Annotated in this window: 51 protein-coding genes, 1 pseudogene and 1 riboswitch (1 of these 53 cut by a window edge); of the genes and pseudogenes, 23 read left to right on the top strand and 29 right to left on the bottom strand. The window is 70.5% G+C overall.

Annotated features, from left to right (window positions below):
• The 3 genes from ADK64_RS03020 to ADK64_RS03010 all read right to left on the bottom strand — a co-directional run.
• Nucleotides 1-882, bottom strand: an 882-nt coding sequence (locus ADK64_RS03020) for an NADH-quinone oxidoreductase subunit C (protein ID WP_234384441.1), incomplete at its 3' end; no start/stop codon positions are given.
• Nucleotides 879-1484, bottom strand: a complete 606-nt coding sequence (locus tag ADK64_RS03015; RefSeq protein WP_053654570.1) for an NADH-quinone oxidoreductase subunit B — start codon at nucleotides 1482-1484, stop codon at nucleotides 879-881. The genes ADK64_RS03020 and ADK64_RS03015, both read right to left, overlap by 4 nt.
• A complete protein-coding gene (locus tag ADK64_RS03010; protein WP_053654569.1) occupies nucleotides 1475-1894 on the bottom strand; it encodes an NADH-quinone oxidoreductase subunit A in 420 nt (139 codons plus the stop codon). The genes ADK64_RS03015 and ADK64_RS03010 overlap by 10 nt, the downstream gene beginning before the upstream one ends.
• A 232-nt stretch (nucleotides 1895-2126) precedes the next feature.
• On the opposite strand from ADK64_RS03010, the gene ADK64_RS03005 reads away from it, so the two are divergent.
• The 5 genes from ADK64_RS03005 to ADK64_RS02985 all read left to right on the top strand — a co-directional run bounded on the left by ADK64_RS03005 (nucleotide 2127) and on the right by ADK64_RS02985 (nucleotide 9273).
• On the top strand, nucleotides 2127-3308 hold the full coding sequence (locus ADK64_RS03005; protein WP_053654568.1) for a sensor histidine kinase: 1182 nt from the start codon (nucleotides 2127-2129) through the stop codon (nucleotides 3306-3308).
• A 406-nt stretch (nucleotides 3309-3714) separates the two neighbouring features.
• On the top strand, nucleotides 3715-5052 hold the full coding sequence (locus ADK64_RS03000; RefSeq protein WP_053654567.1) for a sensor histidine kinase: 1338 nt from the start codon (nucleotides 3715-3717) through the stop codon (nucleotides 5050-5052).
• Nucleotides 5053-5336: 284 nt separating this feature from the next.
• Entirely contained in the window at nucleotides 5337-6026 is a 690-nt protein-coding gene (locus ADK64_RS02995) for a response regulator transcription factor (RefSeq protein ID WP_324614356.1), read from the top strand.
• Between the two features lie 264 nt (nucleotides 6027-6290).
• Entirely contained in the window at nucleotides 6291-8219 is a 1929-nt protein-coding gene (locus ADK64_RS02990; RefSeq protein WP_053654566.1) for a 2-oxoacid:acceptor oxidoreductase subunit alpha, read from the top strand.
• The gene (locus ADK64_RS02985) at nucleotides 8212-9273 is read left to right on the top strand and encodes a 2-oxoacid:ferredoxin oxidoreductase subunit beta (RefSeq protein WP_053654565.1); all 1062 of its coding nucleotides are present in this window, start codon (nucleotides 8212-8214) and stop codon (nucleotides 9271-9273) included. The genes ADK64_RS02990 and ADK64_RS02985 overlap by 8 nt, the downstream gene beginning before the upstream one ends.
• Before the next feature lie 16 nt (nucleotides 9274-9289).
• Here the strand turns inward: ADK64_RS02985 and ADK64_RS02980 are convergent, their stop codons facing one another.
• Nucleotides 9290-9718: a winged helix-turn-helix transcriptional regulator gene (locus ADK64_RS02980; RefSeq protein WP_053654564.1), complete on the bottom strand. Its 429-nt coding sequence runs from the start codon at nucleotides 9716-9718 to the stop codon at nucleotides 9290-9292.
• 108 nt (nucleotides 9719-9826) lie between these two features.
• Between ADK64_RS02980 and ADK64_RS02975 the strand changes: the two genes are divergently transcribed.
• The 3 genes from ADK64_RS02975 to ADK64_RS02965 all read left to right on the top strand — a co-directional run bounded on the left by ADK64_RS02975 (nucleotide 9827) and on the right by ADK64_RS02965 (nucleotide 12305).
• Complete coding sequence (locus ADK64_RS02975) at nucleotides 9827-10681, top strand: SDR family oxidoreductase (RefSeq protein WP_053654563.1); 855 nt, start codon at nucleotides 9827-9829, stop codon at nucleotides 10679-10681.
• 160 nt (nucleotides 10682-10841) lie between these two features.
• Nucleotides 10842-11801 (top strand): EamA family transporter RarD, encoded by a 960-nt coding sequence (gene rarD / locus ADK64_RS02970; RefSeq protein ID WP_053654562.1) that lies wholly within the window; start codon nucleotides 10842-10844, stop codon nucleotides 11799-11801.
• A gap of 36 nt (nucleotides 11802-11837) precedes the next feature.
• Nucleotides 11838-12305 carry a VOC family protein gene (locus ADK64_RS02965; RefSeq protein ID WP_053654561.1) on the top strand — a complete coding sequence of 156 codons (468 nt, stop codon included), beginning with the start codon at nucleotides 11838-11840 and terminating at the stop codon, nucleotides 12303-12305.
• A 253-nt stretch (nucleotides 12306-12558) separates the two neighbouring features.
• Here the strand turns inward: ADK64_RS02965 and ADK64_RS02960 are convergent, their stop codons facing one another.
• Nucleotides 12559-13626 carry a hypothetical protein gene (locus ADK64_RS02960; protein WP_199829461.1) on the bottom strand — a complete coding sequence of 356 codons (1068 nt, stop codon included), beginning with the start codon at nucleotides 13624-13626 and terminating at the stop codon, nucleotides 12559-12561.
• Nucleotides 13627-13872: 246 nt separating this feature from the next.
• Here ADK64_RS02960 and ADK64_RS02955 point away from each other — a divergent pair, with 246 nt between their 5' ends.
• Nucleotides 13873-14460 carry a flavodoxin family protein gene (locus tag ADK64_RS02955; protein ID WP_053654560.1) on the top strand — a complete coding sequence of 196 codons (588 nt, stop codon included), beginning with the start codon at nucleotides 13873-13875 and terminating at the stop codon, nucleotides 14458-14460.
• A 6-nt stretch (nucleotides 14461-14466) separates the two neighbouring features.
• Here ADK64_RS02955 and ADK64_RS02950 read toward each other — a convergent pair whose 3' ends face one another.
• The 4 genes from ADK64_RS02950 to ADK64_RS02935 form a co-directional block, all read right to left on the bottom strand.
• A complete protein-coding gene (locus ADK64_RS02950; protein ID WP_078992460.1) occupies nucleotides 14467-15423 on the bottom strand; it encodes an ABC transporter permease in 957 nt (318 codons plus the stop codon).
• Complete coding sequence (locus tag ADK64_RS02945) at nucleotides 15410-16408, bottom strand: ABC transporter ATP-binding protein (RefSeq protein WP_053654559.1); 999 nt, start codon at nucleotides 16406-16408, stop codon at nucleotides 15410-15412. The genes ADK64_RS02950 and ADK64_RS02945 overlap by 14 nt, the downstream gene beginning before the upstream one ends.
• 70 nt (nucleotides 16409-16478) lie before the next feature.
• A complete protein-coding gene (locus tag ADK64_RS02940) occupies nucleotides 16479-17678 on the bottom strand; it encodes a LolA family protein (RefSeq protein ID WP_053654558.1) in 1200 nt (399 codons plus the stop codon).
• 330 nt (nucleotides 17679-18008) lie between these two features.
• Nucleotides 18009-19019 carry a polyprenyl synthetase family protein gene (locus tag ADK64_RS02935; protein WP_053654557.1) on the bottom strand — a complete coding sequence of 337 codons (1011 nt, stop codon included), beginning with the start codon at nucleotides 19017-19019 and terminating at the stop codon, nucleotides 18009-18011.
• A gap of 819 nt (nucleotides 19020-19838) precedes the next feature.
• Nucleotides 19839-20019: riboswitch (cyclic di-AMP (ydaO/yuaA leader) on the top strand.
• Between the two features lie 5 nt (nucleotides 20020-20024).
• On the opposite strand from ADK64_RS02935, the gene ADK64_RS02930 reads away from it, so the two are divergent.
• On the top strand, nucleotides 20025-20510 hold the full coding sequence (locus ADK64_RS02930) for a transglycosylase SLT domain-containing protein (protein ID WP_053654556.1): 486 nt from the start codon (nucleotides 20025-20027) through the stop codon (nucleotides 20508-20510).
• A 44-nt stretch (nucleotides 20511-20554) separates the two neighbouring features.
• Here the strand turns inward: ADK64_RS02930 and ADK64_RS02925 are convergent, their stop codons facing one another.
• From ADK64_RS02925 to ADK64_RS02915, 3 genes are all read right to left on the bottom strand, one after another.
• Nucleotides 20555-21367, bottom strand: coding sequence for an HAD family hydrolase (locus ADK64_RS02925; protein WP_053654555.1), 813 nt, complete (start codon nucleotides 21365-21367; stop codon nucleotides 20555-20557).
• Nucleotides 21368-21547: 180 nt separating this feature from the next.
• Nucleotides 21548-22750, bottom strand: a complete 1203-nt coding sequence (locus ADK64_RS02920; protein WP_053654554.1) for an FAD-dependent oxidoreductase — start codon at nucleotides 22748-22750, stop codon at nucleotides 21548-21550.
• 66 nt (nucleotides 22751-22816) lie between these two features.
• On the bottom strand, nucleotides 22817-24061 hold the full coding sequence (locus ADK64_RS02915) for a D-aspartate ligase (protein ID WP_053654588.1): 1245 nt from the start codon (nucleotides 24059-24061) through the stop codon (nucleotides 22817-22819).
• Nucleotides 24062-24363: 302 nt separating this feature from the next.
• Between ADK64_RS02915 and fahA the strand changes: the two genes are divergently transcribed.
• The 8 genes from fahA to ADK64_RS02875 all read left to right on the top strand — a co-directional run bounded on the left by fahA (nucleotide 24364) and on the right by ADK64_RS02875 (nucleotide 33917).
• The gene (fahA, locus tag ADK64_RS02910; protein WP_053654553.1) at nucleotides 24364-25581 is read left to right on the top strand and encodes a fumarylacetoacetase; all 1218 of its coding nucleotides are present in this window, start codon (nucleotides 24364-24366) and stop codon (nucleotides 25579-25581) included.
• A 371-nt stretch (nucleotides 25582-25952) separates the two neighbouring features.
• Entirely contained in the window at nucleotides 25953-26879 is a 927-nt protein-coding gene (locus ADK64_RS02905; RefSeq protein WP_053654552.1) for a M56 family metallopeptidase, read from the top strand.
• Nucleotides 26880-27012: 133 nt separating this feature from the next.
• A complete protein-coding gene (locus ADK64_RS02900; RefSeq protein ID WP_053654551.1) occupies nucleotides 27013-27804 on the top strand; it encodes a GntR family transcriptional regulator in 792 nt (263 codons plus the stop codon).
• Between the two features lie 45 nt (nucleotides 27805-27849).
• Complete coding sequence (locus tag ADK64_RS02895) at nucleotides 27850-28077, top strand: 4Fe-4S dicluster domain-containing protein (protein ID WP_016437651.1); 228 nt, start codon at nucleotides 27850-27852, stop codon at nucleotides 28075-28077.
• A 36-nt stretch (nucleotides 28078-28113) separates the two neighbouring features.
• A complete protein-coding gene (locus ADK64_RS02890; RefSeq protein ID WP_053654550.1) occupies nucleotides 28114-29457 on the top strand; it encodes an ABC transporter substrate-binding protein in 1344 nt (447 codons plus the stop codon).
• Entirely contained in the window at nucleotides 29454-30368 is a 915-nt protein-coding gene (locus ADK64_RS02885; protein WP_078992459.1) for an ABC transporter permease, read from the top strand. Before ADK64_RS02890 ends, ADK64_RS02885 begins: the two co-directional genes overlap by 4 nt.
• Nucleotides 30352-31140 (top strand): ABC transporter ATP-binding protein, encoded by a 789-nt coding sequence (locus ADK64_RS02880; RefSeq protein WP_053654549.1) that lies wholly within the window; start codon nucleotides 30352-30354, stop codon nucleotides 31138-31140. Before ADK64_RS02885 ends, ADK64_RS02880 begins: the two co-directional genes overlap by 17 nt.
• Before the next feature lie 11 nt (nucleotides 31141-31151).
• Nucleotides 31152-33917 (top strand): fumarate reductase/succinate dehydrogenase flavoprotein subunit, encoded by a 2766-nt coding sequence (locus tag ADK64_RS02875; RefSeq protein ID WP_053654548.1) that lies wholly within the window; start codon nucleotides 31152-31154, stop codon nucleotides 33915-33917.
• Between the two features lie 39 nt (nucleotides 33918-33956).
• Here the strand turns inward: ADK64_RS02875 and recQ are convergent, their stop codons facing one another.
• Entirely contained in the window at nucleotides 33957-35939 is a 1983-nt protein-coding gene (gene recQ / locus ADK64_RS02870) for a DNA helicase RecQ (protein WP_053654547.1), read from the bottom strand.
• Nucleotides 35940-36125: 186 nt separating this feature from the next.
• Between recQ and ADK64_RS42405 the strand changes: the two are divergent.
• Nucleotides 36126-36386: pseudogene (locus ADK64_RS42405) on the top strand (Uma2 family endonuclease); the annotation flags it as partial.
• 83 nt (nucleotides 36387-36469) lie between these two features.
• Here ADK64_RS42405 and nuoN read toward each other — a convergent pair.
• Genes nuoN through ADK64_RS02795 form a run of 14 tightly spaced genes read right to left on the bottom strand, consistent with a single transcriptional unit; the run spans nucleotide 36470 to nucleotide 52348 of the window.
• Nucleotides 36470-38119 carry an NADH-quinone oxidoreductase subunit NuoN gene (gene nuoN, locus ADK64_RS02860; protein WP_053654545.1) on the bottom strand — a complete coding sequence of 550 codons (1650 nt, stop codon included), beginning with the start codon at nucleotides 38117-38119 and terminating at the stop codon, nucleotides 36470-36472.
• Nucleotides 38116-39687 (bottom strand): NADH-quinone oxidoreductase subunit M, encoded by a 1572-nt coding sequence (locus ADK64_RS02855; RefSeq protein WP_053654544.1) that lies wholly within the window; start codon nucleotides 39685-39687, stop codon nucleotides 38116-38118. The genes nuoN and ADK64_RS02855 overlap by 4 nt, the downstream gene beginning before the upstream one ends.
• Before the next feature lie 5 nt (nucleotides 39688-39692).
• Nucleotides 39693-41588: an NADH-quinone oxidoreductase subunit L gene (gene nuoL / locus ADK64_RS02850; RefSeq protein WP_053654543.1), complete on the bottom strand. Its 1896-nt coding sequence runs from the start codon at nucleotides 41586-41588 to the stop codon at nucleotides 39693-39695.
• Nucleotides 41589-41603: 15 nt separating this feature from the next.
• On the bottom strand, nucleotides 41604-41903 hold the full coding sequence (nuoK, locus tag ADK64_RS02845; RefSeq protein WP_023547474.1) for an NADH-quinone oxidoreductase subunit NuoK: 300 nt from the start codon (nucleotides 41901-41903) through the stop codon (nucleotides 41604-41606).
• On the bottom strand, nucleotides 41900-42742 hold the full coding sequence (locus tag ADK64_RS02840) for an NADH-quinone oxidoreductase subunit J (protein WP_053654542.1): 843 nt from the start codon (nucleotides 42740-42742) through the stop codon (nucleotides 41900-41902). The genes nuoK and ADK64_RS02840 overlap by 4 nt, the downstream gene beginning before the upstream one ends.
• The gene (gene nuoI, locus ADK64_RS02835; protein ID WP_053654541.1) at nucleotides 42739-43341 is read right to left on the bottom strand and encodes an NADH-quinone oxidoreductase subunit NuoI; all 603 of its coding nucleotides are present in this window, start codon (nucleotides 43339-43341) and stop codon (nucleotides 42739-42741) included. The genes ADK64_RS02840 and nuoI overlap by 4 nt, the downstream gene beginning before the upstream one ends.
• The gene (gene nuoH, locus ADK64_RS02830) at nucleotides 43334-44698 is read right to left on the bottom strand and encodes an NADH-quinone oxidoreductase subunit NuoH (protein WP_053654540.1); all 1365 of its coding nucleotides are present in this window, start codon (nucleotides 44696-44698) and stop codon (nucleotides 43334-43336) included. The genes nuoI and nuoH overlap by 8 nt, the downstream gene beginning before the upstream one ends.
• On the bottom strand, nucleotides 44695-47199 hold the full coding sequence (locus ADK64_RS02825; RefSeq protein WP_053654539.1) for an NADH-quinone oxidoreductase subunit G: 2505 nt from the start codon (nucleotides 47197-47199) through the stop codon (nucleotides 44695-44697). Before ADK64_RS02825 ends, nuoH begins: the two co-directional genes overlap by 4 nt.
• Nucleotides 47196-48545, bottom strand: coding sequence for an NADH-quinone oxidoreductase subunit NuoF (gene nuoF, locus ADK64_RS02820; protein ID WP_199829460.1), 1350 nt, complete (start codon nucleotides 48543-48545; stop codon nucleotides 47196-47198). Before nuoF ends, ADK64_RS02825 begins: the two co-directional genes overlap by 4 nt.
• Nucleotides 48542-49324 carry an NADH-quinone oxidoreductase subunit NuoE gene (gene nuoE, locus ADK64_RS02815; protein ID WP_053654537.1) on the bottom strand — a complete coding sequence of 261 codons (783 nt, stop codon included), beginning with the start codon at nucleotides 49322-49324 and terminating at the stop codon, nucleotides 48542-48544. The genes nuoF and nuoE overlap by 4 nt, the downstream gene beginning before the upstream one ends.
• Nucleotides 49321-50661: an NADH-quinone oxidoreductase subunit D gene (locus tag ADK64_RS02810; protein WP_053654536.1), complete on the bottom strand. Its 1341-nt coding sequence runs from the start codon at nucleotides 50659-50661 to the stop codon at nucleotides 49321-49323. Before ADK64_RS02810 ends, nuoE begins: the two co-directional genes overlap by 4 nt.
• Nucleotides 50658-51422, bottom strand: a complete 765-nt coding sequence (locus ADK64_RS02805) for an NADH-quinone oxidoreductase subunit C (protein WP_053654535.1) — start codon at nucleotides 51420-51422, stop codon at nucleotides 50658-50660. The genes ADK64_RS02810 and ADK64_RS02805 overlap by 4 nt, the downstream gene beginning before the upstream one ends.
• A complete protein-coding gene (locus tag ADK64_RS02800) occupies nucleotides 51419-51973 on the bottom strand; it encodes a NuoB/complex I 20 kDa subunit family protein (protein WP_053654534.1) in 555 nt (184 codons plus the stop codon). Before ADK64_RS02800 ends, ADK64_RS02805 begins: the two co-directional genes overlap by 4 nt.
• A 15-nt stretch (nucleotides 51974-51988) precedes the next feature.
• Nucleotides 51989-52348, bottom strand: coding sequence for an NADH-quinone oxidoreductase subunit A (locus ADK64_RS02795; protein ID WP_053654533.1), 360 nt, complete (start codon nucleotides 52346-52348; stop codon nucleotides 51989-51991).
• Between the two features lie 744 nt (nucleotides 52349-53092).
• Between ADK64_RS02795 and ADK64_RS02790 the strand changes: the two genes are divergently transcribed.
• A complete protein-coding gene (locus tag ADK64_RS02790) occupies nucleotides 53093-53917 on the top strand; it encodes a C40 family peptidase (protein WP_078992458.1) in 825 nt (274 codons plus the stop codon).
• 152 nt (nucleotides 53918-54069) lie between these two features.
• Nucleotides 54070-54738 (top strand): peptide deformylase, encoded by a 669-nt coding sequence (gene def, locus ADK64_RS02785; RefSeq protein WP_053654532.1) that lies wholly within the window; start codon nucleotides 54070-54072, stop codon nucleotides 54736-54738.
• Here def and ADK64_RS02780 read toward each other — a convergent pair.
• Nucleotides 54704-56038 (bottom strand): geranylgeranyl reductase family protein, encoded by a 1335-nt coding sequence (locus ADK64_RS02780; RefSeq protein ID WP_053654531.1) that lies wholly within the window; start codon nucleotides 56036-56038, stop codon nucleotides 54704-54706. The genes def and ADK64_RS02780 overlap by 35 nt on opposite strands.
• A 47-nt stretch (nucleotides 56039-56085) precedes the next feature.
• On the opposite strand from ADK64_RS02780, the gene ADK64_RS02775 reads away from it, so the two are divergent.
• Both ADK64_RS02775 and ADK64_RS02770 read left to right on the top strand, forming a co-directional pair.
• Entirely contained in the window at nucleotides 56086-56643 is a 558-nt protein-coding gene (locus ADK64_RS02775) for a GNAT family N-acetyltransferase (RefSeq protein ID WP_053654586.1), read from the top strand.
• Between the two features lie 109 nt (nucleotides 56644-56752).
• Nucleotides 56753-57061 carry a PASTA domain-containing protein gene (locus tag ADK64_RS02770; protein WP_078992457.1) on the top strand — a complete coding sequence of 103 codons (309 nt, stop codon included), beginning with the start codon at nucleotides 56753-56755 and terminating at the stop codon, nucleotides 57059-57061.
• A 13-nt stretch (nucleotides 57062-57074) separates the two neighbouring features.
• Here the strand turns inward: ADK64_RS02770 and ADK64_RS02765 are convergent, their stop codons facing one another.
• Nucleotides 57075-57155, bottom strand: partial view of a demethylmenaquinone methyltransferase gene (locus ADK64_RS02765; RefSeq protein WP_053654584.1) — the end only. The gene runs 615 nt beyond the window's last position; 81 of the gene's 696 nt are visible here — the last part of the coding sequence; its start codon lies off the right edge, out of view — the gene reads right to left on this strand; it ends in the stop codon at nucleotides 57075-57077.

Below are 57155 nucleotides of genomic sequence, written 5' to 3'. Positions count from 1 at the left end.
GGCCGGGGTGGGCGTCGGCGCCGCGGAAGGCTCGGTGGCCGCATCATCCGCCGCGGTCTGACCGGTCTCGCCCTCGGCCGCAGGCTGTGTCGCCGTCTGGCTCAGCGAGCCCTGACTCGCGCTCCGCGTCCGACGCGGCCGGGCGGCGGCTCCCGGAGTTCCCTCGGCAGCCTCCCCGGGCGCTGTTGTCGGCTCGGTCGCCGGTGCCGCCTGGCTCGCGGAGCCCTCCGTCGCCGTACGCGCGCGCCGTACCGGGCGTTCGCCCGCCGCGCGTGCTGCCGCGCCGCGGGCCGGGCGGGCCGGGGCGGGCGGGAGCTGACCCTTCAGCGGGCCCCACTCGTTGGGGTCGGGTACGCCCGGGGGCAGCATCTGGCGGCGTTTCGGGCCGCCGTGTTCGGATTCCCCGGGCTCCTTCGCTCCGGGCCAGGCCTTGGCCACGCGGGCGGCGAGGACGAAGTCCTTGCGGAGCGGGTGGCCCTCGAAGTTCTCCGGGAGCAGCAGATGTGCGAGGCCCGGGTGGCCCTCGAAGCGGACGCCGAACATCTCGTGGGTCTCGCGTTCGTGCCAGGCGGCGCCCGCGTAGACGCCGACGGCTGAGGGCAGTTCGGGCGCCTCGTGCGGGACGGTCGTACGGACGAGGAGACGGCGGACCGGGCCGAGGGCGACGACGTGGGCCGAGACGCGGAAACCCGTGCCCGGTTCGTCGACCGCGCTGAGCCAGTCGAAGTAGGTGCAGCCCAGGGTCGTACGGGCCGTTTCCAGGGCGGTGAGCCAGGAGGACGGCGGCACGTCCACGGTCAGGAGGTCGTACGCCTCCTCGGCCGTGGCGTCCGTGCCGAAGAGGTCCTGGGCCGGTGCGGGCAGCCAGCCGACGGTGCTCATCCGGCGCTCCCCTCACCGGCCGGAGGCTTCACCAGGTCGCTGGTCAGCGCGGCCACCGACGGCCGGGTGGTGGCGTACCGCTCCTCCAGCGACTCCTGGGCGATCTTCTCCTGGAGCTTGAGGATGCCCTGGAGCAGCGCCTCGGGGCGCGGCGGGCAGCCGGGGACGTAGACGTCCACCGGGATGATCTGGTCCACGCCCTTGGTGACGGAGTAGGAGTCCCAGTAGGGGCCGCCGCAGTTGGAGCAGGCGCCGAAGGAGATGACGTACTTCGGCTCGGGCATCTGCTCGTACAGGCGCTTCACGGCCGGGGCCATCTTGTCCGTCACCGTGCCCGAGACCACCATCAGGTCGGCCTGGCGGGGGCCGGGCGCGAAGGGGATCACGCCGAGGCGGATGAAGTCGTGGCGGGCCATCGATGCGGCGATGAACTCGATCGCGCAGCAGGCGAGGCCGAAGTTGAAGACCCAGAGCGAGTAGCGGCGGCCCCAGTTCAGGATCACCTTCATCGGCTCGGGAGCCAGACGGGCGAGCGTGCCCAGCCGCTTCGGCTCCGGGAGGAGGACGGGTTCGGACACCGAGGGGGAGGGGTTCACGTCCATGCCAGGACGCCCTTCTTGTATGCGTACAGCAGGCCCACGGCGAGGAAGCCGAGGAAGACGAACATCTCCACGAGCGTCGCGGCGCCGTAGCCGGGGGCGGCGAAGACCGTCGCCCAGGGAAAGAGGAAGATCGAGTCGACCGCGAAGATCACGTACAGGAAGGCGTAGACGTAGTAGCGGACCTGGGTGTGGGCCCAGCCCTCGCCGACGGGGTCGACGCCGCACTCGTAGGTCAGGAGTTTCTCGGGGGTCGGCACGACGGGGCGCAGCAGCCGGCCGGCGCCGAAGGCGATCGCGACGAACAGCACGCCGACGAGCGCGAGCAGGCCCACCACCGAGTAGGACCGGAAGTAGCCGGCCGCGATGACGTTCGCCGCGGCGACCGTCGAGTCCCCCAACGTCTCCCGCACCGTCCGCGCCTCGCTCCCTGACCTCGTGACCTGAGTGAACTCTTTGAACTCTGTGATCCCACGTGTTCGAGGATCTGTACGCACCGGAGTCTAGGCCCTGATAAAGAGACGGTAAGCAGCCCGTCACGGGGTGAGACGGGTGGCGGGGGGGTGGGGGTGGGGTTTTCCCCCGCGAGCGGAGGGCGGCGTACCGCATGGCGCGGAGGGTGTCGCGCACGGCAGGCTGGCCGGTATGACCGCTTCCAGCTCCGCCGTCGACCGGACCGATGGCACCGATCGCCTGCCTCCGCTCCGGCCGGCCTACGACGCGCACACGTGGAAGGAGATCGCGTATCTCCTGCTCAACCTGCCGATGACGGTGTTCGGCTTCGTCTACGCGATCACCACGCTGTCCGTCGGCGGGGCCCTCACGATCACCGTGATCGGCCTGCCGCTGCTAGCGCTCAGTCTGCTGGGCTCCCGGCAGCTGGGCAAGCTGGAGCGGGCCCGCGCCCGCGGGCTGCTCGGAGTGCGGGTGGAGGAGCCGACCCCGCTGCCGCTCGCCAAGGGCGGGGGCCTGCTCCAGCGGCTGTGGATGGCGCTGAAGGATCCGGTGGGCTGGCGGACGCTGCTGTACGACCTGATCCGGCTGCCCTGGGGCATCCTCACCTTCGCCACCGTGCTGACCTCGCTGTTCGTGCTGTGGCCGGTGCTGCCGTATCTGGCGCGGGGCCTGGCGAACGTGGACCGGGCGATGGTGCGCGCGCTGCTGTCGCCCTCGGACGAGCTGGAGCGCCGTATCGCCGAGTTGGAGTCGGACCGGGGGGTCGTGGTCGACACGGCCGCCGCCGACCTGCGCCGGATCGAGCGGGACCTGCACGACGGGGCGCAGGCGCGGCTGGTGAACCTGGCCATGGGGCTCGGCCTGGCCAAGGAGAAGCTCCTGGAGGACCCGGACGCGGCTGCCGCGATGGTGGACGAGGCGCACGGCGAGGTGAAGCTCGCGCTCCAGGAACTGCGCGATCTCGCCCGGGGCATCCACCCGGCGGTGCTGACCGACCGGGGCCTGGACGCGGCCCTGTCCTCGGTGGCCGCCCGCTGCACGGTGCCGGTGAAGGTCACCGTGGACCTGGCGGCCCGGCCGGCGGCGGCGATCGAGGGCATCGCCTACTTCACGGTCTCCGAACTCCTGCAGAACGTCAGCAAGCACAGTCGGGCCCGCTCCGCCTCGGTGGACGTGTGGCGCGCGGAGAACCGGCTGATGCTCCAGGTCCACGACGACGGCCAGGGCGGCGCCCGGCTGGAGGGCGGCAGCGGGATGCGTGGGCTGGCGGAACGGCTGGGCGCGGTGGACGGCCTGTTCGTCCTCGACTCCCCGGCCGGCGGCCCGACGGTGGTCACGGCGGAACTGCCGTGGCGGGACCGGACGGAGTAGCCGACCCACGCCCGGGCCCCACGGCGCACGGAGTAACCGGCCCGCACCCCGCCCCACGGCGGACGAAGAGCCGACACGCGCCCCGGCCTCAAGAAGAGCCGGGACGCCTCGGCCCCACGGCGCGCGGAGCACCGAGTAGCGCGCACGCCCCGCCCGCACGGCGTGCGCAACAGCACGCACGCCCCGCCCCTCCCCCCACGGCGCACGGAGCGACGGCACACCCCTCCCCGGCCGGCGCGGCGTGGGGCGGGGTGGGGTGGGGTGGGGAAAACCCCCGGGTCGAGACGCCGACGGACTCCATGGCACCGAAACCGGCTGCGCACGACCCTGGAGACACAGCTGAACGCGGCTGAACAGGGCTGAAGAAGCCGGACAGCGAGAGACGACGAGAACGGAACGAGATTCGATGGCCACGGAGTACGGACACGGGTATGAGCGGAGGCAGGGGCGCCCCGCCGGAACCGGCTACCGGCTGCCCGCCGGACTGCGGGCGCCGTTCGAGGCGCGCAGCTGGCGCGAGTTCGGGTACGTCCTGCTGAGCCTGCCGATCTCGATCATGCTGTTCACCTGGACGGTGACGATGGTCTCGCTCGGGGCGGGCCTGCTCGTGACCTTCCTCGGCGTCCCGGTGCTCGCGGCGGCGCTCGCCGGCTGCCGGGGCTTCGGCGCGCTGGAGCGGGCGCGGGCGCGCGCGCTGCTCGGACTCGACCTGGCCGCGCCGGAGCCGCTCCAGGTGCGCAAGCCGGGCGCGCTGGCCTGGATGGGCGCGGTCCTCAAGAGCGGCACCTCCTGGCGGAATCTGCTGTACGCGCTGGTGCAGTTCCCGTGGGCGGTGTTCTCGTTCACGGTGGCGCTGGTCTTCTGGACGCTGGGCTGGACGCTGCTGACGTACCCGGCGTGGTTCTGGGTCCTTCCGGCCTACGCCGGCCAGAGCGGCATCCAGCTCTACGGCGACGAGCACCACAGCGTGTATCTGGACAACCCGTTCGAGATCACCGTGACCGCGCTGGTCGGGCTGCTGTTCACGCTGGCCACGCCGTGGATCGTACGGGCCCTGACGACGGTGGACGGGCTGCTGGTACGGGGGCTGCTGGGCCCGTCGCTGCTGTCGGCACGGGTGGTGGAGCTGGAGTCGGACCGGGGGGTCGTGGTCGACACGGCCGCCGCCGACCTGCGGCGCATCGAGCGGGACCTGCACGACGGGGCACAGGCCCGGCTGGTGAACCTGGCCATGGATCTGGGGCTGGCGAAGGAGAAGCTCCGGGAGGATCCGCGGGCGGCGGCGCAGATGGTGGACGAGGCGCACGGCGAGGTGAAGACGGCCCTGCAGGAGCTGCGCGATCTCGCCCGGGGCATCCACCCGGCCGTCCTGACCGACCGGGGCCTGGACGCGGCCCTGTCCGCGGTCGCCTCGCGCTGCACGGTGCCGGTGCGCGTCGAGGTCGACCTGCCGGCCCGCCCGGCGGCGGCCATCGAGGGCATCGCCTACTTCACGGTCTCCGAACTCCTGCAGAACATCAGCAAGCACAGCCGCGCCCGGTCCGCCTCGGTGGACGTGTGGCGCGCCGAGGACCGACTGCTGATCCAGGTCGCCGACGACGGGGTGGGCAGCGCGGACGCCTCCCGCGGCTCGGGCCTGGCCGGCCTCGCCGGCCGTCTGGACGCGGTGGACGGCGTCCTCGTGGTGGACTCCCCCGAGGGCGGCCCCACCCGGGTGATCGCGGAACTGCCCTGGCGGACCTGACGGCACCCCGGCCGACGGCGAAGCCCCCTGGCCGAGGGCCCGCCGTAGACCATGGCCGTAGACCATGGCCGCAGGCCATGAGCCAGAGGCCGCCGTAGGCCATGAGCCAGAAGTCATGGGAATACCGGCCTCCACGCCCCTCTCCGGTCTCTCCGGCCCCTACTCCCCCCTGCCTCGCCGGCGGAATTCCTGGTGGGGCGGCGGTCCGTGGCGATTACTGGAATGCTTGACCTTCGTACGGACGACTACGGACGACTACGGACGAGCGTCGACGGAGCGCGGGCATGGGGGGCCGGGAGATCGTGGAGGACAGGGTGCGGGTGGTCATCGCCGAGGATTCAGTGCTGCTCAGAGAGGGCCTGACCCGGCTGCTGACCGACCGCGGGCACGATGTCGTGGCCGGTGTCGGGGACGCTGAGGCGCTGGTGAAGACCATCGCCGACCTCGACGCGCAAGGGACACTGCCGGACGTGGTGGTGGCGGACGTACGGATGCCACCGACCCACACCGACGAGGGCGTGCGCGCCGCCGTACGACTGCGCAAGTCGTACCCCGGGCTCGGGGTACTGGTGCTGTCACAGTACGTCGAGGAGCGCTACGCCACCGAACTGCTGGCCGGTTCCAGCCGGGGCGTGGGCTATCTGCTCAAGGACCGGGTCGCCGAGGTGCGCGAGTTCGTGGACGCGGTGGTGCGGGTCGCCCAGGGCGGTACGGCGCTGGATCCGGAGGTGGTCGCGCAGTTGCTCGGCCGCAGTCGCAAGCAGGACGTGCTGACCGGGCTGACCCCGCGCGAGCGGGAGGTGCTCGGGCTGATGGCCGAAGGACGTACGAACTCGGCGATCGCCCGGCAACTCGTGGTCAGCGACGGCGCCGTGGAGAAGCACGTCAGCAACATCTTCCTGAAGCTCGGCCTGGCGCCGAGCGACGGCGACCACCGACGGGTTCTCGCCGTTCTCACCTACCTGAACTCATGATGCCGTCAGCCGCGCGTCAGACCGTCCGGCTTCTGTTGGGAGACGGGCGGAAAACCGTGGAACGCGCGGGAAGCGCCTTGATCGGCGCTCGAGCACAGCGGGACATCATGGAAGCCGATGAAGCCAGCGCGACATGCCGTCTCGAAATGTCGTCCAATCCATGGATGACCTCGGGAAGGCGACCCTAACCGACGTAGGGTTGATCTGGGATGGTCCGTGGGACGACCACTCCCCGGACAGCCGCCTCGAAGGAGGTCCAGTTCAGTGACCAGCCAGGTCAGCAGCCCAGCGGAGCAGGCCGACGGAAACGTCGTGAGAGAGCAGCGCAACCCGGGCGACGCGAAGGACGTGCGGCGCCTGGACCGGGTGATCATCCGGTTCGCGGGGGACTCGGGTGACGGCATGCAGCTCACCGGGGACCGTTTCACCTCGGAGACCGCTACCTTCGGCAACGACCTCTCCACTCTCCCGAACTTCCCCGCCGAGATCCGCGCCCCCGCCGGCACCCTGCCCGGCGTCTCCTCGTTCCAGCTCCACTTCGCGGACCACGACATCCTCACCCCGGGCGACGCGCCGAACGTGCTGGTCGCGATGAACCCGGCCGCCCTGAAGGCGAACGTCGGCGACCTGCCGCGCGGCGCCGAGATCATCGTCAACACGGACGAGTTCACCAAGCGTGCCCTGCAGAAGGTCGGCTACGACGCCTCCCCGCTGGAGGACGGCTCGCTCGACGGCTACAGCCTGCATCCGGTGCCGCTGACCACGCTCACGGTCGAGGCGCTGAAGGAGTTCGCCCTCTCCCGCAAGGAGGCCGAGCGCAGCAAGAACATGTTCGCGCTGGGTCTGCTGAGCTGGATGTACCACCGGCCGACCGAGGGCACCGAGAAGTTCCTGAAGTCGAAGTTCGCGAAGAAGCCAGAGATCATGGCGGCGAACATCGCCGCGTTCCGCGCGGGCTGGAACTTCGGCGAGACGACGGAGGACTTCGCGGTCTCCTACGAGGTCGCCCCGGCCTCCAAGGCCTTCCCCGTCGGCACCTACCGCAACATCTCCGGCAACCTCGCCCTCGCCTACGGTCTGATCACGGCCTCGCACCAGGCGGACCTGCCGCTGTTCCTCGGCTCGTACCCGATCACGCCAGCCTCGGACATCCTGCACGAGCTGAGCAAGCACAAGAACTTCGGCGTGCGGACGTTCCAGGCGGAGGACGAGATCGCGGGCATCGGCGCGGCGCTGGGCGCGGCGTTCGGCGGCTCGCTGGCGGTGACGACGACGTCCGGCCCGGGGGTGGCGCTCAAGAGCGAGACCATCGGCCTCGCGGTCTCCCTGGAGCTGCCGCTGCTGGTGGTCGACATCCAGCGCGGCGGCCCGTCAACGGGTCTGCCCACCAAGACCGAGCAGGCGGACCTGCTCCAGGCGATGTACGGCCGCAACGGCGAGGCACCGGTCCCGGTCGTCGCCCCCCGGACCCCGGCCGACTGTTTCGAGGCCGCGCTGGAGGCGGCCCGGATCGCGCTGACGTACCGCACACCGGTGGTGCTGCTCTCCGACGGCTACCTGGCCAACGGCTCCGAGCCCTGGCGGATCCCGGACCTGGACGAACTGCCGGACCTCACGGTCCAGTTCGCCCAGGGCCCGAACCACACCCTCGAGGACGGCACCGAGGTCTTCTGGCCGTACAAGCGGGACCCGCAGACGCTGGCGCGGCCGTGGGCGATCCCGGGCACGCCGGGTCTGGAGCACCGCATCGGCGGCATCGAGAAGCAGGACGGCACCGGCAACATCTCCTACGACCCGGCCAACCATGACTTCATGGTCCGCACCCGGCAGGCCAAGATCGACGGCATCGAGGTCCCCGACATCGAGGTCGACGACCCGCACGACGCACGGACGCTGGTCCTCGGCTGGGGCTCGACGTACGGGCCGATCACGGCGGCGGTACGTCGGCTGCGCCGGGCCGGCGAGTCGATCGCGCAGGCGCATCTGCGCCACCTCAACCCCTTCCCGCGGAATCTGGGTGAGGTGCTGCGGCGTTACGACAAGGTGGTGATCCCCGAGATGAACCTCGGGCAGCTCGCCACGCTGATCCGGGCGAAGTACCTGGTCGACGCCCACTCCTACAACCAGGTCAACGGCATGCCGTTCAAGGCGGAACAGCTCGCCGCGGCGCTGAAGGAGGCCATCCATGACTGACGCCGGCAACGGGCTGCTGCAGCTGGTCCCCAAGGCCGAGGCCAAGCAGTCGATGAAGGACTTCAAGTCGGACCAGGAGGTGCGCTGGTGCCCGGGCTGCGGTGACTACGCGATCCTGGCCGCCGTGCAGGGCTTCATGCCCGAGCTGGGACTGGCGAAGGAGAACATCGTCTTCGTCTCCGGCATCGGCTGTTCCTCCCGCTTCCCGTACTACATGAACACCTACGGGATGCACTCCATCCACGGCCGCGCCCCGGCGATCGCGACCGGCCTCGCGACCTCGCGCCGCGACCTGAGCGTATGGGTGGTCACCGGTGACGGCGACGCGCTGTCCATCGGCGGCAACCACCTGATCCACGCCCTGCGCCGCAATGTGAACCTGAAGATCCTGCTGTTCAACAACCGGATCTACGGTCTGACGAAGGGCCAGTACTCGCCGACGTCCGAGGTCGGCAAGATCACCAAGTCGACGCCGATGGGCTCGCTGGACGCGCCGTTCAACCCGGTGTCGCTGGCGATCGGCGCGGAGGCGTCCTTCGTGGCCCGCACGATCGACTCCGACCGCAAGCACCTGACCGAGGTGCTGCGCCAGGCGGCCGACCACCCGGGCACGGCCCTGATCGAGATCTACCAGAACTGCAACATCTTCAACGACGGCGCCTTCGACGCCCTGAAGGACAAGCAGCAGGCCGAGGAGGCGCTGATCCGCCTCGAGCACGGGCAGCCGATCCGCTTCGGGGCCGACGGCGCGAACGGCGTCGTCCGCGACCCGGTCACCGGTGACCTGAAGGTGGTCGCGGTGACCCCTCAGAACGAGGCGGACATCCTGGTCCACGACGCGCATGCCGCGTCCCCGACCACCGCCTTCGCCCTCTCCCGGCTCGCCGACCCCGACACCCTGCACCGCACCCCGATCGGTGTCATCCGCTCGGTCGAGCGGCCCGTCTACGACACGGCCATGGCCGACCAGCTGGACGCCGCGATCGAGCAGAAGGGCAAGGGCGACCTGGGCGCGCTGCTGGCCGGTGGCGACACCTGGACGGTCGTGGGCTGAACCGTCCTTCTTTCGCTCACGACGAGGCCCGGGACTGGATTTCCCGGGCCTCGTCGTATGCCCGGCGCTTGGCGTCGTAGACCTGGCGGGCCTTCTCCACCTCGTCCATGCGGTCGTGCGTCCACTGGGCGAGGACGCGCACCCGCTCCGCCCCCTCACGGCCGAGGTCGGTGAGGGAGTAGTCGACGCGGGGCGGGATGACCGGCTTGGCGTCCCGGTGGACCAGGCCGTCGCGCTCCAGGGTCTGGAGGGTCTGGGTGAGCATCTTCTCGCTGACGTTCCGCCCGCCGAAGCGGCTGACCGCCCGGCGCAGCTCGCTGAACCGGTACGGCCGCTCCATCAGCTCGGCCAGCACGAGCACGCCCCAGCGGCTGGTGAGGTGCTCCAGGACGAGCCGGTGGGGGCACAAGGCCTCGGCGTCCGCGACTCTCTTGCTTACCGTCATGCCAGTACCTTACTTCAAAGTGGGTACTTTCGGTTGGTTAGTGCAGCTCCTAGGGTGAGTGCCATAGGGCATTACGACACAGGGCATCCCACAAGGAGTGTGCGAACCATGAGCATCGTCGTCACCGGAGCCACCGGACACCTCGGCCGCCACGTCGTGGAGCAGCTGCTGGAAAAGGTCCCGGCGGAGCAGATCACCGCCGTCGTACGCGACGAGCGGAAGGCCGCCGACCTCGCGGCCCGCGGGGTGAAGCTCGCCGTCGCCGACTACAACGCGCCCGAGACCTTCGACACCGTCTTCGCCGCCGGCGACAAGGTCCTGCTGATCTCGGGCAACGAGTTCGACAAGGGCCGGCCGGGCCAGCACCAGGTCGTCATCGACGCGGCGAAGGCGGCGGGCGTGGCGCTGCTCGCGTACACCAGCGCCCCGGGCACCCTGCAGGCCGACCTGGCGGACGACCACCGGGCGACGGAGAAGGCGCTGCTCGCCTCCGGCCTGCCGTACACGCTGCTGCGCAACGGCTGGTACTTCGAGAACTACACCGAGAACCTGGCCCCGGTGCTGGAGCACGGCGCCGTCGTGCAGGCCGCCGGTGACGGCCGGATCTCCGCCGCGTCGCGCGCCGACTACGCGGCCGCCGCGGTCGCGGTGCTGACGGGTGAGGGCCACGAGAACCGGACGTACGAGCTGGGCGGCGACGAGCCGTTCGGCTTCGCCGAGTACGCGGCCGAGCTGAGCCGGCAGACCGGCAAGGAGATCGCCTACACCCCGGTCTCCACCGAGGCCTTCGCCGGCATCCTGGCCGACGCCGGACTGCCCGCGCCGCTGGCCGGGATCCTGGCCGGCGTGGACGCCTCGATCGAGAAGGGCGAGCTGGTCGTCACCACCGGCGACCTCTCCCGTCTGACCGGCCGCCCGGCACAGACGCTGGCCGAGGCGGTCACCGCGGCGGTCAAGGGCTGAACCGCCCTGCGCGGCCACCCCTCCCCGCCGCCCTTCCCGGCCGCCCTTCGTGCCGACTTCCCCGGCTGTCATGACCGTATGGCGATACGGACATGACAGCCGGGGGTGCGCGGCGCTACCTTCTTTCTCGCGTGCGCGGGTGTGACGAGAAGGAGGGGCCGTGAGCGGGACGTCCAAGAGCTCCGGGAGCGAGGACCGGATAGGCCTGCTGAACGGCTTCGCCGCGTACGGGATGTGGGGCCTGGTCCCCCTGTTCTGGCCCCTGCTGAAGCCCGCCGGGGCGCTGGAGATCCTCGCCCACCGCATGGTCTGGTCCCTGGTCGTCGTCGCCGTCGCGCTGCTCTTCGTACGGCGCTGGGCCTGGGCCGGACAGCTGCTGCGCCAGCCGCGCAGGCTCGCACTCGTCGCCGTGGCCGCCGCCGTCATCACCGTGAACTGGGGCGTCTACATCTGGGCCGTGAACTCCGGCCATGTGGTCGAGGCCTCGCTCGGGTACTTCATCAACCCGCTGGTGACCATCGCGATGGGCGTGCTGCTGCTGAAGGAACGGCTGCGGCCCGTGCAGTGGGTGGCGGTCGCGACCGGCCTGGCCGCCGTCGTCGTGCTGACCGTCGGCTACGGCCGCCCGCCGTGGATCTCGCTCACCCTCGCCCTCTCCTTCGCCACCTACGGCCTGGTGAAGAAGAAGGTCGACCTCGGCGGTGTCGAGTCGCTGGCCGCGGAGACCGCGATCCAGTTCCTGCCCGCGCTCGGCTATCTGCTCTGGCTCGTCGCCCACGGCGAGGCCAGCTTCGTGAACGACGGCACCGGGCACGCCGCGCTGCTCGCCTCCACCGGCTTCGTGACCGCACTGCCGCTGGTGTGCTTCGGTGCGGCGGCGATCCGCGTCCCCCTGTCCACGCTGGGCCTGCTGCAGTACCTCGCCCCCGTCTTCCAGTTCCTGCTCGGCATCCTCTACTTCCACGAGGCCATGCCGCCCGAGCGATGGGCCGGGTTCGCACTGGTCTGGGTGGCGCTGCTCCTGCTCACGGGCGACGCGCTGCGCTCCGCGAGGCGGACGAGGGCATCGCTCGTGGTGGCGCGGGGCGGAAAGGCCGAGGCCGCCCCGGTGGACGCCTGAGGGCCGTGTCCGTGCCGGGCGCTATAAGTGGTGCCCATGTCGACTCAGACGCCCGCACCCCTGCACTGGAAGCTCGTCATCGACGCGGCCGACCCGCACGCACAGGCCGACTTCTGGGCCGCCGCGCTGCACTACACGGCCGAGGACAACAGCGCCCTCGTGGAACGGCTGCTGTCCGCCGGCGCGCTGCCGGGCGAGGCCGCGGTCGAGTACCACGGCCGCCCCGCCTTCCGTGACCTGATCGCCGTACGGCACCCCGACGACCCGTACGACCCGGAGACCGGCACCGGACTGGGCCGGCGCCTGCTCTTCCAGCGCGTCCCGGAGCCGAAGACGGTCAAGAACCGGCTCCACCTCGACCTGCACACCGCCCCGGACCGACGCACGGCCGAACTGGCCCGCCTCCAGGCACTGGGCGCCCGGGTCGTACGCGAGGTGAAGGAGCCCAGTGGGGAGTGGCACGTCCTGACGGACCCGGAGGGCAACGAGTTCTGCTTGCAGTAGGACCGGGGCGACCGGGCGCCGCCGGTCACGGCTGAGCGGCGCGGGTCGCACGGGCGCCGGCGGTCATGGCTGTGCGGCACGGGCTGCTCGGATGCCACCGCTTACGGCCGCCCTGCGGCACGGACTGCGCAGGTCCCACCGGTCACGCTGTACCGCGGGCCACTCACGTCCCACCGGTCACGACTGCGTGGCGCGGGCCGCGCGAGTACCGCAGGTCACGCCTGTACGGCGCGGGTCCTTCGGGTCCCGCCGGTCACGACTGCACGGCGCGGGTCGCGCGGTCCGTCAGGCGGACCATGCGGGCGCGGGCGGACTCCAGGGGCTGCAGGTCGTCGGCGGCGGGGCCCGGCTCGGCGCTGAGGTCCGTCCACAGCTCGATCAGGTCGTGGCCCAGCCGCAGCCCCTCCTCCGGGTCGCGCACCGCGCGCCAAGCGGTCGCCGCGCTCCGTACGTTGCCGTAGGCGGCCTCCGTGTCCCGCGCCTGCCGGCGCAGCCGGGCGAGGTCCAGGGACTGCCGGAAGGCGCGGACCGGGTCGCCGCCCAGGTAGGCGATGTAGGCGGACAGTTCGCGCAGGTGCAGTACCTCGGCATGACCGGGGCCCAGCACGGTGACCGCCTCGACGACGGTTCGGTCGGCGAGTTCCGCCGCGGCGTCGATACGGCCCGCCCGCACGGCCTCGTTGATCCGCGTCATCGGCCCGGTCAGCAGCTCGGCGCCCTCCGCCGTCTCGGTCACGGGCCCGTCCCCGAGCACCTCCTCGGCAACGGCGTCGAAACCCCGGGCGGGGGTGTGGGTGGGGGCGGCGCTCAGGGATTCCTCGATCTCAAGGGCGTGGGTCTGCAAGAGCGCCGTTTCCGGGAGGCGGGTTTCCGGGAGGCGGGTTTCCGGGGCGTCGGCCGGGACATCGGCTTCCGGGACGCCGGAAACGGCCGGCGTGGCTGGGGCCGGGGCCGACGTCATGGCCGGCGCGGGGCCGAACTGTCCGGTCGGCGCCTGCACGGGCCCGGCCGCCACGGTCCCCGTTGCGGCCGCCCGTACCGGCTCCCCCGTGACCCGACTGGAGCCGTCCGCCGAGACCTCCAGCGGAACCACGCAGCCCGCCAGGTCGTCCTGGATCGTGGCGTGTATCGGCGCCCCGAGGCTGATGGCGAGGCGCTGGAGGTGATTCAGGACCGCCTGCTGGATCTCCTCACCCGGCGAGGCGACCACCGACGTCCCGCCCACCGACGCGCCTCCCGCGCCGAACACCCGGACCGCCACCACCGCCGGATGCGCCGCGGGCTGCTGCGCCCGCTTCTTCTCGAAGCTCAGTCGAGACATCGGTTTCCTCACTCCCCCGGCGCCGCGATCCGGTCGTACGCGTCCTGCCCACCAGTGTGTCGGTTCCCGCGGGCTTCCGCGTCACCGCAGCGTCACAGCCTCGCACCAGCCGCGCCCTGGAAGTCCCTGAAGTCCTGGAAGTCCTGAAGGCCCTGGACACCCAAGAGGCCCTGGCCCAAATTGCTTGCGTGTGCATAAAATGCAGGCGCCTTTATTCTTGGTATGACAGCACTCTCTGGGGGACCCATGAGCCGCCGCTTCCTCTTCGTGCTCGGCAGCGCCCGCGCCGAGGGCAACACCGAGCTGCTGGCCCGCCGGGCGGCCGAGCAGCTGCCCGGTGACGCCGAACAGCACTGGATCCGCCTCGCCGAGCACCCGCTGCCCGACTTCGCGGACCTGCGCCACGACACCGACCACGTCCGGCCGCCGGAGAACAGCGCCACCGGTCTGCTGCTGGACGCCACGCTCGCGGCCACGGACATCGTGATCGCCTCGCCGCTGTACTGGTACTCGGTGTCCGGCCTCACCAAGCGCTATCTCGACTACTGGTCGGGCTGGCTGCGCACCCCGGACGTCGACTTCAAGGCGACCCTGGCCGGCCGCACCCTCTGGGGCATCGCCGCACTGGCCGACAGCGAACCGTCGGTCGCCGATCCCTACGTCGGCACGCTCAACAACTCGGCCGCCTACATGGGCATGCGCTTCGGCGGGGTCCTGCTGGGCAACGGAAGCGGACCGGGTGACGTACTGAAGGACACGGACGCGCTCACGCGCGCGAAGACGTTCTTCACGCAGGACGCGCCCCTCGCCCGCTTCCCCTACCAGACCGTCTGAGACGGGTCAGGCACTGATGTCCTTCGTCGTGAATCTCGCCCAGGCCGCCGAGCCGAACACGGCCGCGTACAGCGCCTGGAGGCCGAGGTTCTTCACCAGGTCGTCCCAGTAGACCGGGTCGCGCATCAGGTCGGCGAAGGACAGCCAGTAGTGCGAGAAGAAGTACGGCTGGAGCGCGTGCAGCTGGGGTATCTGGTCGAGGATCTGGACGGTGATGAGCAGCCCGACCGTGGTCGCCATCGCCGCGATGCCACTGCCCGTGAGCGTCGAGACGAACAGGCCGAGCGCGGCCACGCCGACCAGGGAGAGGGCGACGACCAGGGCGATCATCAGGGCCCGGCCGAGGCCGTCGGCGAAGCTGATCCGTGTGCCGGAGATGGTCGTGAGGTCGCCCAGCGGGAACAGCAGCGCGCCGACGATCAGAGCCGAGACGGTGACGACCAGGGTGGCCAGCAGGCAGAAGGCCATCACGGTCGTGTACTTGATGAGCAGCAGTCTGCTCCGGCCGGCCGGGGCGACCAGCAGATAGCGCAGGGTGCCCGCGCCCGCTTCGCCGGCGATCGCGTCGCCCGCGACGACACCGACGGCCATCGGCAGGAAGAACGGAAGGGTCGCGGCGAGCGCCGTGAACACCAGGAACAGACCGTTGTTGGTGATCTGCGAGATGAACGCCGGGCCCTGGCCGCCGTGGTCCGCCGACCCGCCGCCCCGCGTCTCGATCTTCACCGCGATCCCGACCAGCACCGGTACCGCGGCCAGCACCCCGAGCAGGGCCAGCGTGCGCCAGCGACGGACGGTGGTGACCAGTTCGCTGCGCAGCAGCCCGAAGGTCCACAGCGGACTCGGCCGACGGCGTACGGCGTCCGTCGGGGGCGTACTGTCCGTCGGGGGCGTCGGGGCTGCCGGAAGTGTCTGGTGCGCCGGGTCCGCCGGGTCCGCCGGGAATGTCTCAGCCCGCGACATCGAAGCCCTCCCCCGTCAGTGCCACGAACGCATCCTCCAGCGAGGCCCGTTCGAGTGTGAAGCCGCGGACCCGTACGCCTGCCGCGACCAGGGCCGCGTTCACCTCGGCGAGGTCCCGCGCGGGCGGTTCCCCGGTGAGCCGCTCCCCATCTGCGGTGACGTCCCCGACGCCCTGCTCCTTCAGCACCCGGGTCGCCTCGGCCGGGTCCGGGGTGGTCACCACCAGCCGGCCGCGCGCCCCTGCCGCCAGGTCGGACACCGCACCCTGCGTGACGAGCCGGCCCTGCGCCATGACCGCGGCATGGGTGCACACCTGCTCGATCTCGTCGAGGAGATGGGAGGAGAGGAACACGGTCGTGCCGTCGGCGGCCAACTCCCTGATCAGGGTGCGGATCTCCCGCATGCCCTGCGGGTCGAGGCCGTTGGTGGGCTCGTCCAGGACCAGCAGTCGGCGCGGCTGGAGCAGCGCGGCGGCAAGGCCGAGACGCTGCTTCATACCGAGCGAGTACGCCCTCGCCTTCTTGCCGGCAGCGGCCGCGAGGCCCACCCGGTCCAGGGCGGCGGCGACGCGGGCGCGTCGGGTGCGGGGGTCGGCCGTCGGGTCGGCGGCGTCGTAGCGCAGCAGGTTGTCCCGGCCGGAGAGGAAGCCGTACAGGGCGGGCCCCTCGATGAGCGCGCCGACCTGCGGGAGAACGGCACGGGCCGCCCGGGGCATCGGGCGGCCCAGCACGCTGGCCGTACCGGCGGTCGGTTCGATCAGCCCCATCAGCATGCGGATGGTGGTGGTCTTGCCCGAGCCGTTCGGGCCGAGGAAGCCGAAGACGCTGCCCGCCGGGACGGTCAGGTCGAGGCCGTCGACGGCGAGCTGTCCGCCGCGGTAGCGCTTGGTGAGGCCGCGCGTGGCGATGACGCTCGCCGTCGCCCGCCCCGGGGCACGCTCCCCCGCGTCCCCCGCCTCACGCTCCGTGGCGGACGGTCCGTCCATCGGCTCCCCCTCGATTCGTACTCCCGTGAAGGGTCAACGCACGGTCACGGCCCGTAGTGCCCGGAAAGGGTCACTTTCCCTCGTTCGCCGCCTTCACCAGGGCGTCCTTGGTGACCGCGCCGGCGTAGACCTTGCCGTCGTCGGTGATCAGGGCGTTGACCAGGCGGGTGGAGAAGACCGTGCCCTTGCCGAACTTCCCGGAGACGTGGTCGCCGAGAGAGCCGAGGAACCCGCCGAGGTCACCGGCCTTGGAGCCGGTCGGCAGACCGCCCTTGGCGCCGGTGTCGAAGGTGGCGACGGACGTCCAGCCCTTGCCGAGAACCGTGCCCTTGTCGTGGCCCCCGGCGAAGCCCTCGCCGCCCTCCGGCGCGTGCTCCCGGGCCGTGGCGTCCTTCTTCTGCTCCGTCACCTTCGCGCCCTTGGGCGGGGTGAACCGGAAGGTGGAGGCGGCCGGCTGCGCGAAGGAGACCTCGGTGAAGCCCGCGTCGACGACGGCGGCGCCGCCGCTCTTCGGGGTCAGCGTGAACTTCAGCGGCATGCCGGTCTTCGAGTCGACCGCGATGCTGATCGCGCCGACCGTGGTGCCGGACTGCCGGGGCTTGATCAACAGCTTGTAGGCGGCGCGCCCGGCGACCTGCTCGGTGCCGTCGACAGTGACGGACGTGGTGCCGTCCACCGCCTTCAGCGCCTGGTCGGCGAAGTCCTTGGGCGTGGCCGGGGGCTCGGCCTTGTGGTCCTTGCCAGAGTCGGCGGAGGTGCTGTGGAAGACCGAGTTGGTCTTGCTGTCGTAGCCCCACACGTTCGTGCCGTCATGGATGAGGCTGTACTCGGAGCCGCTGTCCAGCAGCGACACCTTCTGCTTCTGAGGGCCGTCGGCGGCGACGCGCAGCGTGTGCGTGCCGGAGGCCAGCTCGGTCAGTTTGGCCTGCGGGTCGGCGGAGGAGCCGTCGCCCGCGCCCTTGGCCGCCTCGGAGACCAGGCCGCTCTCCAGACCGCCGAGGTTCGGCAGACCGAGGTCGGTACTGATCTTCACCGTGCCGGACAGCTGCTGCACGTCCGACTTGGCGATCTTGTCGATGAGCTGCTTCGCGGTGATCTTGGGCAGGTCCGGGTCACCGGAGGCGGCGAGCGCCGGGACCAGCCCGATCGTGGCCGCCGCCACGCCCACCACCGCGACCGGGACCGCGTAGCGCGCGGCCTTGCGGCGTCCGGCGTGCGGGGCGTCCCCTCGCGCGTCGTCCACTGCGTCGTCGGATTCGTACGGTGCCATGTGTGCCTTACCTCCGTCGTCGGCGGCGGCTGTCCTCACGCTGGTCCACCCTGAGCCGCCATTCTCACCCGAATCGGTGAGGAGTGGTGATGTCCGTGTTCTCCATCTCACCAAATCGGCCATGAAGAAGCGTCAGACCACGGAGCCAACTCCGTGTACGACTGGGGTATGACACCCACGGGTGACGGCTGCGGCAACCCCTAGGGGCCGGTGCGTGCGGGCATGGCGTCCGCAGGGGCTGTGGCCGGGCATGGCGTCCCCGGGGAGCGTGCGTGACCGGGCACCGGACCGTCCAGGTCCGGACACCCGACCGTGCAGATCGCGGACACGTCAGCCCGCGCGGTGCACCACCGCGTCACACAGCTCCTCCAGCGCCGCCTTGGCGTCGCAGTCCCGCAGCGGCGAGAGCGCGGCCCGGGCCTCCTCCGCGTACCGCACGGTGTCGCGGCGGGCCTGCTCCAGCGCGGGGTGCGCGCGCAGCGCGGCCAGCGCCTCGGTGTGCCGGGCGTCGTCGCTGAGGTCGGAGTCGAGCAGCTCGCACAGCGCGAGGTCCTCGGGCAGCCCGAGCCGGGCCGCACGCTCGCGCAGCCGGAGCACGGGGAGGGTCGGGATGCCCTCGCGCAGGTCCGTACCCGGGGTCTTGCCGGACTCGTGCGAGTCGGAGGCGATGTCCAGGACGTCGTCGGCGAGCTGGAAGGCGACCCCGAGCCGCTCGCCGTACTGGGTGAGCACGTCGACGAACGTCTCGTCGGCGCCGGACATCATCGCGCCGAACCGGCACGACACCGCCACCAGCGAGCCCGTCTTGCCGCCGAGCACGTCCAGGTAGTGCTCTACCGGGTCGCGGCCGTCCGTGGGACCGGCGGTCTCCAGGATCTGGCCCGTGACCAGCCGCTCGAACGCGAGGGCCTGCACCCGAACCGCCTCGGGGCCGAGGTCGGCGAGGATCTGCGAGGCGCGGGCGAAGAGGAAGTCGCCGGTAAGGACCGCGACGGAGTTGCCCCAGCGGGTGTTGGCGCTGTCCACACCGCGCCGCACGGCCGCCTCGTCCATGACGTCGTCGTGGTACAGCGTGGCGAGGTGGGTCAGCTCGACGACGACGGCCGACGGCACGATGCCCGGTGCGTAGGGGTCGCCGAACTGCGCCGCGAGCATCACGAGCAGCGGCCGGAACCGCTTCCCGCCGGCCCGCACGAGGTGCTGCGCGGCCTCCGTGATGAACGGGACCTCGCTCTTGGTGGCCTCGAGCAAGCCTTCCTCGACAGCCGCCAATCCGGCCTGGACATCGGCTTCGAGAGCCTGGTCCCGCACGCTCAGCCCGAACGGCCCGACGACGGTCACGAGGGGTCTCCTGTCTGCTGGTGTCTGCTGGCGCTTACACGGTTTGTCGATAGGTCGCTGCCATCACTCAAGTCAGCGTATCCGGTCCAGTTTCGATCACCGATAGCGCCCACCGGTCCAGCCCGGGCGGTATTGGATCATGACCGGAATGTTTTTGATCGGACGGTAAGAACGGACATTTATCGACTTAACAGGAACCCTTGCACTTTGTCGCGAACCGAGGGGCGAGCGGAGTAACACCTCCACCCCCTTCTCGCGCGAGCGTCGCCATCACGACAACGACGGGCACCGCGTCACGGGTTCCACCGCCACCCGATCCACCCCTCGGCGCACCCCTCGGACCCCTCCCGCCACACCACTCTCCCCGCACCACTTCCCGCACCGCCTCCCGGGTCGCCTCCAGGCCGCCCGCCGACCAGCTCACGGTCCACCCTCACCTCACTCACCCCGCTCACCCCACCCCTCGACCGCTCCCCGATCACCCTCCGACCACCACTCGACCACTCCCGCTCCGACGCCCCCTTCCGCACTCCCCCACCTGGGCATGAATCCCCCGAATCCCCTATGTCTAATTTGCCACGATTTGTCATTTCGTGAGTTGGGTCACGGGCCGCCACGCACGCGTGCCGGTCATCGAACCACCCTTCCCCCTTGCCCCGACAGCGAGTTGAGGGTTGGCGACCGCAAAGGATCAAGTACCCCATACGGCACAGACCAAGGTCAAATAGTGCGTTGTGTGAATCAGGTACTTGTTCCCGACATGTGCTCTCGCATACGTTCCCGGCCAGTCGGGCGGACGCCGAATCCTGCCACCGCCCGCATAACCATCCGCGAACTCAATTTCGTACGGCAGGAGCGGGGGACCCAGGTAAGTCGCCGGACCGGTCGGCACACGTCGCACCGGAACGGCTAGGGGTGAAGCCGTGCCTTCTCGAAGGCACGGCCGGGCACCTCCCCGCCCGAACCCGACAGCTCACCTCGCAGGCGACGGAGAGGAACTTCCCCATGTCTGCTGCCGCTCAGCACCGTCGCACCCCGACCAGCCGCCTCGTGCGCACCCTCGTCGTCGCCGGCACCGGTGCCGCCGTCCTCGCGCTGCCGATCATCGGCGCCACCAGCGCCTCCGCCGCCACCAGCACGACCACGGCCTCCGTCACCACCGCCGGCTACCCGAACAACCTCGACGGCTGGATCCGCGAGTCGCTCGCGATCATGTCCCAGAAGGGCATCCCGGGCACCTACAACGGCATCTACCGCAACGTCATCCGCGAGTCCTCCGGCAACCCGCTGGCCATCAACAACTGGGACTCCAACGCCGCCGCCGGCATCCCGTCCAAGGGCCTGCTCCAGGTCATCGACCCGACCTTCAAGGCCTACCACGTGGCCGGCACCTCGTTCGACCCGTACGACCCGGTCGCGAACATCACCGCCGCCTGCAACTACGCCGCCGCGCGCTACGGCTCGATCGACAACGTCTCCAGCGCCTACTGACAGCCCCTGACCGGCGCCGTGACCGGCACGTACTGATGTGCCGGTCAGTCGGTCGGAAAGAGTCGTTCGAGGACGACGGCGATGCCGTCGTCCTCGTTCGACAAGGTGATCTCGTCGGCCACCGCCTTGAGTTCGGGGTGCGCGTTGGCCATGGCCACTCCGCGCCCGGCCCAGTCGAGCATCGGGACGTCGTTGGGCATGTCCCCGAACGCCAGGGCCCGTCCGGCCGCGATCCCCAGCCGCTCGGCGGCCAGCGCCAGCCCGGTCGCCTTGGTCACCCCGCACGGCTGAAGCTCCACGGTCCCCGGCCCCGACATGGTGACCGTCGCCAGCGAGCCCACCACCGCGCGCGCGACGGCCGCCAACTCGTCGTCGGACAGGGTGGCGTGGCGCAGCAGCACCTTGCTGATGGGTGCGCACCACAGGTCGTCGCGCCGGCCGACCCGCACCGCGGGCAGGGTCGGGTGCGGCATCCGGTACCCGGGCTCGATGAGCGTGAGCCCGTCGACGCCGTCCTGGTCCACGGCCGCGTAGACCTGCCCCACCTCGGCCTCGATCTTGCCGAGCGCGGTCTCGGCCAGCTCCCGGTCCAGCCGGACCGACCACAGCAAACGGCCCGCTGCGGCGTCGTAGACCTGCGCGCCCTGTCCGCACACCGCGAGCCCCGTGCAGCCGAGGTACGCGAGCAGCGGCCGTACCCGCGGGGCCGGGCGGCCCGTCACCACCAGGTGCCGGGCACCGGCCCGCGCCACCCGCGCGAGCGCGGCGAGCGACCGGTCGGAGACCGTGTCGTCGCCGCGCAGCAGCGTTCCGTCCAGGTCAGTGGCGATCAGTGCATATGCGGGGGAGGCTGCCATGATCAGAGAATACGGATACGGCGCCCCGCCGACTCATCTTGTCGTCCTGCGTACTTACGTGCTCATCATCCCCAAGTGGTGCCCTCCGGCTGGCTGATGGCGGGCACGCGTTGGTCTCACGCAGGACCACCGTGTGACCGTACGCGCGCGTTGCGCCCGTCGGCCCGGTGCGCGCGGAGGTCAGCCGTGGGCCGCCGCCAAGTGGTGCGCCAGGCGCGGAGAGGCGAACTCCGTGCCGCAGACGAAGCGCATCACCGGGCCGTACGACGACGCCGCCGGAAGGCCGGTGAAGTACAGGCCGGGGACGGAGGAGACGTAACCCGGGCCGAGCCTCGGCGTACCCCGGCTCACCGCGAGCCGGGTGCGCAGTTCGTGGCCGAGGAAGTCCATCGCCGCGAGGGCGACGCGGTAGCCGGTGGCCGCGATGACGTGGTCGGCGGTGAGCCGCTCGGTGCGGCCGTCGAGCGTGCGGACGGTGAGGACGGGGGTGCCGTCCGGTGCCTCGGTGGTGACGACCCGCTCGACCTCCCGCACCCGCACGGCACTCTGGAAGCGCTCACGCAGCCACCAGGCGCCGAGTGGGCCGAGGACCCGGCGGACCAGGTAGTGACGGGTGGCTTCGGGCAGGTAGCGGTAGGGGTGCGGGTAGTAGCTGAGCGCCCACAGCGACCAGGCGCGGCCGAAGGGGGACCCGGGGCGTAGCTTCGGCTGCTCCCACGGCGCGGCGCCGAAGGCGACCCGGCCGCTGCCGCGCGCGACCACGCGCACGCGTGCGCCCGCTTCACCGGCGAGTGCCGCCGTCTCCAGCGCGGACTGGCCGGCGCCGACGACGATCAGCTCCTTGCCGACGAACCGGCCGAGATCGTGATGCTGGGAGCTGTGCGAGACCGGTCCGGTCGCAGCGGGTCCGTCGGCCACCGCTCCCGCCAGCTCCGCCGGAAGATGGGCGAGACCGGACAGGCCGGTGGCGACCACGACCGCGCGCGCGGTGAACAACTCCCCCGAGTCCAGCTTGAGTTCGAACCCCCCGCTCTTGGCGCGGTCGACGGACACGACCCGCACCCGCTCCAGGCCGGGCAGCAGCTTCTGCTGGAACCACTCGCCGTACGCGATGAAGGTCTCCACCGGGATGATGTCCTCGTCGGTCACCAGGCGACGGATACCGGCCGCGTCGCAGTAGTCGGCGAGGGTGTGGCCGGGCTGCGGGCAGTCGAGGTTCGAGGCGGCGGGCGTCGACTTCAGGAGCATGCCCTCGGGCATGTGGGCGCGCCAGCTGACCATGGGGTCGCCGAAGACGCGGACGGGGATGCCGCGCGCGCGGAGATGGGCGGCGGTGGACAGGCCGAACGGCCCGGCCCCGATGACTGCAACCGGTCGAGTCACGAAGTCCCTCCCCAGGACACGGTGTGCCACGCGTGGTGGCCTTGCCTACTTCGTGTGGTGCCTTGCCTACTTCGTGGAGGTGCTGCTGCCGCGGCGGTTGGTGCGCCACAGCTGATAGAGGTGCTTCGCGCCCGGGCGCACGAAGCGGGCGAGCATCGTGAGGAACGGCAGCGGGTCGTCACCCGCGAGCCAGGCCAGCTCCGTCCCGCTCGCCTTCGCGGGCGCGTGCGGCGTCGTATAGCCGCTGCGGCGGTAGGCGAGGAGGGCGGGCAGGTCGATGTTCTCCACGACGTAGCGGTGTCCGGCGCGCTGTTCCCCCTCCGGTACGGCGCGGCCGGTGAGATCCAGGTGCATGGCGCGGACGACGTCCACCCCCGACTCGTTCTCGAAGAGCCGGAACTGGGCGCCCACGCGCGGGTTGAAGTCCAGGAGCTTGTACTGTCCGTCGCGCCGGTCGAAGCGCAGGTCGAGGTCGATGATGCCGGTGAAGCCGATCTGTTTGATGAAACGCGCGGCGAGGTCGGCGAGTTCCGGGTTGTCGACGACGTACGCGTTCGCCGTCATGCCGGCGTGCGGCGGCCACGAGCGGACCTTGACACCGGTGAACAGCGCGAGCGGGGTGGAGTCCGGGCCGAAGCAGGCGTGCACGATCCAGTCCTCGGCCTCCTCCCGGGGCAGGTACTCCTGGAGGATCACGCCCGGTTCCTCGCCCCAGTCGCGGGCCAGGGTGAGCAGACCCGCGCGGGTGGCGATCCGCGTGGTGCCGTTCACGGCGGGCCGCCGACGCCGTACGAACGCCTCGCGGTTCTTGGCCACCACCGGGAAGCGGGCCGTGCCGGCGAAGGCGACGATGTCGTCGTACGACTCCGGGAACACGGCCGACGGGCTCGCGACGCCGTGCTCGACGCACAGTTCGTGCAGGCCCTGCTTGCTGGCGAGCCGGCGCGGCAGCTCCGGCTCGACCCGCGGGAAGAGAAAAGATCCGGCCAGATCGTCCTGGTGCTCGGCGATCAGTACGGCGGCCTCTTCGTCGGTCGGGATCAGGACGGTCGGGCGACCGATCCGGCGGCCGATGCGCAGCAGGCCCTCGACCAGGTGGCCCGGGTCCTCCGCGCCGGTCGTCGGCCACACGAACGCCTTCTTCAGATAACGCGAGGAGGCCGCGGGCGTGTACGGATCCTCGGTGATGGCATACATGGGCACGCCGAGGCGGCCCAGACTGCGGATCGCGCCGACACCGCCGTGGTGCAGCGGATAGTCGCCGAACTTGACGATGAGTCCCGGCACGTCACGGTCCGCTTCGAACGGCACACTGACGGCGTCTCCGGCCACGGGTCCCCCCACGTGTCCCCCAACGGAACGGATTTACCCCGTCCGTGTCCCCAAAGGACGCTAAGCCGGAATTGCCCAATCCGACAAGGCTTATTCGGACATTGCGAACCCTTTAGGCATCGCGCGGGCAACCCTTTGGACACCGCGCGGGTGACTCTGGTGACACCGCACGGTTGGCCCCTGAGGCACTGCCCAAGACACGCGTCACGGCCGTAACGTGTGGCGCGACCACATGGAACGCATCGCCATGCATGGCCCGGATGAGAGTGAGGCAGCACCCCATGCCCCCCTTCGACGTCCCCGAGGGCGACCCCTTCGGCCCGCACAACCTTCCCTATGGCGTGTTCTCGCCGTCCGGCAGCACGGAGCGGAGGGTCGGCGTCCGGCTCGGGGACCACGTCCTCGACGCGGGTGCCGCCGCCACGGCCCTCGGCTCGCCGCACCACACCCTGCTCGCCCGCCCCACCCTCAATCCGCTGCTGGCCGCCGGCCGCACGGCCTGGTCGGAGGTACGGCGCGCGATCACCGCCTGGGTCACGGACCCCGTGCACCGCACGGTCGTCGAGCCGCTGTACCGCCCCCTGTCCGAGGTGACCCTGCACCTGCCCTTCGAGGTCGCGGACTACGTCGACTTCTACGCCTCGGAGAACCACGCCAGGAACGTCGGCCAGATCTTCCGCCCGGACGCCGAGGACTCCCTCACGCCCAACTGGAAGCACCTGCCCATCGGCTACCACGGGCGCTCCGGCACGGTCGTCGTCTCGGGCACGGACGTCGTACGACCGTCCGGGCAGCGCAAGGGCCCCGGCGACCCGGCCCCCGTGTTCGGCCCGTCGATCCGGCTGGACATCGAGGCCGAGGTCGGCTTCGTCGTGGGCACCCCGTCCGAGCTCGGCAGCCCGGTCGCGCTGGCCGACTTCCGCGACCACGTCTTCGGCCTGTGCCTCCTGAACGACTGGTCCGCGCGGGACATCCAGGCCTGGGAGTACGTCCCCCTCGGCCCCTTCCTCGGCAAGTCCTTCGCGACCTCGGTGTCGGCATGGGTCACCCCGCTGGAAGCACTGGAGCACGCGCGCGTGGCCGCGCCGGAACGCACGCACCCCCTGCTGTCCTATCTGGACGACTCTGCGCCGGGCATCGAGCCGGGCGGCTACGACCTGCGGATCTCCGTCACGATCAACGGCCAGGTGGTCTCCGAGCCGCCGTTCTCGACCATGTACTGGACCGCCGCCCAGCAGCTCGCCCACATGACGGTGAACGGCGCCTCGCTGCGCACCGGCGACCTGTACGGCTCGGGCACGGTGAGCGGCCCCGAGGACCGCCAGCGCGGCTCCCTCCTGGAGCTGACCTGGAACGGCCGCGAGCCCCTCGAACTCCCCGACGGCAAGCGGGCCTTCCTGGAGGACGGGGACGTGGTGACACTGTCCGCGTGGGCCCCCGGTGCGGACGGACACCGGGTCGGCCTGGGAGAGGTCAGCGGCCGGGTCGTGACGCGGTGACCGGCATCCGGTAGCGACGACGAGGCGGTACGGGCCGTACCGGGCCGTACCCGGCCGCGCGGGGCCGCACCCGGGCCGTGCGGAGCCTTTCAGGGAGCGCTGCGCGAGCAACCGACAGGGGGCTCCGCGGGGCGAGGGCTGGGGCCACCGGGACAGCCACGAGGCCGCGCGGGAGCGGCAGCGGTGGTACGTGGGCGCCCGCGCGCGGGCGCCGCACCGCGCGAGGATCGTCCCCGACACCTGCCTCGTGCGGCCGGTTTTCGTCATACTGGCGGGGACACGCGACGCGCGGCCCGATCCGGACCCGCGCGGCGCGCCCTCGGCACCACCGACACCCGCACGCCTCTCCGACCAGGAACCGGAGCCCCGGCATGACCGTCTGCCTGCTCCTGCTGAGCGTCGTCGCCCTGACGGCCGCCCTGCCGGCACCGCGCGCGCTGACCCGTGCCGCCTGGCCCGAGCGGGACCCCGTGGTCGCGTTGTGGGTGTGGCAGTGCCTGGTCGCCACCGTCCTGCTGTGTTGCCTGGCCGCACTGGTCCTGGGCACGGCTGCCGTCTTCCACACCGTCCGTGACCGCGTCTTCGCCCCCGCCCCGCCCTCCGTCACCGCCGCGTACGACCTCTCGGCGGCACCGGTATGGGCCACCGCCCTCACCATGCTGCTGGCCTTCGGGGCCGCCTGGACCACGGCGATGCTGGCCCGGGAAATCGTCGAGGCCCGCCGCAGCCGTGGCCAGGCCCGGGCGCAGCTGCGCGAGCGTGCCCCCGATCTGCCGGCGGCACGCGGACCGATGCTGGTGCTGGAGGACGAGTACCCGGACGCGTGGTGGATGCCCGGACATCCGCCGCAGCTGGTCGTCACCACGGGGGCGCTGCACCGGCTCACCGACCACCAGCTGGACGCCGTCCTCACCCACGAACGCGGGCACGCGCGTGCCCACCACGACTGGCTGCTGCATCTGTCCACCGCGCTCGCCACGGGCTTCCCGCGCGTGCCGCTCTTCGCCCACTTCTGCGACCAGACGCACCGCCTGGTCGAACTGGCCGCCGACGACACGGCGTCCCGGCGCTGCGGACACCTCACCACGGCCCTGGCGCTGATCGAGCTGAACCAGCACCGTGGCGTCCTCTCCTGCGACTCCAGCCGCCGTCTGCTGGGCGAGCGCGTGGACCGCCTGCTGGAGCCCCCACCCCGCCTGCTGCGCCGGCACCGCGCCCTGACGACGACGGTGGCCGCCCTGGTGCCGCTGCTGCCCCTGCTGATCACCTTCGCTCCGGGGCTGACGGCGCTGTCCTGACAGGGCCGCCAGGTGGCAGATCTTGCTGCCCGACCGAGGAAACACCCAGCTCAGCGCCCCGCCCCACAGCCCCTCACCTGGCGCAACACTGCAGCAACACGACTTTCCCTACCTCATCGGTATGGTTCCAGCCATGCCAGCCACCGACCGCCCCCGAGACCATGCCGGTCAGGGCGCCGCGACCACCGTCGCAGCCCACCGCACGCGTCGTCGGCTACGCGCGGACCGGGCCCGGCAGCTCGCCGATCTGCTGCGCCACCAGATCATCACCGGCGCCTTCCAGAACGGCCCCCTCCCCCACGAGCAGACCCTCGCCGCCGACTACCGCGCCTCCCGCAACACCGTCCGCCAAGCCCTCGACCTGCTGCGGGCCGAGGGCCTGGTGGAGCGGCTGCCGGGAGTCGGCACCGTCGTCGTCGCCCAGAAATACCCGCACGGGCTCGACCGTCTGATGGGCCTCGCGGAAACCCTCCGCGAACACGGTCGCGTCACCAACGAGGTCCGCACCATGGGCCCCGCCCCCGCACCCGCCCCGGTGGCCGACCGCCTCGGCATCCCGGCCGGCGCGGACGTGCTCTACATCGAGCGCCTGCGCCGCCTCAACGGCCTCCCCCTCTCCCTCGACCTCACCTACATCCCGCTCGATCTCGGCACCGCCCTGCTCGGCGCCGACCTGGAGAACACCGATGTCTTCCGCCTCCTGGAAGCCATCACCGGCCAGCGACTCGGCCACGCCGAGATCACCCTGGAAGCGGTGAACGCGGACGCCCACTCCGCCACCGTGCTCCAGGCCCCGCGCGGTGCCGCCGTACTGATGCTGGAACGCCTCACCCATCTCGCCGACGGCCGCCCCGTCGACCTGGAGTTCATCCGCTTCCGCGGCGACCGCACCACCATGAGCGGCCTGCTCCACCGGTCGAACTGACCGGCCGCCACACCCACCCTGCCAGCACGTTTCCTGGAGACAGCCATGCCCTTGGCGCCCCAGCGGGCCGACGTGCCCGTGACCATCGACGAGTCGAAGTGCATCGACGGCTGCACCCTCTGCGTGGACATGTGCCCGCTGGACTCCCTCGCCATCGACGACAGCAGCGGCAAGGCGTACATGCATGTCGACGAGTGCTGGTACTGCGGCCCGTGCGCGGCCCGCTGCCCCACCGGAGCCGTCACGGTCAACATGCCCTACCTGCTGCGCTGACCCTTCAGACCCGCTCCGGCGAGAGGCCGAACCATCATGAAACGCACGGCAGTTACTCTGTCCGCCGTCGCGCTCCTCCTTCCCCTGTCCGCCTGCGGCGGGAGCGCCGAGGCGGGCAGCGGCTCCACGGTCACCGTGACCGTCGGCTACCAGTCCAAGACCATCAACACCGTCACCGCGGGGACACTTCTGCGCTCCCTCGGCTACTTCGAGCAGCAACTCAACGCCCTGCACGACGGCCACACCTACAAGGTCGACTGGCAGGACTACGCCACCGGCGCCCCGATCACCGCCCAGATGACCGCCGGGAAGATCGACATCGGCTCGATGGGCGACTTCCCGCTGCTGCTCAACGCGGCCCGCGGCAAACAGCTCGGCAGCCCCACCCGCCTGGTCTCGGTGACCGGCTACAACCTGCGCGGCGGCCTCAACACCGTGGTCACCGCTCCCGGTTCGAAACTCGCCTCGCTGACGGACCTGAAGGGCAAAAAAGTCTCCACAAGCATCGGCTCCGCCGCCGACGGCACCCTCGTACGGGCCCTGCAGCGCGCCGGCATCGACCCGGACAAGGGCATCTCCAAGCTCAACCAGCAGCCTGCCGTGGGCGCCTCGGCACTCTCCTCCGGCAGTGTGGACGCCCTGTCGCAGTTCGTTGCCTGGCCGGGCCTGCTCGCGTACCAGGGCAAGGCGAAGGCCCTGTACGACGGCGCACAGCTGGACCTGCCCACCTTCCACGGCGTGACCGCCCGCGAGGCCTTCGCCCGGCAGCACCCGTCCGTCCTGGAGGCCTTCCTCAAGGCCCAGGCCGAGGCGACGGACTACCTGAACGCCCACCCCGTCGCTGCCGCGGAGAAGGTCGCCAAGGCCACCGGCCTGCCCGCCGAGGTGGTCTACCTCTACAACGGCGCCCACGGCATCGCCACCTTCGACCCGGCTGTCAAGCCTCAGCTCGTCTCCGCGCTGAAGCAGGACGTGTCCGTACTGAAGGCCGCCAAGCTGACCGGCGACATCGACGTGGACTCCTTCGTCGACGACCAGTACGTGAAGAAGGCCCTCGGCACTTCCTACGCCAAGCGGCTCGCCGCCGCACCGCCGCCGGCCGCGAGCGAGGTGTGGCCCAAGGGCAGCGAGAAGACCCTCCCCTTCAAGTCCGCGAAGGAGCTGCTGGCTTACGTGGCCGGGCGCCAGGACGGCATCCGTGCCGCCTATGTGCCCGACGCCACGACCGGCACGCTCTGGTTCGCCGACCAGGCCGTCTGGGTGGCCGACGGCGACCGTCTTCTGCCCTTCGTCGCTCCTGCGACAGCGCAGGCCTACGTCACCACCCACGCCGGCGCCCGTACCGTGTCGTACCGCGAGGCTCTGGAGCGGGCCTCATGACCCGGCCGCCCCTGGTCCGGTATGCGCTGCGGACCGCCTCCCTGGCCGTGTTCCTCGGCCTGTGGCAGCTGCTGACCAGCATGCGCGTCGATCTGTGGCTGCGTTTCTCGCAGTTCCCGACGGTCACCGACGTGGCCCGGGCCTTCGCCGACCGGCTCTCCGGAGACGACTACTGGACCGACCTCACCGACAGCCTCACCCGGATCCTCACCGGCTTCGCGCTGGCGGCCGTCCTGGGCGTGGCGACGGGCGTGCTCGTGGCCCGCTCAAGGCTCGCCGAGGATCTGCTCGGCCCGGTGCTGGAGGTCATCCGGCCCATTCCGGCGATCGCCCTCGTCCCGGTCGCGATCCTGCTGTTCCCCTCCAACGAGCAGGGCATTGTCTTCATCACCTGCACCGCCGCGTTCTTCCCCGTGCTGGTCTCCACCCGGCACGCGGTCCGCGCACTGGCCCCCGTGTGGGTGGAGGCGGTGCGCACCATGGGCGGCGGCCGGCTGCGAATCCTCGCGTCGGTCGTGCTGCCGGGCGCACTGCCCGGCATCTTCGGCGGGCTGTCGGTCGGCATCGGCGTGTCGTGGATCTGCGTGATCTCCGCCGAGATGATCTCCGGCCAGTACGGGGTCGGTTACCGCACCTGGCAGGACTACACGGTGGTGAACTACCCGGGCGTCTTCGTCGGCATGGTCACCATCGGCGTCCTCGGCTGGATCACCTCCACTGCCGTGGAACTCCTCGGCCGGCGCCTGACCCGCTGGCTGCCCCGCACCTCGTACGTCCCCGGTGGGCGCACCCGCGTGCCCCGACCCGCCGTCGCCCCCGTTCGTGCCGACGGCGAGCCCAAGCAGCATGCCCAGCCCCAGCAGCAGGGCCAGAAGGACACCGAGGAGGCCCGTGATGAGCACCTCGTCTGAGACCGCCACCGCTCCCGCCGCGCCGGCACCGGAGGCTGTGCGCGGCACCCGGCTCGCCTTCCGCACCGCCGTGCTCGGCCGACCGGACGCGCCGGTGCTGTACGACGTCGACCTGGAGGTCGCCCCGGGCGAGATCCTCACCGTCGTCGGTCCCTCCGGCTGCGGCAAGTCCACGCTGCTGCGTACGCTCGCCGGGCTGCTGCCCCCGCTGGGCGGCACCGCCGAGGTGGACGGCAGCCCGCTGAACGGGCCGTCGGCCGACCGTGCGCTGGTCTTCCAGGAGGACGCGCTGCTGCCCTGGCGCACCTTGCGCGGAAACGTCGAACTTCCGCTCGCCATCGGCGGTGTACCGCGCGGCGAACGCCGCGCCCGGGCCGAGTCCTGGCTGGAGCGGGTCGGACTCAGCGCGCAGGCGGGGCAGTTGCCGCACCGGGTGTCCGGCGGGCAGCGCCAGCGTGCCCAGTTGGCCCGCGCACTGGCCGACAGTCCGCGCGCGGTCCTCATGGACGAGCCCTTCGGCGCCCTCGACGCACAGACCCGATCCGGCATGCAGGACCTGCTGGTGGACGTGCTGCGCGGTACGGGCGCGACCGTCGTCTTCGTCACGCACGACGTGGACGAGGCCATCTTCCTCGGCGACCGCGTGGCCCTGCTCGGCTCCGGCCGGGTGACCGCCGTACGCGACGTGCCCGGCCCTCGCGACCGCGGGGCCGTGGACGATCCGGCCCGCGTGGCCCTGCGCCGCGACATCCTCACCTCGCCCGGCTCCTGAAAGGCACCCCGGTGACCACCCCCGCGCCCACTTCCCCGGAGATTCCCGCCGTCGCCGACGCCGAGGAGCTGACCTGCGACGTCCTCGTCATCGGCGGCGGCACCGCCGGCACCATGGCCGCCCTGACCGCCGCCGAGCGCGGCGCGAACGTCCTGCTGCTGGAGAAAGCCCACGTCCGCCACTCCGGCGCGCTCGCCATGGGCATGGACGGCGTCAACAACGCGGTCATCCCGGGCCGCGCCGAACCTGACGACTACGTCGCCGAGATCACCCGCGCCAACGACGGCATCGTCGACCAGTCCACCGTCCGCCAGACCGCGACCCGCGGCTTCGCGATGGTGCAGCGGCTGGAGTCGTACGGGGTCAAGTTCGAGAAGGACGAGCACGGAGAGTACGCGGTCCGCCAGGTCCATCGCTCCGGCTCGTACGTACTGCCGATGCCAGAGGGAAAGGATGTCAAAAAGGTCCTCTACCGGCAGTTGCGGCGGCGCGAGATGCGGGAGCGGATCCGCATCGAGAACCGGTTGATGCCGGTCCGGGTGCTGACCGCCGGGGGGCGGGCTGTGGGCGCCGTCGGCTTCCACACCCGTACCGGTGCCTTCGTCACTGTCCGCGCGGGCGCGGTGATCCTCGCGACCGGGGCCTGCGGCCGGCTCGGGCTGCCCGCTTCCGGCTACCTCTACGGCACCTACGAGAACCCGACCAACGCCGGTGACGGTTACGCCATGGCGTACCACGCGGGCGCCGAGCTGACCGGCATCGAGTGCTTCCAGATCAACCCGCTGATCAAGGACTACAACGGGCCGGCCTGCGCCTACGTCGCGAACCCCTTCGGTGGCTACCAGGTCAACCGGCACGGTGAGCGGTTCGTCGACTCCGACTACTGGTCCGGGCAGATGATGGCCGAGTTCGCCGCCGAGGTCGCCAGCGACCGCGGCCCGGTGTACCTCAAGCTCAGCCATCTCCCCGAGGAGTCGGTCTCCGCCCTGGAGTCGATCCTGCACTCCACCGAGCGGCCCACACGAGGCACCTTCCACGCCGGGCGCGGGCACGACTACCGCACCCACGACGTCGAGATGCACATCTCCGAGATCGGCCTGTGCGGCGGCCACTCCGCCTCCGGCGTCCGCGTCGACGACCACGCCCGTACGACCGTCCCCCGCCTGTACGCCGCCGGCGATCTCGCCTGCGTCCCGCACAACTACATGATCGGCGCCTTCGTCTTCGGTGATCTCGCAGGCGCGGACGCCGCCCGGTACACGGCGTACGAGGGTGAGCTTCCCGCGGACCAGGTGCGCGAGGCGCACGAGTTGATCTACCGCCCGCTGCGCAATCCGAACGGCCCGCCGCAGCCCCAGGTGGAGTACAAGCTGCGCCGCTTCGTGAACGACTACGTCGCACCGCCGAAGTCCGGCGCGCGGCTCTCCCTCGCCCTGGAGGCCTTCGAGCGGATGCGCGCCGACGTCGCCGCCATGGGCGCCCGTACCCCGCACGAGCTGATGCGCTGTGCCGAGGTCACCTTCATCCGCGACTGCGCCGAGATGGCCGCCCGCGCCTCTCTCGCCCGCACCGAGTCCCGCTGGGGCCTCTACCACGACCGTCTCGACCACCCGGGGCGCGACGACACCTCCTGGTTGCACCATCTCGACCTGCACAAGTCCCCCTCTGGAGCAATGGAGTTCACGGCCCGTCCCGTGGCTCCCTATCTGGTCCCGGTCGAGGAGTTCGCGCCTGCCGGCGGCCCCTCCCGGCGGATCGGCGAGGTCCGTCCCGGGCACATGGCCACGGCCGGGCCGCGTGAGGTGGCGCCGGTCGCCACAGGACCGGCCTCCGCGCGTGCCGCCGCTTCCGTCGCGCCGGCCGGCGCCCACGGCACTGTCTCGCCCCGGCTCCTGGAACTACTGGAGCTGGCCGAGGCGGAGCCCGAACTCGCCGCTCTGGAGGGCTACTTGGCGGACCCCGACCCCGCTGTCCGCCGCACGGCCGTCTCGGTGCTCACCGAGACCGTGCCGCCCGGCACCGGGCAAGCCCTGGCCGGTGCCCTCGCCGACACCGAGGCCGAAGTCCGCGCCGCCGCCGCAGCCTCATTGCGCGAACTCGTCGAGACCCTGCCCGCCGAACCCGCCCTGGGCAACGCCCTCACCGGTGCGCTCGCCCAGGCCGACCCCGTGGTCCGGGCCGCCGCGCTCGACGTGCTGCGCGTTCTGCGGCTCGGCGAGGCCGGTGTGTTCGCGGCGGCACTGGACGACCCCGACATCACCGTGCGCACCGAGGCCGTACGGGCGCTGGTCTCGGTCGACGCCGTGGGGCCGCTCACGGGTGCCGCGGACGATCCCTCCCGGGAGGTCCGGGTCACCGTGGCCAAGGCGCTGGCCTCCGTCGGCTCGGCGTCCCTGACCGAAGTCGATCGCGAGCTGCTCACCTCCGCCCTGGACCGGCTCACCGAGGACACCGATCCGCTGGTGCGCGGCGCCGCGCTCGGCGCGCTGGCCGGTACCGGCTGCCCTGCGCCGCTCGCCGCCCGCGCCGTGGCCGCTCTGTCCGACCCGGCCTGGCAGGTGCGCTCCGGCGCCGCCACCGCGCTGTCGGCCACGACCGCCGGCACCGCTGTCCCCGCCCTGGCCAAGGCCCTGGCCGACCCCAACGCCGACGTGCGCAAGGCGGCCGTACTGGCCCTGACCCGGCACCGGGCGACCGAGGAGGCCCGCTTGGCCCTCGCCACCGCCACCGCCGACTCGGACGCCGACGTCAGGGCCTACGCGGCGCGGGGGCTGTGACGCCGTCCCGCATCGCGGCAGACCGGCACGCTCGAGCCGCTATATCCAGTCGTCGGGCTCCGGCTCCTCGTCCTGCTCCGGCCAGTCGGCTTCCTGCGCGGCGCCGTCGGCCGGGGCCGGGCCGTTCAGGGAGGCCAGTACCGCCAGCACACCCTCCCCGTACGTCGCCAGCTTCTTCTCGCCGACGCCGCTCACCGTGCCCAGCTCGCGCACCGAAGCGGGGCCGCGGGCGACGATCTCCCGCAGGGTCGCGTCGTGGAAGATGACGTACGCCGGGACGCCCTGCTCGCGAGCCTGCTCGGCACGCCAGGCGCGCAGGGCCTCGAAGGCGGGCAACAGTTCGTCGGACAGCTCGGCAGCGGCCGCCTTGGCCTTGCGGTCGCCGCTGGACGCGCCGGCCGATCGCGACCGGGCAGCGGTCGGCTTTTTCGGCTCCTTGCGCAGCGGCACCTCCCGCTCCCGCCTCAGCACCGAGCCGCTCGCCTCGGTGAGCGTCAGCGTGCCGTACTCCCCCTCGACCGCGAGCAGCCCCTGGGCCAGCAGCTGCCGGATGGCGCCGCGCCACTCGGCCTCGGAGAGGTCCGTTCCGATGCCGAAGACGGACAGCTGGTCGTGGTCGAACTGGATGACCTTGCCGGTGCGCTTGCCGAGCAGGATGTCGACGATCTGCAGGGCGCCGAACTTCTGCCCGCGCTCGCGCTGCAGCCGTACCACCGTCGAGAGCACCTTCTGCGCGGCGACCGTGCCGTCCCAGGTCTCCGGCGGGGTGAGACAGGTGTCGCAGTTGCCGCAGCCCGCCGGGGCGGGGTCCTGACCGAAGTAGACGAGGAGCTGGGCGCGGCGGCACTGGGCGGTCTCGCACAGCGCGAGCATCGAGTCGAGGTGGGCGGCGGCGCGGCGGCGGAACGCCTCGTCGCCCTCGCCGGACTGGATCAGCTTGCGCTGCTGGATGACGTCGTTCAGGCCGTAGGCCATCCATGCCGTGGACGGCAGTCCGTCGCGGCCCGCCCGGCCGGTCTCCTGGTAGTACCCCTCGATCGACTTGGGCAGGTCCAGGTGGGCGACGAACCGGACGTCCGGCTTGTCGATGCCCATGCCGAAGGCGATGGTCGCGACGACGACCAGACCGTCCTCGCGCAGGAACCGGGACTGGTGGGCGGCGCGCGTGCCCGCGTCCAGGCCCGCGTGGTACGGCACCGCCTCGATGCCGTTGGCGGTCAGGAACTCCGCTGTCCGCTCCACCGAGTTGCGCGACAGGCAGTACACGATGCCGGCGTCGCCCGCGTGCTCCTCCCTCAGGAAGGCGAGCAGCTGCTTCCTGGGGTCGGCCTTGGACACGATCCGGTACTGGATGTTGGGCCGGTCGAAGCTGGCGACGAAGTGGCGGGCCGTCGGCAGGTTCAGCCGCTGGGTGATCTCCTGATGGGTGGCGTGGGTGGCCGTGGCGGTGAGGGCGATCCGCGGCACGTCCGGCCAGCGCTCGCCGAGCAGGGACAGGGCGAGGTAGTCGGGGCGGAAGTCGTGGCCCCACTGGGACACGCAGTGCGCCTCGTCGATGGCGAAGACGGAGATCTTGCCCCGCGAGAGCAGGTCGAGCGTGGCGTCCAGGCGCAGCCGCTCCGGGGCCAGGTAGAGCAGGTCCAGCTCGCCGGAGAGGAACTCGGCCTCGACCATACGGCGCTCGTCGAAGTCCTGAGTGGAGTTGATGAAGCCCGCGCGCACGCCGAGGGCGCGCAGGGCGTCCACCTGGTCCTGCATCAGCGCGATCAGGGGGGAGATCACCACGCCCGTACCGGGTCTGACCAGGGCCGGGATCTGATAGCACAGCGACTTGCCGCCGCCGGTCGGCATGAGGACGACGGCGTCGCCGCCGGCCACCACATGCTCGATGATCGCTTCCTGCTCGCCCCGGAAAGCCCCGTATCCGAAGACCCGGTGCAGCGTGGCCAGCGCCTCGCTGTCGGCCGCGCCCGGCCCCTCGGTCACCCTTGGCATCTCGCTGATCCCGCCCGTCGCTTTCATGGTCCTGTCCCCCGTCGGTCCCCCGTGTGTCGTTTCTCGACCGCTGCCTCCACGATAGGGGGCCGGACCGACAGCCACGGAGTTATCCACAGGCTCCCCGGGGCGTTCCGCGCCAAGGACACGATCGTCGTTCACACGTTCGCAGGAGACCTGCCCGTTTCCCCGATGGTCTGAAAGGACCGGCGAGAGTCCGTCGCCCTGGCCACTGAGGTCGTCTCCGAGGACTCAGTCTCCCGGGACTGCGAAGCCGAGGCCCTGAAGTACGTCCGCGCGAAGATCCCCCACTACTGGCGGGTCGAGAACGAGAAGGGCCGGGCCGCGGCGCACGTCTTCGAGCTCGAGCCGACGACTGGCACCTCCACCAGCACCGGCATCTCTCGCGAGCACGTGAAGCTGGACATGCCCTTCCCACTGGACCTCGACCTGACGCAGATCAAGACGCGCCGCGACAGGAACCAGTGCCCCTCAGACACACCGCTGCCCGGCACCCCTGACGGAAGTGCCGGGCAGCGGCCTGCACGCGGCAAGCGTCAGCGAACGAACACCCCCGCCTGGCCGGCCAGGTTCAGGAAGTACTGCGGGGCCACACCGAGTACCAGTGTCACCGCCACGCCGACGGTGATCGCCGCCGTGGTCAGCGGGGACGGGACGGCCACGGTCGGGCCCTCCGGACTCGGTTCGCTGAAGAACATCAGGACGATCACGCGGATGTAGAAGAACGCGGCGATCGCCGAGGAGATCACACCGATGACGACCAGCGGTGCCGCACCACCGGCCGCCGCCGCCTTGAACACGGCGAACTTCCCGGCGAAGCCGGAGGTCAGCGGAATACCGGCGAAGGCCAGAAGGAACACGGCGAAGACCGCCGCCACCAGCGGAGAGCGGCGGCCGAGCCCCGCCCACTTGGACAGGTGGGTCGCCTCGCCGCCCGCGTCGCGCACCAGCGTGACCACCGCGAAGGCGCCGATCGTCACGAAGGAGTAGCCGGCCAGGTAGAAGAGGACCGACGATACGCCGTCCTTCGACGTGGCGATGACACCCGCGAGGATGAATCCGGCGTGCGCGATCGACGAGTACGCCAGCAGCCGCTTGATGTCGGTCTGTGTGATCGCGACGATCGCACCGCCCAGCATGGTGATGATCGCCACCGCCCACATGACCGGTCGCCAGTCCCAGCGCATGCCCGGCAGGACGACGTACAGCAGCCGCAGCAGCGCGCCGAACGCGGCCACCTTGGTCGCCGCCGCCATGAAGCCGGTGACGGGGGTCGGCGCCCCCTGGTAGACGTCGGGCGTCCACATGTGGAACGGCACCGCGCCCACCTTGAACAGCAGACCCATCACGATCATGGCCCCGCCGATGAGCAGCAGCGCGTCGTTGCCCATGGTGTTGGCGAGCGCCGGGTCGACGTTGGTGACCGTGCCGTCCACGACCTGCGCGATGCGCGCATACGACACCGAGCCCGCGTAGCCGTACAGCAGGGCGATGCCGAACAGCGTGAACGCCGAGGCGAACGCGCCGAGCAGGAAGTACTTGACCGCGGCCTCCTGCGACATCAGCCGCTTGCGGCGGGCCAATGCGCACAGCAGGTAGAGCGGCAGGGAGAAGACCTCCAGGGCCACGAACAGTGTCAGCAGATCGTTGGCCGAGGGGAACACCAGCATGCCGGCGATCGCGAAGAGGAGAAGCGGGAAGACCTCTGTTGTGGTGAAACCGGCCTTGACCGCCGCCTTCTCGCCGTCGCCGCCCGGAACGGCGGCGGCCTGCGCGGCGAAGGAGTCGACGCGGTTGCCGTGTGCGGCCGGGTCCAGGCGCCGCTCCGCGAAGGTGAACAGGGCGACCAGGCCGGCCAGCAGAATCGTGCCCTGCAGGAACAGAGCCGGGCCGTCGACCGCGATCGCGCCCATCGCCGCGATGTGCGCCTTGGTGGTGCCGTAGCCGTCGGCCGCGAGCGCGACCACCGCGGCGAACGCGGCGCACAGGGCTACGACGGACACGAACACCTGTGCGTAGTAGCGGGACTTGCGTGGGGCGAACGCCTCGACCAGGACGCCGACCAGTGCCGCGCCGAGGACGATCAGGGTCGGCGACAATTGCCCGTATTCGATCTTTGGCGCCGGGATCTTCGAGATCGGCTCGGCCGCGGTTGTCCACAGGCTGTGGACGGCTGCTGTGCTCACTTGGCCGCCTCCACCGAGGGCTTGGGGTCGGTCTTGTGTACGTCGGACATGGTCTGCTTGACCGCCGGGTTGACGATGTCCGTGACGGGCTTCGGATAGACGCCCAGGAAGATCAACAGCACGATCAGCGGGGCGACCACCACCAGCTCGCGCGCGCGGAGGTCCGGCATCGCCGAGACCTCGGGCTTCACCGGGCCCGTCATCGTGCGCTGGTAGAGCACGAGGGTGTAGAGCGCAGCGAGGACGATGCCGAAGGTGGCGATGATGCCGATCGCCGGGTGCCGCGTGAACGTGCCGACCAGGACGAGGAATTCACTCACGAACGGCGCGAGGCCGGGGAGCGAGAGAGTCGCGAGGCTGCCGATCAGGAAGGTGCCGGCGAGCACCGGGGCGACTTTCTGCACACCGCCGTAGTCGGCGATGAGCCGCGAACCGCGCCGGGAGATCAGGAAGCCGGCGACCAGCATCAGCGCGGCCGTGGAGATGCCGTGGTTGACCATGTAGAGCGTGGCGCCGGACTGGCCCTGGCTGGTCATCGCGAAGATGCCCATGACGATGAAGCCGAAGTGCGAGATCGACGCGTAGGCGACCAGGCGCTTGATGTCCCGCTGGCCGACGGCGAGCAGTGCGCCGTAGACGATGCTGATGAGCGCCAGTACGAGGATGACGGGCGTCGCCCACTTGCTGGCCTCCGGGAACAGCTGGAGGCAGAAGCGGAGCATCGCGAAGGTGCCCACCTTGTCGACCACCGCGGTGATGAGGACGGCGACCGGAGCGGTGGATTCCTGCATGGCGTTGGGCAGCCAGGTGTGCAGCGGCCACAGCGGCGCCTTCACGGCGAAGGCGAAGAAGAAGCCGAGGAACAGCCAGCGTTCGGTGCTTGTCGCCATGTGCAGCGAGCCGTTGGCGCGGGCCTGCGCGATCTCCGCGAGGCTGAAGTTACCGGCCACCACGTAGAGGCCGATCACCGCGGCCAGCATGATCAGACCGCCGACCAGGTTGTAGAGGAGGAACTTCACGGCCGCGTACGACCGTTGCTTCGAGGCCGCTTCCTCGCCCTGCGCGTGGGCGCGGTCTCCGAAGCCGCCGATGAGGAAGTACATCGGGATGAGCATGGCTTCGAAGAAGATGTAGAAGAGGAAGACGTCGGTGGCCTCGAAGGAGATGACCACCATCGCCTCGACGGCGAGGATCAGCCCGAAGAAGCCCTGGGTGGGCCGCCAGCGCCGGCTGCCGGTCTCCAGCGGGTCTGCGTCGTGCCAGCCGGCGAGGATGATGAACGGGATCAGCAGGGCGGTCAGCGCGATCAGCGCCACCGCGATGCCGTCCACGCCCAGCTCGTACCTGACCCCGAAGTCCTTGATCCAGGCGTGGGATTCGGTGAGCTGGTAGCGGGAGCCGCCGGGGTCGAAGCGGACCAGGATGGTGATCGCCAGGGCGAGTGTGGCGAGCGAGACGAGCAGCGCCAGCCACTTGGCGGCGGTGCGACGCGCGGCCGGTACGGCGGCCGTGGCAACGGCCCCCACGGCCGGGAGCGCCGCCGTCGCTGTCAGCAGAGGAAAGGACATCGGTATCAGACCGCCCTCATCAGCAGGGTCGCGGCGACCAGGAGTGCCGCGCCGCCGAACATCGAGACCGCGTAGGAGCGGGCGAAGCCGTTCTGGAGCCGGCGCAGCCGCCCGGACAGGCCGCCGAAGCCGGCCGCCGTGCCGTTGACGACGCCGTCGACCAGGGTGTGGTCGACGTACACCAGAGAACGCGTCAGGTGCTCGCCGCCACGGACCAGGACCACATGGTTGAAGTCGTCCTGGAGCAGATCGCGCCGGGCCACGCGGGTGAGCAGCGAGCCGCGCGGGGCGACGGCAGGCACGGGTTTGCGCCCGTACTGTGCCCAGGCGATGCCGACGCCGACGAGCAGGCAGACCATGGTCGCCCCGGTGACCGTCCAGGCGCTGACCGGGGAGTGGCCCTCACTGTGCCCGGTGACCGGCTCCAGCCAGTGCAGGAAGCGATCGCCGATGCTGAAGAGGCCACCGGCGAAGACCGATCCGACGGCCAGCACGATCATCGGGATCGTCATGACCTTCGGGGACTCGTGCGGGTGCGGCTCGTGGCCGTTCTCGTCGGGCTGCCAGCGCTTCTCGCCGAAGAACGTCATCAGCATCACGCGCGTCATGTAGAAGGCGGTGATGGCCGCTCCCAGCAGGGCCGCGCCGCCGAGGATCCACCCCTCGGTGCCGCCCTTCGCGAAGGCCGCCTCGATGATCTTGTCCTTGGAGAAGAATCCGGACAGGCCCGGGAAGCCGATGATGGCGAGGTAGCCGAGGCCGAAGGTGATGAAGGTGACCGGCATGTACGTCCTGAGGCCGCCGTACTTGCGCATGTCGACCTCGTCGTTCATGCCGTGCATGACGGAGCCCGCACCGAGGAACAGCCCGGCCTTGAAGAAGCCGTGCGTGACCAGGTGCATGATCGCGAAGACGTAGCCGATGGGGCCGAGGCCCGCGGCCAGCACCATGTAGCCGATCTGCGACATGGTCGAACCGGCCAGCGCCTTCTTGATGTCGTCCTTCGCGCAACCGACGATCGCACCGAACAGGAGCGTGACGGCGCCGACGACGGTGACGGCGAGCTGTGCGTCGGGCGCCGCGTTGAAGATGGCTCCCGAGCGGACGATGAGGTACACGCCCGCGGTCACCATCGTCGCCGCGTGGATCAGGGCCGAGACCGGGGTCGGACCCTCCATGGCGTCACCGAGCCAGGACTGCAGCGGTACCTGGGCCGACTTGCCGCAGGCGGCGAGCAGCAGCATCAGGCCGATCGCGGTGAGCTTGCCCTGGGAGGCGTCGGTCGCGTGGCTGAGGACCGGGCCGAAGGCGAAGGTCCCGAACGTCGCGAACATCAGCATGATCGCGATCGACAGGCCCATGTCGCCGACGCGGTTGACCAGGAAGGCCTTCTTCGCGGCCGTCGCGGCGCTGGGCTTGTGCTGCCAGAAGCCGATCAGCAGGTACGAGGCGAGACCGACACCTTCCCAGCCGACGTACAGCAGCAGGTAGTTGTCGGCGAGGACGAGCAGGAGCATCGCCGCGAGGAACAGGTTCAGATACCCGAAGAAGCGGCGGCGGCGCTCGTCGTGCTCCATGTACCCGACCGAGTACAGGTGGATCAGCGAGCCGACGCCCGTGATGAGCAGCACGAACGTCATCGACAGCTGGTCCAGGCGGAGGGTGGCGTCCGCCTGGAAGCCGGCCACCGGGACCCAGCTGAACAGGTGCTTGATCAGGGTGCGGTGTTCGGCGTTCTTGCCGAGCAGGTCGGCGAAGAGGATCAGGCCGAACACGAAGGAGGCGGCCGACAGGAGCGTGCCGATCCAGTGGCCGACGCGGTCGAGGCGCCGGCCGCCGACCAGCAGGACGGCCGCTCCGAGCAGGGGCGCCGCGATGAGCAGCGCGATCAGGTTCTCCACGATTCTTCCGACCCCTTACAGCTTCATCAGGCTGGCGTCGTCGACCGAGGCCGAGTGGCGGGTACGGAACAGCGACACGATGATCGCGAGGCCCACCACGACCTCCGCGGCGGCGACGACCATCGTGAAGAAGGCGATGATCTGGCCGTCGAGGTTGCCGTGCATCCGGGAGAAGGTGACGAACGCGAGGTTGCAGGCGTTCAGCATCAGCTCGATGCACATGAAGACCACGATGGCGTTGCGCCGGATCAGGACGCCGGTCGCGCCGATCGTGAACAACAGAGCGGCGAGATAGAGGTAGTTGACCGGGTTCACTTCGACGCCTCCTCGGACCGCTTGAACGTCGCCGGTTCGATCTCCGTGCGCTCCAGGCGCTCCTCCGCGCGCTGTTCCAGCGCCCGCAGGTCGCCGAGCGCCTCGGCCGAAACGTCGCGGATCTGGCCGCGCTCGCGCAGCGTCTTGTTGACGGTCAGCTCGGACGGGGTGCCGTCGGGCAGCAGGCCGGCGATGTCGACGGCGTTGTGCCGGGCGTAGACGCCGGGGGCGGGCAGCGGCGGGATGTGCTTGCCGTCGCGGATGCGCTCTTCGGCCAGCTCGCGCTGGGTCTTGGCGCGCTCGGTGCGCTCCCGGTGCGTGAGCACCATGGCGCCGATGGCGGCCGTGATCAGCAGGGCGCCGGTGATTTCGAAGGCGAAGACGTACTTGGTGAAGATGAGGGAGGCGAGGCCCTCCACATTGCCGTTCGCGTTCGCCTGGCCGGTGCCGGTGAACTCCTTCAAGGAAGCGTTGCCGATGCCGGTGAGGAGCAGGACGCCGAAGCCGACCCCGCAGAGAAGGGCCAGCCAGCGCTGGCCCTTGATGGTCTCCTTGAGCGAGTCCGCCGCCGTCACGCCGACGAGCATCACCACGAACAGGAACAGCATCATGATCGCGCCCGTGTAGACGACGATCTGCACGATGCCGAGGAAGTAGGCGCCGTTGGCGAGGTAGAACACCGCCAGGACGATCATGGTGCCGGCGAGACACAGCGCGCTGTGCACGGCCTTCTTCATGAAGACGGTGCACAGGGCGCCGATCACCGCGATCGTGGCGAGGACCCAGAACTGGAAGGCCTCTCCGGTGGAGGTGGTGTAGGCCGCGAGCTGTGGGCTCATGCTTCCACCTCCTGGTCCTCGGGCTTCTCTCCCTTGGAGACTGCGACCTGGCGGTCCGTGCCAGGAGCGGCCTGGGTCACCAGGCCCCGGTAGTAGTCCTGTTCGTCCGTCCCCGGGAAGATCGCGTGGGGCGTGTCGACCATGCCCTCCTCGAGCCCGGCGAGCAGCTGTTCCTTGGTGTAGATGAGGTTGGCGCGGCTGGAGTCGGCCAGCTCGAACTCGTTGGTCATCGTCAACGCGCGCGTGGGGCACGCCTCGATGCACAGGCCGCACAGGATGCAGCGGGCGTAGTTGATCTGGTAGACGCGGCCGTACCGCTCGCCCGGCGAGTAGCGCTCCTCGTCGGTGTTGTCGGCGCCCTCCACATAGATCGCGTCGGCGGGGCAGGCCCAGGCGCACAGCTCGCAGCCGACGCACTTCTCCAGGCCGTCCGGATGGCGGTTGAGCTGGTGCCGTCCGTGGAACCGCGGAGCCGTGGTCTTCTTCTGCTCCGGGTACTGCTCGGTCAGCCGCTTCTTGAACATGGCCTTGAAGGTCACGCCGAAGCCGGCAACGGGGTTCTGGAAACCGGGTGCGGTCTCCTTGGGCTCCTCAGCCATCGGACGCCTCCTTTCCATCCGAAGATCCGTCACTGACAGTGTCCGACCCACCACTGACAATCAGCTCGCGCTCGCGGCGGGGGCGGCGCCTCGGCACGGGTGGCAGCTCCTGTCCGGGCAGCGGCGGGACCGGGAATCCGCCCGCCATCGGGTCGAATCCGGGCTGCTGGGAGGCGGGCTGCTCGGCCGTCTTCGCCTTCTCGCGGAACATGTCGGCGACGAAGGAGATGAGCAGCAGGGCCAGGACGCCGCCACCGACGTAGAGAGCGATGTCGGCGAAGTCGTAGTGCTCGTTGCGCAGGGCCCGTACGGTCGCCACCAGCATCAGCCAGGTCACGGAGACCGGGATGAGGACCTTCCAGCCGAGCTTCATCAGCTGGTCGTAGCGGACCCGGGGGAGCGTGCCGCGCAGCCAGATGAAGAAGAACAGCAGCAACTGGACCTTGATCACGAACCAGAGCAGCGGCCACCAGCCGTGGTTCGCGCCCGCCCAGAAGGAGCTGATCGGCCAGGGGGCTCGCCAGCCGCCCAGGAACAGGGTGGTCGAGACGGCCGAGACCGTCACCATGTTCACGTACTCGGCGAGCATGAACATCGCGAACTTGATGGACGAGTACTCCGTGTTGAAGCCGCCGACCAGGTCGCCCTCGGACTCCGGCATGTCGAAGGGGGCGCGGTTGGTCTCGCCGACCATCGTGACGATGTAGAGGATGAAGGAGACCGGCAGCAGCAGGATGTACCAGCGGTCGTGCTGCTGCTCCACGATCGTGGACGTCGACATCGACCCCGAGTACAGGAACACCGAGGCGAACGCGGCGCCCATGGCGATCTCGTAGGAGATCATCTGCGCGCAGGAACGGAGGCCGCCGAGCAGCGGGTAGGTGGATCCAGAACTCCAACCCGCGAGCACGATGCCGTAGATGCCGACGGAGGCGACCGCGAGGATGTAGAGCATCGCGATCGGCAGGTCGGTGAGCTGCATCGTGGTGCGCGTACCGAAGATGGAGATCTCGTTGTCGGCAGGGCCGAAAGGGATCACCGCGATCGCCATGAAGGCCGGGATGGCCGCGACGATCGGCGCGAGGACGTAGACGGCCTTGTCCGCGCGTTTGACGATGACGTCTTCCTTGAGCATCAGCTTGATGCCGTCGGCGAGCGACTGGAGCATGCCCCAGGGGCCGTGCCGGTTGGGACCGATGCGCAGCTGCATCCAGGCGACGACCTTGCGCTCCCAGACGATGGAGAACAGCACGGTCACCATCAGGAAGGCGAAGCAGAAGACGGCCTTGACGACGACCAGCCACCAGGGGTCGCGGCCGAACATCGAGAGGTCTTCAGCGGCGAGATACGGGCTCATGCCTCCACCTCCTTGGGGGCCTCTTCGGCGACTGCCGCCGGGCCGATGCGGACGAGGGAGCCGGGCTGTGCCCCGGTGTCGGAGGCGACGCCGGCGCCGGCGGAGTTCAGCGGGAGCCAGACCACCCGGTCGGGCATCTCGGTGATCTGAAGCGGGAGTTCGACCGTGCCGGCCGGTCCGGTGACGGCGAACAGGTCACCGTCCTTGACGCCCGCCTCGGCGGCCGTCGCCGCCGACACGCGCGCGTGGGCGGCGTGCCGGGTACCGGCGAGCGCCTCGTCGCCCTGTTGGAGGACGCCCTGGTCGAGCAGCAGCCGGTGCCCGGCGAGTACGGCCTCACCGACGGCCGGACGGGGCAGCACACCCGCCACTTCCTGGGGCTCGGTGGCGCGCGGGCCGCCCCAGGAGCCGAGCCGGTCGATCTCCGCGCGCGTGGTGCGCAGATCCGGCAGGCCCAGGTGGACGTCCATGGCGTCGGCGAGCATCTGCAGCACGCGCGCGTCGGTCGGTGCGAGGCGGCGCGTCATCTGGTCGGGCTTGAGCGCGGCGTCGAAGAACCGCACCCTGCCCTCCCAGTTGAGGAAGGTGCCCGCCTTCTCGGCGACCGCGGCGACCGGCAGGACGACGTCGGCGTGGTCGGTGACCTCACTGGGCCGCAGCTCCAGTGACACCAGGAAGCCGACGCTGTCCAGTGCCTCACGCGCGCGTGCCGGGTCGGGGAGGTCGGCGACCTCCACTCCGGCGACGACGAGCGCCGACAGCTCACCGGTGGCGGCGGCTTCGAGGATGTGGTGGGTGTCGCGGCCGTAGTGCAGCGGGAGTTCGGCGAGCCCCCAGGCGGCGGCGACCTCCTCCCGCGCGCGCGGGTCGGTCGCCGGGCGGCCGCCCGGCAGCAGCGACGGCAGCGCGCCCACCTCGACGGCACCGCGTTCACCGGCCCGGCGCGGGATCCATACCAGCCGGGCGCCGGTCGCGGTGGCGGCGCGGGCGGCGGCGGTGAGACCGCCCGCGACCGAGGCGAGCCGCTCGCCGACGACGATGACCGCGCCCTCGGCGCGCAGGGCCTGCGAGGCCAGCGTGCCGGGCTCCTCCAGGCCGGCGCCGTTCGCGAGGGCGTCCAGCCACTCGGTCTCGGTGCCGGGCGCGGCCGGCAGCAGGGTGCCGCCCGCCTTCCGCAGGCCGCGGGTCGCGTGCGTGGCCAGCGCGAACACCTGCTGCTTGTGCCCCCGCCAGGCCTTGCGCAGGCGCAGGAAGACGCCGGGCGCCTCCTCCTCCGACTCGAAGCCGACCAGCAGGACGGCGGGCGCCTTCTCCAGGGAGGTGTACGTGACGCCCGTACCGTCGAGGTCACGGCCGCGGCCGGCCACCCGGGAGGCCAGGAAGTCCGACTCCTCGCCACTGTGCACGCGCGCGCGGAAGTCGATGTCGTTGGTGTCGAGCGCCACGCGGGCGAACTTGCTGTAGGCGTAGGCGTCCTCGACGGTCAGCCGACCGCCGATGAGGACGCCGGCCCGGGAGCGGGCGGCACCGAGCCCGCGCGCGGCGGCCTCCAGCGCCTCCGGCCACGAGGCGGGTGCCAGGGTTCCGTCGGCGCCCCGGACCAGGGGGGTGTCGAGGCGGTCCTTGAGCTGTGCGTACCGGAACGCGAAGCGTCCCTTGTCGCACATCCACTCCTCGTTGACCTCGGGGTCGCTGGCGGCGAGCCGCCGCATGACCTTGCCGCGCCGGTGGTCGGTGCGGGTCGCGCAGCCGCCGGAGCAGTGCTCGCAGACGGACGGCGAGGAGATGAGGTCGAAGGGGCGGGAGCGGAACCGGTAGGCCGCCGAGGTCAGGGCGCCGACCGGGCAGATCTGGATGGTGTTGCCGGAGAAGTACGACTCGAACGGGTCGCCCTCGCCGGTGCCGACCTGCTGCAGCGCGCCCCGCTCCAGCAGCTCGATCATCGGGTCGCCCGCGATCTGGTTGGAGAAGCGGGTGCAGCGGGCGCAGAGCACGCAGCGCTCGCGGTCGAGCAGGACCTGGGTGGAGATCGGTACGGGCTTCTCGTAGGTCCGCTTCTTTCCGTCGAAGCGGGACTCGGCGTTGCCGTGTGACATGGCCTGGTTCTGCAGCGGGCACTCGCCGCCCTTGTCGCAGACCGGGCAGTCCAGCGGGTGGTTGATGAGCAGCAGCTCCATCACCCCGTGCTGGGCCTTCTCGGCGACCGGCGAGGTGAGCTGGGTCTTCACCACCATGCCGTCGGTACAGGTGATGGTGCAGGACGCCATCGGCTTGCGCTGGCCCTCGACCTCGACGATGCACTGGCGGCAGGCGCCGGCGGGGTCGAGCAGGGGGTGGTCGCAGAATCGCGGGATCTCGACGCCGAGCTGCTCGGCGGCCCGGATGACCAGGGTGCCCTTGGGCACGCTGATCTCGATGCCGTCGATCGTCAGCGTGACGAGATCCTCCGGCGGGACCGCCGCCTCTCCCCCTCCGGCGGGGGAACTCGTGGTCACGGTCATGCGTTCACCTCCGGGCGGTCCGCCCAGGCCGTCGACTTGGCGGGGTCGAAGGGGCAGCCCCGGCCCGTGATGTGCTGCTCGTACTCCTCGCGGAAGTACTTGAGCGAGGAGAAGATCGGCGAGGCCGCGCCGTCGCCGAGGGCGCAGAAGGACTTGCCGTTGATGTTGTCGGCGATGTCGTTCAGCTTGTCGAGGTCGGACATGACGCCCTTGCCGGCCTCGATGTCCCGCAGCAACTGCACCAGCCAGTACGTCCCTTCGCGGCAGGGCGTGCACTTGCCGCAGGATTCGTGGGCGTAGAACTCGGTCCAGCGGGTCACCGCCCGCACCACGCAGGTCGTCTCGTCGAAGCACTGCAGGGCTTTCGTGCCGAGCATGGAACCCGCGGCGCCCACTCCCTCGTAGTCAAGGGGGACGTCGAGGTGCTCGTCGGTGAACATCGGCGTCGAGGAGCCGCCCGGCGTCCAGAACTTCAGCCGGTGGCCGGGGCGCATCCCGCCGCTCATGTCGAGGAGCTGGCGGAGCGTGATGCCGAGCGGGGCCTCGTACTGGCCGGGGCTGGCGACGTGGCCGCTGAGCGAGTAGAGCGTGAAGCCCGGGGACTTCTCGCTGCCCATCGACCTGAACCAATCTTTCCCGTTCTGCAGGATGGCGGGAACTGACGCGATCGATTCGACGTTATTCACCACAGTCGGACAGGCATAGAGGCCTTCCACCGCAGGGAAGGGGGGACGCAGCCGCGGTTGACCACGGCGGCCTTCGAGCGAGTCCAGCAGTGCGGTCTCCTCACCGCAGATGTACGCGCCGGCGCCCGCGTGCACGGTGAGCTGGAGATCGATTCCGCTGCCCAGGATGTTCTCGCCGAGGTAGCCCGCCGCGTAGGCCTCGCGCACGGCCTCGTGCAACCGCCGCAGAACGGGGACGACTTCACCACGCAGATAGATGAAGGCATGCGACGACCTGATGGCATAGCACGCGATGATCATGCCCTCGATGAGGCTATGCGGGTTCGCGAAGAGGAGCGGGATGTCCTTGCAGGTCCCGGGCTCCGACTCGTCGGCGTTGACAACTAGATAGTGCGGTTTTCCATCACCCTGGGGAATGAACTGCCACTTCATTCCGGTCGGGAATCCCGCGCCGCCGCGGCCTCGCAGCCCGGACTCCTTGACGTACGCGATCAGGTCGTCCGGTGACATGGCGAGCGCCTTGCGGAGCCCCTCGTACCCCTCGTGCCTCCGGTAGACGTCCAGAGTCCAGGACCGGTCCTCGTCCCAGAAGGCCGACAGCACGGGTGCGAGCAGCTTCTCGGGGCTGGTGTCCTTCAGTTCGGCTGCCACGGTCATCACTCCCCCTCCTCTGTGACCTGGCCGGCGGACGGCGCGTCCTCGGATTCCTGCGCACGCGGATGGACCACGCGCGCGGGTGCGGCCTCTCCCCTTGCCAGGCGAAGGCCCACCAGCGACGCGGGTCCCGCACTGCCGCCCTCCTCGACGGCCCCGGGCCGCTCGTCGGGGAAGCCGGCCAGCATCCGCGCGGTCTCCTTGAACGTGCACAGCCGTGCCCCGCGCGTGGGCTGCACGGGCCGCCCCGTGCGCAGATCGTCGACCAGGCGCTTGGCGCTGCCGGGCGTCTGGTTGTCGAAGAACTCCCAGTTGACCATCACGACCGGCGCGAAGTCGCAGGCCGCGTTGCACTCGATGTGCTCCAGGGTGACCTTGCCGTCGTCGGTGGTCTCGCCGTTGCCGACGCCCAGGTGTTGCTGGAGGGTCTCGAAGATCTCGTCGCCGCCCATCACCGCGCACAGCGTGTTGGTGCACACGCCGACCTGGTAGTCACCGGAGGGCCTGCGCCGGTACATGGTGTAGAAGGTGGCGACGGCGGTGACCTCGGCCGTGGTCAGGTCCAGCATGTCCGCACAGAACCGCATCCCGGTGCGCGTGACATGGCCCTCCTCCGACTGCACGAGGTGGAGCAGCGGCAGCAGGGCGGAGCGGGAGTCCGGGTAGCGCGCGATGACGTCGCGCGCGTCCGCCTCCAGCCGGGCCCGGACGTCATCCGGGTAGGCGGGCGCGGGCAGTTCGGGCATGCCCAGGCTGACGCCCCGCTCCGAAGAAGAGGTGGTCACCGGTCGACGCCTCCCATCACGGGGTCGATGGACGCGACGGCGACGATGACGTCGGCGACCTGGCCGCCTTCGCACATCGCCGCCATGGCCTGCAGGTTGGTGAAGGACGGGTCGCGGAAGTGGACCCGGTAGGGGCGGGTGCCGCCGTCGGAGACGACGTGCACGCCGAGCTCGCCCTTGGGTGACTCGACGGCCGCGTACGCCTGTCCCGGCGGGACGCGGAAGCCCTCGGTGACGAGCTTGAAGTGGTGGATCAGGGCCTCCATGGAGGTGCCCATGATCTTCTTGATGTGGTCGAGGGAGTTGCCGAGTCCGTCCGGCCCCAGGGCGAGCTGGGCGGGCCAGGCGATCTTCTTGTCGGCGACCATGACCGGCCCGGGCTGGAGCCGGTCCAGGCACTGCTCGACGATCCCGAGCGACTGGCGCATCTCCTCCAGGCGGACCAGGAAGCGGCCGTAGGCGTCACAGGTGCCGGCGGTCGGGATCTCGAAGTCGTACGTCTCGTAGCCGCAGTACGGCTGTGCCTTGCGCAGGTCGTGCGGCAGGCCGGCGGAGCGCAGGATCGGGCCGGTGGCTCCGAGAGCCATGCAGCCGGCCAGGTCGAGATAGCCGATGTCCTGCATACGGGCCTTGAAGATGGGGTTCCCGGTGGCGAGCTTGTCGTACTCCGGGAGGTTCTTCTTCATCTTCCTCACGAACTCGCGGATCTGGTCCACCGCGCCGGGCGGCAGGTCCTGGGCGAGTCCGCCGGGACGGATGTACGCGTGGTTCATCCTGAGGCCCGTGATGAGCTCGTAGAGGTCGAGAATCATTTCACGATCACGGAATCCGTAGATCATGATCGTGGTGGCGCCCAGCTCCATGCCGCCGGTGGCGATGCACACCAGGTGGGAGGAGAGCCGGTTCAGCTCCATCAGGAGCACACGGATGATCTTGGCGCGCTCGCTGATCTCGTCCTCGATGCCGAGGAGTTTCTCGACGGCGAGACAGTAGGCGGTCTCGTTGAAGAAGGACGTCAGGTAGTCCATGCGCGTGACGAAGGTGGTGCCCTGCGTCCACGTGCGGAACTCGAGGTTCTTCTCGATGCCGGTGTGCAGATAGCCGATGCCGCAGCGGGCCTCGGTGACGGTCTCGCCCTCGATCTCCAGGATCAGCCGGAGCACTCCATGGGTGGACGGGTGCTGGGGACCCATGTTGACGACGATGCGTTCGTCGTCGGCGCGGGTCGCGGACTGGACGATCTCGTCCCAGTCGCCACCGGTGACCGTATATACGGTGCCCTCGGTGGTCTCGCGTGCCGATGCGGCGTCGGCCGCGGATGCTGACTGCGTGCTCACGAGTACGACCTCCGCTGGTCCGGAGCCGGGATCTGGGCGCCCTTGTACTCGACGGGGATGCCGCCGAGGGGGTAGTCCTTGCGCTGCGGGTGGCCCTGCCAGTCGTCCGGCATCATGATCCGCGTCAGGGCCGGGTGATCATCGAAGATGATGCCGAAGAAGTCGTAGGTCTCGCGCTCGTGCCAGTCGTTCGTCGGGTAGACGGAGACCAGCGACGGGATGTGCGGGTCACCGTCGGGAGCGCTGACTTCGACGCGGATCAGCCGGTTGTGGGTGATCGAGCGCAGGTGGTAGACGGCGTGCAGCTCGCGGCCCTTGTCGTGCGGATAGTGGACGCCGCTGACGCCCGTGCACAGTTCGAAGCGCAGGGCCGGGTCGTCGCGCAGGGTACGGGCGACGCGGACCAGGTGCTCGCGTTCGATGTGGAAGGTCAGCTCGTCGCGGTCGACGACCGTCTTCTCGATGGCGTTCTCGGGGAGGAGTCCCTGTTCCTCCAGAGCGCCTTCGAGTTCGTCGGCGACCTCGTCGAACCAGCCGCCGTACGGCCTGCTCGTCGGTCCCGGCAGGCGGACCGAGCGGACGAGTCCGCCGTAGCCGGAGGTGTCGCCGCCGCCCGCTGCGCCGAACATGCCGTGCTGGACGCGGATCTCCTCGCCGCCCTGGCCGCGCTGGCCGGGGAGGTTGGAGGCGGAGAGGTCCTTCTCGGGGTTCACCCCGTTCGCGGACCCGTTCGCGCCGTTGGTGCCGTTCGCGTCGCTCACCGCAGCAGCCCCTTCATCTCGATCGTGGGCAGGGCCTTGAGCGCCGCCTCCTCCGCCTCGCGGGCGGCCTCCTTGGCGTTCACACCGAGCTTGGAGGTCTGGATCTTCTGGTGGAGCTTGAGGATCGCGTCCATCAGCATCTCGGGGCGGGGCGGGCAGCCCGGGAGGTAGATGTCGACCGGGACGATGTGGTCGACGCCCTGGACGATCGCGTAGTTGTTGAACATGCCGCCCGAGGAGGCGCAGACGCCCATGGAGATCACCCATTTCGGGTTGGGCATCTGGTCGTAGACCTGCCGGAGCACCGGCGCCATCTTCTGGCTGACCCGGCCGGCGACGATCATCAGGTCGGCCTGGCGCGGCGAGCCGCGGAAGACCTCCATGCCGAAGCGCGCCAGGTCGTAACGGCCGGCGCCGGTGGTCATCATCTCGATGGCGCAGCAGGCGAGGCCGAAGGTGGCGGGGAAGACGGACGCCTTGCGCACCCAGCCCGCGGCCTGCTCGACGGTGGTCAGCAGGAAGCCGCTCGGCAGCTTTTCTTCGAGTCCCATGTCTTTAAAGGCCCCTCAGTCCCATTCCAGGCCGCCGCGCCGCCAGACGTACGCGTACGCGACGAAGACGGTGAGCACGAAGAGCAGCATCTCCACGAGCCCGAAAATCCCCAGGGCGTCGAAGGTGACGGCCCAGGGGTAGAGGAAGACGATCTCGATGTCGAAGACGATGAAGAGCATCGCCGTCAGGTAGTACTTGATGGGGAAGCGCCCGCCGCCGGCCGGCGTGGGGGTCGGCTCGATGCCGCACTCGTAGGCGTCGAGCTTGGCGCGGTTGTACCGCTTCGGACCGATCAGCGTGGCCATGACCACGGAGAAGATCGCAAAGCCTGCCCCGAGGGCTCCCAGTACGAGGATGGGCGCATACGCGTTCACCGCTCCTCGCTCCTCTCAGTCGGCGCTGACTGCTGGCGGTTGCACAGGGCCCACACCCGCCTCACCGGTCCCACGAGCCCCGCTCGTCCCGGGCGAAGATCGAGAACATGTGAAGCAGGTCACAAGCCCAACTGCCTCGCATCTTATGCCCGCCGCTCTGTGATCTGCGACACGGGGTATTACACAAGCTTTGTGATCTCCACCACCTGACGAAGGATCATGAAGTCGGATGATGAGTGATCTTCATACGCGAAGCGTTCAGTTGATCACTAGAAGTGACATTCTGGATAGTCACCGCAGGCCGGAGGGGGCGTCTCAATATCAAGAGACTTCACTTGCATGCAAATTGGCGCCGGACAGGGACCCCTGGTAAAGGAGCGCATTCACACATCAGAGGGAGCGCGGGGTGCGATGTGGACGGAGGTCCGGACGCGTGCACGGGTTCACGAGCTCCTCGCGCACGGGACGCCACCCTTCCGGTAACCGTTCCGTGACCTCCGCCACATTGATGAGAGACCCCTGAGAACCGGGCTTGGCCAACCATCTCAACCAGTGGTAGGCGGGGGGCAATTCGGACGTAATGATCAAAGAGCGTGATCAAGGGCTTGATCGCCATAGTCCGCAATGTCCGTTACGGCGTCAATAAAGAGCGACACGCCCGGGATTCATGGTCTCGATTGAGCAACTGTGGCGCAGCACACGTTTCTTGAAGATATGAAGGAGCCCCTGATACCGGTTGTTCCCATGTCCCACACCGCTCACATACGCAGCCACCGGAAGCCCCGCCGCAGCGCGTCGACCCTCGCGATGCGGGCCGGAGTTGCCGGTGGCGTCCTCGGAACCCTGGCAGTCGCCGGGGCGTCCGGCTCGGCGAACGCGGCCGAGCCGGTGACGCAGACCCTCGAACTGCCCACCCTGACGGCCGATCTGGCGGCGCAGGCTGCCCAGTCCGCGGACGCCACGCAGCAGGCCGCCGCGAACTACCAGCTGCAGGCCGACCGCGACGCGGCCGCCGCAAAGGCCGCGAAGCAGGCCAAGTCGGACCTCGCGGAGGCGAAGCAGAAGGCCGCCGAGGCCAAGAAGAAGGCCGAGGAGGCCGCCCGCAAGGAGGCCGCCGCGCGCGCCTCGCGCAACGCGGAGCGCACGACGCTCTCCGCCTCGACCTCCACCGACTCGCCCTCCTCCTCGACCTCCACCGGCTCGTCCTCGGCGACCGGTTCGGCCGCGGCCGTCATCGACTTCGTCAAGGCGCAGATCGGCAAGGCGTACGTCTCCGGCGCCACCGGCCCCTCCGCCTACGACTGCTCCGGTCTGGTGCAGACGGCCTTCAAGCAGGTGGGCGTCAGCCTGCCGCGCGTCTCCCAGGACCAGTCGACCGCCGGCACCCAGGTCTCGCTGAGCGACCTCCAGCCGGGCGACATCCTGTACTGGGGCAGCGCGGGCAGCGCCTACCACGTGGCGGTGTACGTGGGCGGCGGCATGTTCGTCGGCGCGCAGAACCCGTCCAGCGGCGTCGGGGAGCACCCGCTGTCGTACGACCCGCCGAGCGGCGCCGTGCGGGTGCTCTGAGCGCACCCCGCGTCTCTCACGCGCACAGGGCCGCAGCCGCTCGAGGGCAGCGGCCCTTGCGTCATTACCGGCACACCGGGCCGGACTTCCCTGACATGCTCGTGGACGGGCCGCCGTGCGGCGGCCCGTCCACGAGTCGAGGAGACAGCGCGATGCCACGCGTGTTCGTCCAGGGAAGCCCCGCCGACTACTACCCCCGTCACGCCCCCGAGGCCGGGCGTGGCGCGGTGCGCCGGATCACCGAGGTCGGCGAGGAGGTCCTGCACAAGCCGTGCCGGGACGTCACGGAGTTCGGACCCGACCTCGCCGCGCTCATCGACGACATGTTCCTCACCATGTACGTCGCCGAGGGAGCGGGGCTGGCGGCCAATCAAGTGGGCGTCGATCTACGCCTTTTCGTATACGACTGCCCCGATGATGAAGGAATCCGGCATGTCGGACACATCATCAATCCTGTGCTGGAGTCCGCCTCGGCCGGGCGTCGTCTGATCGACGAGGGCGAGGGTTGCCTGTCGGTGCCGGGCGCCGTGCTGGCCGTACCGCGGCCGGACCGGGCCGTCGTGCGCGGGCAGGACAAGGACGGCCGGCCGCTCGTCGTGGAAGGCACGGGGTATTTCGCCCGCTGTCTGGCGCACGAGACCGACCACACCTATGGGCACATCTATCTGGACCGGCTCTCCAAGCGGGAGAAAAAGGACGCGCTGCGGCAGATGGCGGACCGGCGGGACGAGGTGTTCGCCCGCCGGGCCGCCCGTGCCGAGAAGCTGAGCCGGAGCCAGGAGGGGCTCACGCCTTCGGGGCCACCCTGCTCAGACCGTTGATGACGCGGTCCATCGCGTCGCCGCCCGTGGGGTCGGTGAGGTTCGCGAGGAGCTTGAGAGTGAACTTCATCAGCATCGGGTGCGTGAGGCCGCGCTGGGTGGCGATCTGCATGACCTTCGGGTTGCCGATGAGCTTCACGAAGGCGCGGCCGAGGGTGTAGTAGCCGCCGTAGGTGTCCTTGAGGACGCGCGGGTAGCGCTGCAGGGCGATCTCCCGCTGGGCGGGCGTGGCCCGCGCGTGGGCCTGGACGACGACGTCGGCGGCGATCTGGCCGGATTCCATGGCGTAGGCGATGCCCTCGCCGTTGAAGGGGTTCACCAGGCCGCCGGCGTCGCCGACGAGCAGCAGCCCGCGCGTGTAGTGCGGCTGGCGGTTGAAGGCCATGGGCAGGGCGGCGCCGCGGATCGGGCCCGTCATGTTCTCGGGGGTGTAGCCCCAGTCCTCGGGCATGGAGGCGCACCAGGCCTTGAGGATCTCGCGCCAGTCCAGCTCCTTGAAGGCGGCGGAGGTGTTGAGCACGCCGAGACCCACGTTCGACGTGCCGTCGCCCATGCCGAAGATCCAGCCGTAGCCGGGCAGCAGCCGGTCCTGCGCGCCGCGGCGGTCCCACAGCTCCAGCCAGGACTCCAGGTAGTCGTCGTCGTGGCGGGGCGAGGTGAAGTAGGTGCGCACCGCGACGCCCATCGGGCGGTCCTCGCGGCGGTGCAGGCCCATCGCGAGGGACAGGCGGGTGGAGTTGCCGTCGGCGGCGACGACGAGCGGCGCGTGGAAGGTGACCTCGCGCTTCTCCTCGCCGAGTTTGGCGGTGACACCGGTGATGCGGCCGGTGCGGTCGTCGATGACCGGCCCGGAGACGTTGCAGCGCTCGTGGAGGCGGGCGCCGGCCTTCTGGGCGTTGCGGGCGAGCTGCTCGTCGAAGTCGTCGCGTTTGCGGACGAGTCCGTAGTTCGGGTAGGAGGCGAGATCCGGCCAGTCCAGCTGGAGGCGGGAACCGCCGCCGATGATGCGCAGGCCCTTGTTGCGCAGCCAGCCGGCCTCCTCGGAGATGTCGATGCCCATGGCGACGAGCTGCTTGACCGCGCGCGGGGTGAGGCCGTCGCCGCACACCTTCTCGCGCGGGAACTCGGTCTTCTCCAGGAGCAGGACGTCGAGACCGGCCTTGGCGAGGTGGTACGCGGTCGTGGAGCCGGCTGGCCCCGCGCCCACGACGATCACATCGGCGGTGTGGTCGGAGAGGGGCTCGGTCACGGCGGGTTCTCCCCAAGGTTGGAAATCTGCGTGCCGACCGGCACTGGACATGGGCAGTCTATTCAGCAGCATTGATCACCCGGCTGAAGGGCTGCCCTGTGAACCGACCTCTCCCCGCGGTACGGCTGCGCGTCCCCACACACGAGGACGCGGTCGCCTGGCACCGGGTCTTCGGCCACCCCGAGGTCATGGAGTTCTACGGGGGCAGGCCGGCGGCCCTGTCCGTCTACGAGGAACTCACCGCGCGCCAGCGGCGGCACGACGCGGAGCGCGGCTTCTGCCTGTGGACGATGCTCGACGAGTCCGGCGAGGTCATCGGGTTCACCGGCGCCCAGCCCTGGCGCCCGAGCTGGGGCCCGGTCGGCGAGACAGAGATCGGCTGGCGGCTCGGCCGGGCGCACTGGGGCAAGGGGTACGTCACCGCGGCCGCGCGCGAGACGCTGCGACGGGTGCGGGCGGCCGGGGTGAAGGAGGTGGTGGCGATGGTCCGGCCGGGCAACGAGCGGTCGATCGCGGTGGCCCGGCGGCTCGGCATGGAGCCCGCGGAGAGCTATCCGCACCCGACACTGGACGAGTCGGCGCTCTGCTTCCGGCTCACCCTCGCTCCCCGCTCCGACCACCCCGACGTCCCCGACACCCCTGATAACGCAGAGTAGTTGTCTGTTACGGAAAGACACCGGCGCCTTCCGGCTGGAGCGCGCGGGAGTTACCCTTCCAGTACCGCTGGGGGTGACATCTGTGCGCATAACACCCAATACACCCGAAGTGCGTGTGCCACGGCTGGTCGGACTGATGGCCGTGGACGCGCGCGAAACGGCCCGGGCGCGGGGCCTGTTCCTCAACGCGCCGGACCGCCCGGACTTCCACCTCACCGTTGTCGACTACGTCGTACGCCAGTATCCGCAGCCCGGTGCCGAGGTGCCGCCGGACTCGATGGTGTACGTGTGGTTCGACTTCGGTGAGGGCGAGGGCGGCGGGGGCGTGCGCGAGCCACGCATCCCACGGCCGCCGACGGGCGGGGTGCGGCGCGAACTCGGCGAGCCGGGGGACGCCTTCGAGATGATCGACCGCTAGGCCCTGCCGGGGCTCAGCTCTCCTTGAAGCCCCGGTGCAGCGCGACCACGCCGCCGGTGAGGTTGCGCCAGGCCACCTTCGACCAGCCCGCCTT

Source organism: Streptomyces sp. MMG1121, assembly GCF_001280015.1.
Classification (GTDB): domain Bacteria; phylum Actinomycetota; class Actinomycetes; order Streptomycetales; family Streptomycetaceae; genus Streptomyces.
This window is presented reverse-complemented; position numbering and strand designations above follow the sequence as displayed.

Excerpts from the sequence above, each read along its gene's own strand:
- ADK64_RS02780 (WP_053654531.1), bottom strand. The coding sequence starts at position 56,038 with ATGTCCAGTGCCGGTCGGCACGCAGATTTCCAACCTTGGGGAGAACCC.
- ADK64_RS02960 (WP_199829461.1), bottom strand. The coding sequence starts at position 13,626 with ATGTCTCGACTGAGCTTCGAGAAGAAGCGGGCGCAGCAGCCCGCGGCG.
- ADK64_RS02790 (WP_078992458.1), top strand. The coding sequence starts at position 53,093 with ATGTCCCACACCGCTCACATACGCAGCCACCGGAAGCCCCGCCGCAGC.
- ADK64_RS02890 (WP_053654550.1), top strand. The coding sequence starts at position 28,114 with ATGAAACGCACGGCAGTTACTCTGTCCGCCGTCGCGCTCCTCCTTCCC.
- ADK64_RS02885 (WP_078992459.1), top strand. The coding sequence starts at position 29,454 with ATGACCCGGCCGCCCCTGGTCCGGTATGCGCTGCGGACCGCCTCCCTG.
- recQ (WP_053654547.1), bottom strand. The coding sequence starts at position 35,939 with ATGAAAGCGACGGGCGGGATCAGCGAGATGCCAAGGGTGACCGAGGGG.
- ADK64_RS02800 (WP_053654534.1), bottom strand. The coding sequence starts at position 51,973 with ATGGGACTCGAAGAAAAGCTGCCGAGCGGCTTCCTGCTGACCACCGTC.
- ADK64_RS03000 (WP_053654567.1), top strand. The coding sequence starts at position 3,715 with ATGGCCACGGAGTACGGACACGGGTATGAGCGGAGGCAGGGGCGCCCC.
- ADK64_RS02995 (WP_324614356.1), top strand. The coding sequence starts at position 5,337 with ATGGGGGGCCGGGAGATCGTGGAGGACAGGGTGCGGGTGGTCATCGCC.
- ADK64_RS02975 (WP_053654563.1), top strand. The coding sequence starts at position 9,827 with ATGAGCATCGTCGTCACCGGAGCCACCGGACACCTCGGCCGCCACGTC.
- ADK64_RS02950 (WP_078992460.1), bottom strand. The coding sequence starts at position 15,423 with ATGTCGCGGGCTGAGACATTCCCGGCGGACCCGGCGGACCCGGCGCAC.
- ADK64_RS02955 (WP_053654560.1), top strand. The coding sequence starts at position 13,873 with ATGAGCCGCCGCTTCCTCTTCGTGCTCGGCAGCGCCCGCGCCGAGGGC.
- ADK64_RS02905 (WP_053654552.1), top strand. The coding sequence starts at position 25,953 with ATGACCGTCTGCCTGCTCCTGCTGAGCGTCGTCGCCCTGACGGCCGCC.
- ADK64_RS03005 (WP_053654568.1), top strand. The coding sequence starts at position 2,127 with ATGACCGCTTCCAGCTCCGCCGTCGACCGGACCGATGGCACCGATCGC.
- nuoI (WP_053654541.1), bottom strand. The coding sequence starts at position 43,341 with ATGGCTGAGGAGCCCAAGGAGACCGCACCCGGTTTCCAGAACCCCGTT.
- ADK64_RS02965 (WP_053654561.1), top strand. The coding sequence starts at position 11,838 with ATGTCGACTCAGACGCCCGCACCCCTGCACTGGAAGCTCGTCATCGAC.
- ADK64_RS02985 (WP_053654565.1), top strand. The coding sequence starts at position 8,212 with ATGACTGACGCCGGCAACGGGCTGCTGCAGCTGGTCCCCAAGGCCGAG.
- ADK64_RS02825 (WP_053654539.1), bottom strand. The coding sequence starts at position 47,199 with ATGACCGTGACCACGAGTTCCCCCGCCGGAGGGGGAGAGGCGGCGGTC.
- ADK64_RS02980 (WP_053654564.1), bottom strand. The coding sequence starts at position 9,718 with ATGACGGTAAGCAAGAGAGTCGCGGACGCCGAGGCCTTGTGCCCCCAC.
- ADK64_RS02855 (WP_053654544.1), bottom strand. The coding sequence starts at position 39,687 with ATGTCCTTTCCTCTGCTGACAGCGACGGCGGCGCTCCCGGCCGTGGGG.
- fahA (WP_053654553.1), top strand. The coding sequence starts at position 24,364 with ATGCCCCCCTTCGACGTCCCCGAGGGCGACCCCTTCGGCCCGCACAAC.
- ADK64_RS02945 (WP_053654559.1), bottom strand. The coding sequence starts at position 16,408 with ATGGACGGACCGTCCGCCACGGAGCGTGAGGCGGGGGACGCGGGGGAG.
- ADK64_RS02895 (WP_016437651.1), top strand. The coding sequence starts at position 27,850 with ATGCCCTTGGCGCCCCAGCGGGCCGACGTGCCCGTGACCATCGACGAG.
- nuoH (WP_053654540.1), bottom strand. The coding sequence starts at position 44,698 with ATGAGCCCGTATCTCGCCGCTGAAGACCTCTCGATGTTCGGCCGCGAC.
- ADK64_RS02940 (WP_053654558.1), bottom strand. The coding sequence starts at position 17,678 with ATGGCACCGTACGAATCCGACGACGCAGTGGACGACGCGCGAGGGGAC.
- ADK64_RS02880 (WP_053654549.1), top strand. The coding sequence starts at position 30,352 with ATGAGCACCTCGTCTGAGACCGCCACCGCTCCCGCCGCGCCGGCACCG.
- ADK64_RS03015 (WP_053654570.1), bottom strand. The coding sequence starts at position 1,484 with ATGGACGTGAACCCCTCCCCCTCGGTGTCCGAACCCGTCCTCCTCCCG.
- ADK64_RS02900 (WP_053654551.1), top strand. The coding sequence starts at position 27,013 with ATGCCAGCCACCGACCGCCCCCGAGACCATGCCGGTCAGGGCGCCGCG.
- ADK64_RS02925 (WP_053654555.1), bottom strand. The coding sequence starts at position 21,367 with ATGGCAGCCTCCCCCGCATATGCACTGATCGCCACTGACCTGGACGGA.
- ADK64_RS02930 (WP_053654556.1), top strand. The coding sequence starts at position 20,025 with ATGTCTGCTGCCGCTCAGCACCGTCGCACCCCGACCAGCCGCCTCGTG.
- ADK64_RS02840 (WP_053654542.1), bottom strand. The coding sequence starts at position 42,742 with ATGAGCCCACAGCTCGCGGCCTACACCACCTCCACCGGAGAGGCCTTC.
- def (WP_053654532.1), top strand. The coding sequence starts at position 54,070 with ATGCCACGCGTGTTCGTCCAGGGAAGCCCCGCCGACTACTACCCCCGT.